General features: G+C 72.1%; 53 protein-coding genes (2 of these 53 cut by a window edge). 25 read left to right on the top strand and 28 right to left on the bottom strand.

Going from position 1 to position 54,853, the window contains the following annotated elements:
- Window positions 1-1,239, top strand: partial view of a hypothetical protein gene (locus tag BUE30_RS10495; protein ID WP_073329760.1) — the 3' portion only. Its footprint begins 3,195 nt before the window's first position; only the last 1,239 of its 4,434 coding nucleotides appear in the window; its start codon lies beyond the left edge, outside the window; the stop codon is at window positions 1,237-1,239.
- Window positions 1,240-1,317: 78 nt separating this feature from the next.
- Here BUE30_RS10495 and hppD read toward each other — a convergent pair whose 3' ends face one another.
- Window positions 1,318-2,418, bottom strand: a complete 1,101-nt coding sequence (gene hppD, locus BUE30_RS10490; protein WP_073329757.1) for a 4-hydroxyphenylpyruvate dioxygenase — start codon at window positions 2,416-2,418, stop codon at window positions 1,318-1,320.
- Window positions 2,419-2,534: 116 nt separating this feature from the next.
- Between hppD and BUE30_RS10485 the strand changes: the two genes are divergently transcribed.
- Window positions 2,535-3,011 carry an Lrp/AsnC family transcriptional regulator gene (locus tag BUE30_RS10485; protein ID WP_073329754.1) on the top strand — a complete coding sequence of 159 codons (477 nt, stop codon included), beginning with the start codon at window positions 2,535-2,537 and terminating at the stop codon, window positions 3,009-3,011.
- Between the two features lie 3 nt (window positions 3,012-3,014).
- On the opposite strand, the gene cobT is transcribed toward BUE30_RS10485, so the two are convergent.
- Window positions 3,015-4,037 (bottom strand): nicotinate-nucleotide--dimethylbenzimidazole phosphoribosyltransferase, encoded by a 1,023-nt coding sequence (cobT, locus tag BUE30_RS10480; protein ID WP_073329751.1) that lies wholly within the window; start codon window positions 4,035-4,037, stop codon window positions 3,015-3,017.
- A gap of 72 nt (window positions 4,038-4,109) precedes the next feature.
- On the opposite strand from cobT, the gene BUE30_RS10475 reads away from it, so the two are divergent.
- On the top strand, window positions 4,110-4,868 hold the full coding sequence (locus BUE30_RS10475; protein ID WP_073329748.1) for an adenosylcobinamide-GDP ribazoletransferase: 759 nt from the start codon (window positions 4,110-4,112) through the stop codon (window positions 4,866-4,868).
- A gap of 8 nt (window positions 4,869-4,876) precedes the next feature.
- Here BUE30_RS10475 and BUE30_RS10470 read toward each other — a convergent pair whose 3' ends face one another.
- Together BUE30_RS10470 and BUE30_RS10465 are read right to left on the bottom strand one after the other, a co-directional pair.
- Window positions 4,877-5,659: an FG-GAP repeat domain-containing protein gene (locus BUE30_RS10470; protein ID WP_073329745.1), complete on the bottom strand. Its 783-nt coding sequence runs from the start codon at window positions 5,657-5,659 to the stop codon at window positions 4,877-4,879.
- Complete coding sequence (locus BUE30_RS10465; protein ID WP_073329742.1) at window positions 5,659-5,982, bottom strand: 2Fe-2S iron-sulfur cluster-binding protein; 324 nt, start codon at window positions 5,980-5,982, stop codon at window positions 5,659-5,661. The genes BUE30_RS10470 and BUE30_RS10465 overlap by 1 nt, the downstream gene beginning before the upstream one ends.
- 277 nt (window positions 5,983-6,259) lie before the next feature.
- Between BUE30_RS10465 and BUE30_RS10460 the strand changes: the two genes are divergently transcribed.
- The 3 genes from BUE30_RS10460 to rpmE all read left to right on the top strand — a co-directional run bounded on the left by BUE30_RS10460 (window position 6,260) and on the right by rpmE (window position 7,738).
- A complete protein-coding gene (locus BUE30_RS10460) occupies window positions 6,260-6,808 on the top strand; it encodes a peptidoglycan-binding domain-containing protein (RefSeq protein ID WP_073329739.1) in 549 nt (182 codons plus the stop codon).
- Window positions 6,809-7,112: 304 nt separating this feature from the next.
- Window positions 7,113-7,505, top strand: a complete 393-nt coding sequence (gene rplS / locus BUE30_RS10455; RefSeq protein ID WP_073329736.1) for a 50S ribosomal protein L19 — start codon at window positions 7,113-7,115, stop codon at window positions 7,503-7,505.
- An 11-nt stretch (window positions 7,506-7,516) separates the two neighbouring features.
- A complete protein-coding gene (gene rpmE / locus BUE30_RS10450) occupies window positions 7,517-7,738 on the top strand; it encodes a 50S ribosomal protein L31 (protein WP_073329733.1) in 222 nt (73 codons plus the stop codon).
- 305 nt (window positions 7,739-8,043) lie between these two features.
- On the opposite strand, the gene BUE30_RS10445 is transcribed toward rpmE, so the two are convergent.
- Entirely contained in the window at window positions 8,044-9,375 is a 1,332-nt protein-coding gene (locus BUE30_RS10445; RefSeq protein ID WP_073329723.1) for a DEAD/DEAH box helicase, read from the bottom strand.
- A gap of 232 nt (window positions 9,376-9,607) precedes the next feature.
- Between BUE30_RS10445 and BUE30_RS10440 the strand changes: the two genes are divergently transcribed.
- Window positions 9,608-10,417, top strand: coding sequence for a division plane positioning ATPase MipZ (locus BUE30_RS10440; RefSeq protein ID WP_073329720.1), 810 nt, complete (start codon window positions 9,608-9,610; stop codon window positions 10,415-10,417).
- On the opposite strand, the gene BUE30_RS10435 is transcribed toward BUE30_RS10440, so the two are convergent.
- From BUE30_RS10435 to BUE30_RS10410, 6 genes are all read right to left on the bottom strand, one after another.
- Window positions 10,414-11,790, bottom strand: a complete 1,377-nt coding sequence (locus BUE30_RS10435; protein WP_073329717.1) for a hypothetical protein — start codon at window positions 11,788-11,790, stop codon at window positions 10,414-10,416. The two genes, BUE30_RS10440 and BUE30_RS10435, sit on opposite strands and share 4 nt — an antisense overlap.
- Window positions 11,791-11,905: 115 nt before the next feature.
- The gene (locus tag BUE30_RS10430; protein ID WP_139300526.1) at window positions 11,906-13,663 is read right to left on the bottom strand and encodes a SulP family inorganic anion transporter; all 1,758 of its coding nucleotides are present in this window, start codon (window positions 13,661-13,663) and stop codon (window positions 11,906-11,908) included.
- A 120-nt stretch (window positions 13,664-13,783) separates the two neighbouring features.
- Entirely contained in the window at window positions 13,784-14,212 is a 429-nt protein-coding gene (locus BUE30_RS10425) for a protein tyrosine phosphatase family protein (RefSeq protein WP_073329714.1), read from the bottom strand.
- A 46-nt stretch (window positions 14,213-14,258) separates the two neighbouring features.
- Window positions 14,259-15,143: an MBL fold metallo-hydrolase gene (locus BUE30_RS10420; RefSeq protein ID WP_073329711.1), complete on the bottom strand. Its 885-nt coding sequence runs from the start codon at window positions 15,141-15,143 to the stop codon at window positions 14,259-14,261.
- A gap of 25 nt (window positions 15,144-15,168) precedes the next feature.
- Window positions 15,169-15,606: a DUF6691 family protein gene (locus tag BUE30_RS10415; protein ID WP_073329708.1), complete on the bottom strand. Its 438-nt coding sequence runs from the start codon at window positions 15,604-15,606 to the stop codon at window positions 15,169-15,171.
- 4 nt (window positions 15,607-15,610) lie between these two features.
- Window positions 15,611-16,051 carry a YeeE/YedE family protein gene (locus BUE30_RS10410; RefSeq protein WP_073329705.1) on the bottom strand — a complete coding sequence of 147 codons (441 nt, stop codon included), beginning with the start codon at window positions 16,049-16,051 and terminating at the stop codon, window positions 15,611-15,613.
- Window positions 16,052-16,129: 78 nt separating this feature from the next.
- Between BUE30_RS10410 and BUE30_RS10405 the strand changes: the two genes are divergently transcribed.
- Window positions 16,130-16,498 (top strand): ArsR/SmtB family transcription factor, encoded by a 369-nt coding sequence (locus tag BUE30_RS10405; RefSeq protein WP_073330324.1) that lies wholly within the window; start codon window positions 16,130-16,132, stop codon window positions 16,496-16,498.
- 20 nt (window positions 16,499-16,518) lie between these two features.
- Here BUE30_RS10405 and BUE30_RS10400 read toward each other — a convergent pair whose 3' ends face one another.
- Window positions 16,519-17,247 (bottom strand): Crp/Fnr family transcriptional regulator, encoded by a 729-nt coding sequence (locus BUE30_RS10400; protein ID WP_073329702.1) that lies wholly within the window; start codon window positions 17,245-17,247, stop codon window positions 16,519-16,521.
- Between the two features lie 83 nt (window positions 17,248-17,330).
- Here BUE30_RS10400 and BUE30_RS10395 point away from each other — a divergent pair, with 83 nt between their 5' ends.
- Window positions 17,331-17,702, top strand: coding sequence for a hypothetical protein (locus tag BUE30_RS10395; protein ID WP_073329699.1), 372 nt, complete (start codon window positions 17,331-17,333; stop codon window positions 17,700-17,702).
- 71 nt (window positions 17,703-17,773) lie between these two features.
- Here the strand turns inward: BUE30_RS10395 and BUE30_RS10390 are convergent, their stop codons facing one another.
- A complete protein-coding gene (locus tag BUE30_RS10390) occupies window positions 17,774-18,571 on the bottom strand; it encodes a response regulator (protein ID WP_073329696.1) in 798 nt (265 codons plus the stop codon).
- Window positions 18,572-18,653: 82 nt separating this feature from the next.
- Here BUE30_RS10390 and BUE30_RS10385 point away from each other — a divergent pair, with 82 nt between their 5' ends.
- The 3 genes from BUE30_RS10385 to BUE30_RS10375 are packed head-to-tail and all read left to right on the top strand — an operon-like array spanning window position 18,654 to window position 21,138.
- Window positions 18,654-18,827, top strand: a complete 174-nt coding sequence (locus BUE30_RS10385; protein ID WP_244526329.1) for a NepR family anti-sigma factor — start codon at window positions 18,654-18,656, stop codon at window positions 18,825-18,827.
- Window positions 18,824-19,399, top strand: a complete 576-nt coding sequence (locus tag BUE30_RS10380) for an RNA polymerase sigma factor (protein ID WP_073329693.1) — start codon at window positions 18,824-18,826, stop codon at window positions 19,397-19,399. The genes BUE30_RS10385 and BUE30_RS10380 overlap by 4 nt, the downstream gene beginning before the upstream one ends.
- Window positions 19,396-21,138 carry a sensor histidine kinase gene (locus BUE30_RS10375; RefSeq protein WP_073329690.1) on the top strand — a complete coding sequence of 581 codons (1,743 nt, stop codon included), beginning with the start codon at window positions 19,396-19,398 and terminating at the stop codon, window positions 21,136-21,138. The genes BUE30_RS10380 and BUE30_RS10375 overlap by 4 nt, the downstream gene beginning before the upstream one ends.
- 10 nt (window positions 21,139-21,148) lie before the next feature.
- On the opposite strand, the gene BUE30_RS10370 is transcribed toward BUE30_RS10375, so the two are convergent.
- From BUE30_RS10370 to ychF, 4 genes are all read right to left on the bottom strand, one after another.
- The gene (locus BUE30_RS10370; protein WP_073329687.1) at window positions 21,149-21,757 is read right to left on the bottom strand and encodes a hypothetical protein; all 609 of its coding nucleotides are present in this window, start codon (window positions 21,755-21,757) and stop codon (window positions 21,149-21,151) included.
- 93 nt (window positions 21,758-21,850) lie between these two features.
- Window positions 21,851-22,156 (bottom strand): hypothetical protein, encoded by a 306-nt coding sequence (locus BUE30_RS10365; RefSeq protein WP_073329683.1) that lies wholly within the window; start codon window positions 22,154-22,156, stop codon window positions 21,851-21,853.
- 95 nt (window positions 22,157-22,251) lie between these two features.
- Window positions 22,252-24,540 (bottom strand): glycosyl hydrolase family 28-related protein, encoded by a 2,289-nt coding sequence (locus BUE30_RS10360; protein WP_073329680.1) that lies wholly within the window; start codon window positions 24,538-24,540, stop codon window positions 22,252-22,254.
- A gap of 104 nt (window positions 24,541-24,644) precedes the next feature.
- Window positions 24,645-25,742, bottom strand: a complete 1,098-nt coding sequence (gene ychF, locus BUE30_RS10355; RefSeq protein WP_073329677.1) for a redox-regulated ATPase YchF — start codon at window positions 25,740-25,742, stop codon at window positions 24,645-24,647.
- Between the two features lie 144 nt (window positions 25,743-25,886).
- Here ychF and BUE30_RS10350 point away from each other — a divergent pair, with 144 nt between their 5' ends.
- Together BUE30_RS10350 and trpA are read left to right on the top strand one after the other, a co-directional pair.
- Window positions 25,887-26,309, top strand: coding sequence for a VOC family protein (locus BUE30_RS10350; protein WP_073329674.1), 423 nt, complete (start codon window positions 25,887-25,889; stop codon window positions 26,307-26,309).
- A gap of 351 nt (window positions 26,310-26,660) precedes the next feature.
- Window positions 26,661-27,452, top strand: coding sequence for a tryptophan synthase subunit alpha (gene trpA, locus BUE30_RS10345; protein WP_073329671.1), 792 nt, complete (start codon window positions 26,661-26,663; stop codon window positions 27,450-27,452).
- A 356-nt stretch (window positions 27,453-27,808) separates the two neighbouring features.
- On the opposite strand, the gene BUE30_RS10340 is transcribed toward trpA, so the two are convergent.
- On the bottom strand, window positions 27,809-28,579 hold the full coding sequence (locus BUE30_RS10340; RefSeq protein WP_073329668.1) for a ZIP family metal transporter: 771 nt from the start codon (window positions 28,577-28,579) through the stop codon (window positions 27,809-27,811).
- Window positions 28,580-28,743: 164 nt separating this feature from the next.
- On the opposite strand from BUE30_RS10340, the gene BUE30_RS10335 reads away from it, so the two are divergent.
- The 4 genes from BUE30_RS10335 to BUE30_RS10320 all read left to right on the top strand — a co-directional run bounded on the left by BUE30_RS10335 (window position 28,744) and on the right by BUE30_RS10320 (window position 32,927).
- Window positions 28,744-29,916 (top strand): alpha-hydroxy acid oxidase, encoded by a 1,173-nt coding sequence (locus BUE30_RS10335; protein WP_073329665.1) that lies wholly within the window; start codon window positions 28,744-28,746, stop codon window positions 29,914-29,916.
- Window positions 29,917-30,259: 343 nt separating this feature from the next.
- A complete protein-coding gene (locus BUE30_RS10330) occupies window positions 30,260-30,931 on the top strand; it encodes a 50S ribosomal protein L25/general stress protein Ctc (protein ID WP_073329662.1) in 672 nt (223 codons plus the stop codon).
- Between the two features lie 245 nt (window positions 30,932-31,176).
- Window positions 31,177-31,890, top strand: a complete 714-nt coding sequence (pth, locus tag BUE30_RS10325) for an aminoacyl-tRNA hydrolase (protein ID WP_073329659.1) — start codon at window positions 31,177-31,179, stop codon at window positions 31,888-31,890.
- Window positions 31,887-32,927, top strand: coding sequence for a DUF2332 domain-containing protein (locus BUE30_RS10320; RefSeq protein ID WP_244526328.1), 1,041 nt, complete (start codon window positions 31,887-31,889; stop codon window positions 32,925-32,927). Before pth ends, BUE30_RS10320 begins: the two co-directional genes overlap by 4 nt.
- Here BUE30_RS10320 and BUE30_RS10315 read toward each other — a convergent pair.
- Window positions 32,924-33,955 (bottom strand): NAD(P)/FAD-dependent oxidoreductase, encoded by a 1,032-nt coding sequence (locus tag BUE30_RS10315; RefSeq protein ID WP_073329656.1) that lies wholly within the window; start codon window positions 33,953-33,955, stop codon window positions 32,924-32,926. The two genes, BUE30_RS10320 and BUE30_RS10315, sit on opposite strands and share 4 nt — an antisense overlap.
- 64 nt (window positions 33,956-34,019) lie before the next feature.
- Here BUE30_RS10315 and mnmC2 point away from each other — a divergent pair, with 64 nt between their 5' ends.
- Together mnmC2 and BUE30_RS10305 are read left to right on the top strand one after the other, a co-directional pair.
- Window positions 34,020-34,709, top strand: coding sequence for a tRNA (5-methylaminomethyl-2-thiouridine)(34)-methyltransferase MnmC2 (gene mnmC2, locus BUE30_RS10310; protein WP_073329654.1), 690 nt, complete (start codon window positions 34,020-34,022; stop codon window positions 34,707-34,709).
- A gap of 325 nt (window positions 34,710-35,034) precedes the next feature.
- Window positions 35,035-35,904 (top strand): DMT family transporter, encoded by an 870-nt coding sequence (locus BUE30_RS10305; protein WP_073329651.1) that lies wholly within the window; start codon window positions 35,035-35,037, stop codon window positions 35,902-35,904.
- 93 nt (window positions 35,905-35,997) lie between these two features.
- Here the strand turns inward: BUE30_RS10305 and BUE30_RS10300 are convergent, their stop codons facing one another.
- Window positions 35,998-38,112: a lytic transglycosylase domain-containing protein gene (locus tag BUE30_RS10300; protein ID WP_073329648.1), complete on the bottom strand. Its 2,115-nt coding sequence runs from the start codon at window positions 38,110-38,112 to the stop codon at window positions 35,998-36,000.
- Window positions 38,113-38,304: 192 nt separating this feature from the next.
- Between BUE30_RS10300 and dapA the strand changes: the two genes are divergently transcribed.
- Complete coding sequence (gene dapA / locus BUE30_RS10295; protein WP_073329645.1) at window positions 38,305-39,174, top strand: 4-hydroxy-tetrahydrodipicolinate synthase; 870 nt, start codon at window positions 38,305-38,307, stop codon at window positions 39,172-39,174.
- Between the two features lie 204 nt (window positions 39,175-39,378).
- On the opposite strand, the gene BUE30_RS10290 is transcribed toward dapA, so the two are convergent.
- The 3 genes from BUE30_RS10290 to BUE30_RS10280 form a co-directional block, all read right to left on the bottom strand.
- Window positions 39,379-40,275, bottom strand: a complete 897-nt coding sequence (locus tag BUE30_RS10290; RefSeq protein ID WP_073329642.1) for an MBL fold metallo-hydrolase — start codon at window positions 40,273-40,275, stop codon at window positions 39,379-39,381.
- Between the two features lie 75 nt (window positions 40,276-40,350).
- A complete protein-coding gene (locus BUE30_RS10285; RefSeq protein WP_073329639.1) occupies window positions 40,351-40,746 on the bottom strand; it encodes a DUF4864 domain-containing protein in 396 nt (131 codons plus the stop codon).
- Between the two features lie 370 nt (window positions 40,747-41,116).
- The gene (locus BUE30_RS10280; protein ID WP_073329637.1) at window positions 41,117-41,536 is read right to left on the bottom strand and encodes a tellurite resistance TerB family protein; all 420 of its coding nucleotides are present in this window, start codon (window positions 41,534-41,536) and stop codon (window positions 41,117-41,119) included.
- 57 nt (window positions 41,537-41,593) lie between these two features.
- Between BUE30_RS10280 and BUE30_RS10275 the strand changes: the two genes are divergently transcribed.
- Both BUE30_RS10275 and BUE30_RS10270 read left to right on the top strand, forming a co-directional pair.
- Window positions 41,594-42,478 carry an aminoglycoside phosphotransferase family protein gene (locus BUE30_RS10275; RefSeq protein ID WP_073329635.1) on the top strand — a complete coding sequence of 295 codons (885 nt, stop codon included), beginning with the start codon at window positions 41,594-41,596 and terminating at the stop codon, window positions 42,476-42,478.
- Between the two features lie 59 nt (window positions 42,479-42,537).
- On the top strand, window positions 42,538-44,121 hold the full coding sequence (locus BUE30_RS10270) for a lysine--tRNA ligase (RefSeq protein ID WP_073329633.1): 1,584 nt from the start codon (window positions 42,538-42,540) through the stop codon (window positions 44,119-44,121).
- Between the two features lie 69 nt (window positions 44,122-44,190).
- Here the strand turns inward: BUE30_RS10270 and BUE30_RS10265 are convergent, their stop codons facing one another.
- The 4 genes from BUE30_RS10265 to BUE30_RS10250 all read right to left on the bottom strand — a co-directional run bounded on the left by BUE30_RS10265 (window position 44,191) and on the right by BUE30_RS10250 (window position 49,155).
- On the bottom strand, window positions 44,191-45,372 hold the full coding sequence (locus BUE30_RS10265) for an MFS transporter (protein ID WP_073329631.1): 1,182 nt from the start codon (window positions 45,370-45,372) through the stop codon (window positions 44,191-44,193).
- 248 nt (window positions 45,373-45,620) lie between these two features.
- On the bottom strand, window positions 45,621-47,087 hold the full coding sequence (gene der / locus BUE30_RS10260) for a ribosome biogenesis GTPase Der (protein ID WP_073329629.1): 1,467 nt from the start codon (window positions 47,085-47,087) through the stop codon (window positions 45,621-45,623).
- Window positions 47,088-47,134: 47 nt separating this feature from the next.
- Window positions 47,135-48,433 (bottom strand): PQQ-like beta-propeller repeat protein, encoded by a 1,299-nt coding sequence (locus BUE30_RS10255; protein ID WP_073329627.1) that lies wholly within the window; start codon window positions 48,431-48,433, stop codon window positions 47,135-47,137.
- Window positions 48,434-48,468: 35 nt separating this feature from the next.
- Window positions 48,469-49,155 (bottom strand): hypothetical protein, encoded by a 687-nt coding sequence (locus tag BUE30_RS10250; RefSeq protein WP_073329625.1) that lies wholly within the window; start codon window positions 49,153-49,155, stop codon window positions 48,469-48,471.
- A gap of 264 nt (window positions 49,156-49,419) precedes the next feature.
- On the opposite strand from BUE30_RS10250, the gene BUE30_RS10245 reads away from it, so the two are divergent.
- Window positions 49,420-50,790, top strand: a complete 1,371-nt coding sequence (locus tag BUE30_RS10245) for an efflux RND transporter periplasmic adaptor subunit (protein WP_073329623.1) — start codon at window positions 49,420-49,422, stop codon at window positions 50,788-50,790.
- A complete protein-coding gene (locus BUE30_RS10240) occupies window positions 50,787-54,458 on the top strand; it encodes an efflux RND transporter permease subunit (protein ID WP_073329621.1) in 3,672 nt (1,223 codons plus the stop codon). The genes BUE30_RS10245 and BUE30_RS10240 overlap by 4 nt, the downstream gene beginning before the upstream one ends.
- Window positions 54,459-54,531: 73 nt before the next feature.
- On the opposite strand, the gene BUE30_RS10235 is transcribed toward BUE30_RS10240, so the two are convergent.
- A protein-coding gene (locus tag BUE30_RS10235; protein ID WP_073329619.1) for a multidrug effflux MFS transporter crosses the window boundary here: on the bottom strand, window positions 54,532-54,853 show its 3' end. Its footprint extends 872 nt past the window's final position; the window shows 322 of its 1,194 coding nt (coding positions 873-1,194); its start codon lies off the right edge, out of view; its stop codon occupies window positions 54,532-54,534.

Below are 54,853 nucleotides of genomic sequence, written 5' to 3'. Positions count from 1 at the left end.
GAGCCGCTGCCCGATGCCGGGTCGGAACCGGACGCCCCGCCGGCGGCAGATGCCGCGCCCGCAGCAATCGCGCTGGTCGAGACCGCGCCGCCCGGCCTGCCGCCGCTGCGGCCCGAGGCGGCCCCCGCCCCCGAGAGTCCCGCCGAACCCGATGCCGCCGATCCCGGCGCGGCAGAGGCAGAGCCAGAGGCGGAGGCCGTGACCGAGGCCGTCGCGATCGTGCAGGCCGCGCCTCCGGGCCTGCCGCCCCTGCGTCCCGCCGCCGAAGTGCCGGCGAGCGCCGCCGAGCCCGCCACCGAGGAAGTCGGAGAGGAGGCCGCGACGGCCGTCGACCCGGCAGCCGTCGCCGTCACCTCCTCCGCGCCGCCCGCGACGCCGCCGCAGCGCCCGGTCGTGGCGGCCGCGCCGGCGCCGATCCCGCAGGAGGTGCCCAGCTCGGCCGGCAGCCCGCCGGCCCTGCCCCCGCTGCGCCCCGGCAGCACGACGGACGAGGAGGCGCGGGCGACGCCCGGCGCAGTGACGCTCGATGCGCTCACCCCGTTCGACGGCGACACGCCGCCCCTCCGGCCGGACAGCGTCGCCGCCCTCGCCCCGCTTCCGGGCTTCGACGGACCGCGGCCGGGATCGCGTCCCGGCGATCTTGCCCCGGAGACGGAGGAAGACGGCGCCCTGGCCGAGGCCGAGATCGAGGATGTCCCCCCCGAGGAAGCGCCGGCCGATGTGGGCGCGGCCATAGCGGCGATCATCGGCAGCGGGCCGGACCCGCTGGCCGGCGTGACCGCCAGCGCGGTGTCCCGCGCCGAACGCCCCGGTTCCCGGCCGCAGAACTTCGGCCGCGTCGTCGACCGGGCCCAGACGCGGATCGCCTCGGCCCAGCCGCAGGCCGCGCCCCAACCTCAGCAGCCGGCGGCGCAGCAGCCCCAGCGGCAGGTCGAGGAGGCGGACAGCGAGCCCGAGCAGGTCTCCTCCGCGGCGGCCCGGCCCTCCGGCCCCGTGCCGGGCGGGGTGGCCGCGGCGGCGACGGCGAACGACGCCATCTCCCTCGGCGAGGTCAACCTGATCGGGGTCTACGGTCGGCCCGACAACCGCCGGGCGCTGATCCGGCAGGGCAACGGGCGCTACATCCGCGTCAGCGTCGGCGACAGCCTCGAAGGGGGGCAGGTCACGGCCATCGGGGACAACGCGCTGAACTACGTGGTGCGGGGCCGGACCTACTACCTCGAGATCCCCGAGGGCTAGAACGGAAGAAGGGGCGCCCAGCCGGCGCCCCTTCCCTCCCGGCCTGCCCGGCCAGGTCCTGCGACCTCGTCCGGGCGATCAGGCCTTCGCCGCGTCGAGCACGCCGCGTTCGATCTGGTCCGCCTCGATCGATTCGAAGAGCGCCTTGAAGTTGCCCTCGCCGAACCCGTCGTCGCCCTTGCGCTCGATGAACTCGAAGAAGATCGGGCCGATCACCGTCCGGCTGAAGATCTGGAGCAGGATCTTCGTCTCGCCCCCGTCCACGACCCCCTCGCCGTCGATCAGGATGCCGTGCCTGCGCAGTTTCTCCAGCGGCTCCTCGTGGCCGACGACGCGCTCGTGGCTCATCTCGTAGTAGGTCTCGGGCGGGGGCGGCATGAACTTCAGCCCGTTGGCCGCGATGGCCTCGACGCTGTCGTAGATGTTCCGCGCGCCCACGGCGATGTGCTGGATGCCCTCGCCGTTGTAGCGCTTGAGATATTCCACGATCTGCCCGGTCTCGCCCCTGTCCTCGTTGATCGGGATCCGGATGCGGCCGCAGGGCGAGGTCAGCGCACGGGAATAGAGGCCCGTATGCTTGCCCTGGATGTCGAAGAACCGGATCTCCTTGAAGCCGAAGATGCGGCCGTAGAAGTCGAACCAGACGTCCATGTTGCCCTTGTGGACGTTGTGGGTGAGGTGGTCGAGATACCAGAACCCCACGCCCTCGGGCTTGGACTGGGCGATCCAGTCGAACGCGCCGTTATAGGGCGAGGTCTCGTAGTAATCCTCGATGAAGTAGATGAGGCTGCCGCCGATCCCGACGATCGCGGGCACGTCCATCACCTTGCCGGGTCCGGTATATTCCTCGGCCCCGTTCGCGACCGCATGGGCGAGCGCATGGGCGGCATCGACCACCCGCCAGGCCATCGACGGGGCGCAGGGGCCGTGCTCGTCGACGAAAGTTCGGGCATGGCTGCCCGGCTCGTCGTTCAGGACATAGGTGATGTCGCCCTGCTGCCAAAGCTCCACCGCCTTGCGCTTGTGCGTCGCGACGTGGGCATAGCCCATGCGCGTGAACAGCTCGCGCAGCTTCTCGGGCTCGGGATGAGCGAACTCGACGAACTCGAATCCGTCGGTGCCGGCGGGATTGGCGTCGGTGATCGTGGATTTCGGGGCGTCGTGCGGGAAGGGGCCCATGGCGGTCTCCTCTGATGTCGGTCGAGGCCGATTGTCGCGCGATCAGCGCGCGGAATGCGCGCGATCCTTGGCGGCGGGCTTGCCCTCTGCGCGGGGTTCGCGCACCATTTTCGCCTATGACGCAGGATCCCCGCACCGCGCTCGACGACACCGATCGGCGCCTGCTCGCCGCGCTCCAGCGCGACGGGCAGATGACGGCCGAGGCACTGGGCGCAGCGATCCACCTCTCGCCCAGCCAGGCGGGGCGGCGGCGGCAGCGTCTGGAAGCGGCGGGCGTGATCCGGGGTTACCGGGCCGAGATCGACGCCCCCGCCGCGGGGCTGGGGGTCGAGGCCTTCGTCCAGATCGCGATGGCCCGCCATTCGCAGGAGAATGCCCGCGATTTCCTGCGCCTCGTCCGGGAAAGGCCCGAGATCACCGGCGCCTGGACGATGACGGGCGAGGCGGATTACCTGCTGCGGGTCTTCGCCCGCGACCTCGCCGACCTCAACCGGGTGATCCAGCGCCTGCTGCTGCCGCATCCCGGCGTCGACCGGGTGCAGAGCCAGATCGTGCTCGAAAGGGTGAAATCCGACGGTCCCCTGCCGCTCTGATCGCTACCCGTCCGAGACGCCCGCCTCGTCGAAGGTGGCCATGCCGGAATGGGTCCGCAGCGCGGCGGCGAGCACCCCGAGCGCGAGCGCGCCCCCCGACCCCTCGCCGAGGCGCAGGCCGAGATCGAGGATCGGGTCGAGCCCGAGCTTGCCCAGCAGGCGGCGATGCCCGCTCTCGGCGCTGACATGGCCGGCGACGCAATGGGTCAGGCAGCCGGGCGCGGCCCGCGCCAGGACGCCGGCCGCGGCGGTCGCGATGAAACCGTCGAGAACCACCGGGATCCGGTGCGACCGCGCCGCGGCGATCGCCCCGGCCATCGCCGCGATCTCGCGCCCGCCGAGGCAGCGCAGCGCCTCCAGCGGGTCGGTCAGCGCCGCGCCGTGACGGCCGAGCCCCTCGGTGATCGTCTCGACCTTGCGCGACAGGCCGGCTTCGTCGATGCCCGTGCCGCGCCCCGCCCAGTCCTCGGCCGCGCCGCCGAACAGGGCGCAGGCCAGCGCGGCGGCGGAGGTGGTGTTGCCGATCCCCATCTCCCCGACGACGAGCGCATCCGCCTCCGGGTCGACCGCGGTCCAGCCGGTCTCGAGCGCCCGCACGACCTCGGCCTCGCTCATCGCGGGGCCGGTCGTGAAGTCGCGGGTCGGCCGGTCGAGGTCGAGGGCGTGGACGCTCATCGTCGCACCGGCCCAGGCCGAGAGCTGGTTGATCGCGGCTCCCCCGGCGCGGAAGTTGGCGACCATCTGCGCCGTCACCTCGGCCGGAAAGGCCGAGACCCCGCGCACGGCGATGCCGTGGTTCGCGGCGAAGACCGCGACCTGCGGCCGTGCGAGGACCGGTCGCTCGGTGCCCGCCCACCCGGCGAACCAGACGGCCAGCTCCTCGAGCCGGCCGAGCGCGCCCGGCGGTTTCGTCAGGCGGTCGTTGCGGGCCCGCGCCGCCTCGCGGGCCCGGCTGTCCGAGCCGGGCAGGCCGATCAGCACGGTCTGGAAATCGGAGAGGTCGTCGAAGGGCGCGGCGTCTTGCATGGGCGATCCGTTGGTGGTCGGTGGGGCATGTCTAGCGCAGCGCGCGACGAGGGAAAGAGCGGGGAGGACGCGATGGGGACCGGAAACGACGGGACGGGGCCGCGCACGGCCGATATTCCCGAGGCGCTGGGCCTGCTGACGCGCCTGCCGGTGCCGATGCGCGCCCCGCGCGGCGGGCCGGCGGCCTGGGCCTGGCCGGTGGCGGGGCTGGCGGTCGGGGCGCTGGCCTGGGCGGCGGGCGCGTCGGCGCTCGCGCTGGGGCTCACCCCGGCGCTGGCCGCGGGCGCGGCGCTGGCCGCGTCGGTCCTGGTCACCGGCGCGCTGCACGAGGACGGGCTGGCCGACAGCGCCGACGGCCTCTGGGGCGGGCGCGAGCGCGCGCGCCGGCTGGAGATCATGAAGGACAGCCGGATCGGCGCCTACGGGGTGATCGCGCTGGTCCTGGGGATCGGTCTGCACTGGGCAGCGCTGGCCGCCCTGGCGGGGACCGGGGGGCTGGCGGGCGGGCTGCTGGCGGCGGCGGCCCTGTCGCGGGCGGCGATGGCGGGTCTGATGGCCGCCCTGCCCCCGGCCCGGCCCGACGGGCTGGCGCGCAGCGTCGGCCGACCGCCGGCCCGGACGGCCTGGCTGGCCGGGGGGATCGGCGCGGCGAGTGCCCTCGTCGCGCTGGGGCCGGCGGGGATCTGGGCGATCCTGCTCGCCGCCGGCATCGCCTGGGGCTGGGGCGCGCTGGCGCGGCGGCGGATCGGGGGACAGACGGGCGACATCCTCGGCGCCGCGCAGCAGCTCGTGTCGATCGCGGTGCTCTGCGTGGCGGTGGCGGCGGCCTGACGGCGCCGCTAGCGGCAGGCCATCGCGGCGGCGACCGCCGCCTCGGACCACGGGCCGAGATCCCGGCCCGTCACCTCGTCGCCGTCGAAGCGCAGGGCGAGCAGCCGCGACCAGTCACCCCGCGCGACGATCATCTCGGGCCCGGAGCCGCACGCGCGGATCCCGCCCGCGATGGCGGGGTCCCCGATCCGGTGGTTCGTCACCCCCGCGGCCGACGCGACCTCCACGAGACCGGCCCCGGTCCAGCGCCAGATCCGCAGGATCCGCGCGAGGTGCGGACGGTCCACTGCCGCGATCTCGACCGCGCCGTCCCCGTCGAGATCGGCGATCCCGACCGGGGCGAGCCAGCGATGCGGCTGCCCGATATGGGGCGTGGCGCCGAGCAGCCGCAGATCCCGCCCGTCATGGGCGTAGACGGCGATCTGCGCGCCTTCCGTCAGCGACGCGCGGACCACGACGACCTCGTTCGTTCCGTCCCCGTCCAGATCGGCAAGGCGCGGGGCGACATCCTCGAAGACGTGATCCGCGCCCAGGACCAGCGCGGTTCCGCAGGGCCCCCGGTTCCCGGGCGTGTCGACCCAGAGCGTGCCCGGCTCGTCCGCGCGGCCGAGGATGCCGTGATCGTAGCGGGTCGCGGGATCGTCGAACCAGGCCCGCCGCACCGCGCCGCCGGTCGCGGAATCCGCGACCACGCTGGCGGGATAGGAGGTGAGCGCGGCCTGGTCCGCGATGCAGGCCGCCGCGGCCCCCGGCGCCACCAGCGCGGCGAGGAGGGCGGCGGCCCGGCGCATCAGATCTGCTTCTCGGGCATCTGCACGACCAGCCCGTCCAGCGCATCCGACACCTTCAGCTGGCAGGTCAGGCGCGAGCGGGCCGGGTCGGGCTCGTAGGCGAAGTCGAGCATGTCCTCTTCCATCGGCTCGCGCGGGGGCAGCCGGTCGACCCAGTCGGGATGGACGTAGACATGACAGGTGGAGCAGGCGCAGGCGCCGCCGCAATCGGCCTCGATCCCCGGGATCCCGTTGTCGCGGGCCCCTTCCATGACCGTCAGGCCGTTGCGCACCTCCTGCACGTGCTCGGTCCCGTCGTGTTCGATATAGGTGATCTTCGCCATGTCGGTCTGCCTCGCTGCGCCTCGGTCCGGGTCGGGGCCTATCTAGGCGCGACGGGGCGCCGGGGCCAGAGGCGGCGCGTCCCGGGGGCAGGGACAGGGCAGAGGCGGGCCGGGGCCGCGATTGTGGACGCCGCGCCATAGCCGGGGCACCGGGATGGCGGGGGCCGTTCCGGACCGGCCCGCGACGGCCTAGGGTCGGGGCGGATCGTCCGGCCGCGTGCCGCGCCGATCTGCCCCGACCCTGTCGCCCCGCCCCTCCCCCTGCCCGGCCCGACCCGTGACCCCTGCCCTTCCTCGCCCCGCCCGCCCGCTCGCGCTGGTCCTCGCCCTCGCCGCCTGCGGGCCGGTGCCGGACGCGGAGACGCCGGGGACCGACGCGCCGACCCTCGCCGACGGGATCGAGATCGGCCCGGACGGCGCCTGCTATGGCCGCGACACGGCCCCCGCCGTGGTCGAGACGGTGACCGCGCAGGAGCAGGTGACCGCCCCCGTACTCGGACCGGACGGGCGGATCGCCCGCCCCGCCACCTACCGGACGGTGACGCGCCAGCAGATCCTGCGCGACCGGGAGGAGGTCGTGTTCGAGACGCTCTGCCCCCCGGCCTATACCGCGCCCTTCGTCGAGAGCCTGCAGCGCGCCCTCGCCGCGCGCGGTTATTTCCGGGGGGCCGTGACGGGACATTGGGACGCCGCGACCGGACGGGCGGTGCAGGATTTCCAGCGGCAGGACGGCCCGGACAGCCCGCTCCTGTCGCTCGGCGCCGCACGGCGGCTGGGCCTGGTGGCGCTCTCGCAGGACCAGCTGGACCGGCTGTCGGAGAGCTGAGGCCGCGCGCCGGCCCGGGCTCGCGGGCCCCGGCGCCGCCGCCGCCCCCCCCCCCGCCGGACGCCCTTGATCGCGGGGCCGGCTTTGCCTATACGCCGCCCGTCCGGGGCTCGAATGCGAGTCGGCGGACCCGTGACCCGTGCGGGGGCGTGGCGGCTTCGGCCCCGCCTGACCCGCCGGTCCGGCAAGCAAAGGGCCACACGACCTCCGCCGGGCGCGATCGCGCGGACCCGGACGAAGAGCGGAGCAATCGGGGCGGATGAACCTTCGCGGGACAAACCGCGAGCAGTCATGGAGAGATCGGATGGACCTGATCGCAGAACTGGAGCGCGAGCAGATCGCCTCCCTCGGGAAGGAGATTCCCGACTTCAAGGCCGGCGACACCGTGCGCGTCGGCTACAAGGTGACCGAGGGCACGCGGACGCGTGTGCAGGCCTACGAGGGCGTGTGCATTTCCCGCAAGAACGGCCACGGCATCGCCGGCTCGTTCACCGTGCGCAAGATTTCCTTCGGCGAGGGCGTCGAGCGCGTCTTCCCGCTCTACTCGACCAACATCGAGAGCATCGAGGTGGTGCGCCGCGGCAAGGTCCGCCGCGCCAAGCTCTACTACCTGCGCTCGCGCCGCGGCAAATCGGCCCGGATCGCGGAAGTCACCAACTACAAGCCGAAGGCCGACACGGCCTCCGCCGACGCCTGAGGAGAGACGGGATGAAGGACGGTATCCACCCCGAATATCACGCCATCGACGTCAAGATGACCGACGGCACCGTGATCCAGATGAAGTCCACCTGGGGCAAGGAGGGCGACCAGCTGTCGCTCGACATCGACCCCACGGTGCACCCCGCTTGGACCGGCGGCTCGTCGCGCCTGATGGACACCGGCGGCCGCGTGTCGAAGTTCAAGAACAAGTATGCCGGCCTCGGCTTCTGAGCCGACCCGGCCCGCACGATACGGAAACGCCGCCCCCCGGGGCGGCGTTTCTCGTTTCAGGGGGGCGCCGCCCGCGTTTCAGTGACGCCTACCCGGACCGATCCGGAGTTCCACCGAGCGGTGCCGGACCCTTCTTGGCCCTCGCGGAAGATGGATCGGCACGGCCCCGGGGGCCGCGGACTCTACGGCACTGACGGATACAGCGAGAGGGCCGGTCTCGCGGAGAAAGGGGCAGTCGAGGGACCCCGCAAGGCCCCGGATAAGGTCCGGGACGCGATCGTCCGGGACCCGTCTGCGGTGCCGTGTCAGGCGGACTTGGCCCCGCGCCCCGCGCCGCCGCGCCCGCGGCGCAGGCCGCCGCCGGGCTTGCCGCCGCCGCCGGCGCGACCCGCACCGCCCTGAGGCTTCGAGCCGCCACCGGCGCCCTGCGGGCGCCCGCCACCGCCGCCGCCGCCCCGGCGGCCGCGCCCCCCGCCGCCGGACTTCTTGGCCGGCTGCTCCTCGACTTCCCACGGGCGACCGGAGGCGACGGGGATGGCGGCCTTCATCGCCTTCTCGATGTCCTTCAGATCGCCCATCTCGTCGGGGGCGCAGAAGGCGACGGCGCGGCCATCGGCCCCGGCCCGCGCGGTGCGGCCGATCCGGTGGACATAGTTCTCGGCCACGTTCGGCAGTTCGAAATTGTAGACATGACGCACCTCGGGAATGTCGAGCCCCCGCGCGGCCACGTCGGTCGCGACCAGCACCTTGAGCGTCCCCTCGCGGAAGCCCTGCAGCGCCCGCTCGCGCTGGCCCTGGCTCTTGGCGCCGTGGATCGCGGCGACGGCGAAGCCCTGCCGGTCGAGCTGCTTGGCCAGCTTCTCCATCCCCCACTTGGTGCGGCCGAAGACGATGGCGCGCTCGTCCTTGTGCGCCTCCAGCATCTCGACCAGCAGGTCGCCCTTCGCCGCCTTGGCGACGAAATGCACCTCCTGGTCGATCTTCTCGACCGCCTTGCCCGGGGGGGCCACCTGAACCCGGACGGGATCCTTGAGGTAGCTGCCCGCGATCTCGGCCATCAGCTTGGGCATGGTGGCCGAGAAGAGGAGCGTCTGCCGCTCTTCCGGCAGGTGCTTCGAGATCGTGCGCAGCGCGTGGATGAAGCCCATGTCGAGCATCTGGTCGGCCTCGTCGAGGACGAGATAGCCGGTCTCGGACAGGCTGACCGCCTTGCGGTCGAGCAGGTCGATCAGGCGGCCGGGCGTCGCCACAAGCACATGCGCGCCCTTCTCGAGCCGCTTGATCTGGGGGTTGATCCCGACCCCGCCGACGACGCGCAGCACCCGCAGATGCGAGCCCTCGCCCGCGAAGGCGCCGAGGCTGTCGGCGATCTGGTTCACCAGCTCGCGCGTCGGCGCCAGCACCAGCGCGCGGGCGCCGCGGGCCGGGGCCTTGCCGCCGTCCTTGAGCAGCGCGTCGAGCATCGGCAACCCGTAGGCCGCCGTCTTGCCGGTGCCGGTCTGGGCGAGGCCCATCACGTCGCGCCCGTCCATCACGTGCGGGATGGCCTGCGCCTGGATCGGGGTCGGCTGGGTGAGGCCCTGTTCGGACAGGGCGGCGGTCAGGCGGGGCGCGAGGCCCAGCATGTCGAAATCCATCGGAGGTCTCTTTCGGGAACGGGCGCGCTCCAGGTTCTGGGGGGCCGGCGATCGGCCGCCGCGCGCGGGAATGTCATGGCCTGCCCCATATGCGGGCCGTGGCCGATAAGTCAATGCCGTGCCCCCCCGGTGGGGCGGACCGGGTTCCCCTCGGCCGGCCCCCGCCCTACGCTGCGCGAAACGGGCCCGACCGGCGCGCCAGATCGCCGGCGGGAAGCAAGGGGCATCGGGCGTGGCGCATATCATCGTCGTTGGCAACGAGAAGGGCGGGGCCGGCAAGTCGACCGTGTCGATGCATGTGGCGACCGCGCTGGCGCGGATGGGGCACCGGGTCGGGACGCTGGACCTCGACCTGCGGCAGCAGACGCTCGCCCGCTACCTCGCCAATCGACGCCGCTACATGCAGGCGGAAGGGCTGGACCTGCCGACCCCCAGCCATACCGCCCTGCCCCCCGTCGACCAGGCGGCCCTGCAGCCGGGCGAGAACGCCTCGGACCACCGGCTCTCGGCCGCCGTCGCCTCGATGGAGCCGGACCGCGACTTCATCCTGATCGACTGCCCCGGCTCGCATACCCGCCTCAGCCAGGTGGCGCATTCGCTGGCCGACACGCTGATCACCCCGCTGAACGACAGCTTCGTCGATTTCGACCTGCTGGCCCGGATCGGGACCGATGCCGAGACGATCGAGGGCCCCTCGGTCTATTCCGAGATGGTGTGGAGCGCCCGGCAGCTGCGCGCCCAGGCGGGCCTGAAGCCGATCGACTGGGTCGTGGTCCGCAACCGGCTCGGCGCGCAGAACATGGTCAACAAGGAGCGGATGGAGAAGGCGATCGCCGCGCTGGCCCGCCGGATCGGCTTTCGCAGCGCCCCCGGCTTCGGCGAGCGGGTGATCTTCCGCGAGCTCTTCCCGCGCGGGCTGACCCTGCTCGACCTGCGGGATCTGGGGGTGACGAACCTCAACATCTCGAACGTCGCCGCCCGGCAGGAGCTGCGCGACCTGATGAAGGCGCTGAACCTGCCGGGGGTGAGCGTCGAGTTCTAGTTGATCCCCATCGACGAGATCCGCGCGGTCACCTTCGGCGTATAGGCCCGGCGCAGCCGGATGAAGGTCAGCCAGACGAAGAGCGCGACGAAGGGCCCCAGCAGGATCAGCGCCAGCAGGGCGATGTCGCCGCCGTTCCCGTGGGCGGCGCCCCAGGCCCTGTTGACCAGCCAGTAGGCGACCGGCGTCAGGTCGATCGTCGCGGCGGCGACCTCCGGCCGCGGCGCGTCGAGTCCCAGCCGGCTGTCGACCCATCCGGCGACCATCGTCGCGACGAGACTGTCGGATTCCTCGATCGGCAGCGAGGCCACCGCCTCGGCGAAACGGAAGTCGACGATCGCCGCCACGCCCTCGCGGTTCGAGACCAGCGCCGAGACGGCGATCAGCACCATCGCGGCGAAGCCGGCCATGCCGAGGATCATGCCGATCCGCCCCTCCGGCGTGCGCCGCCGCGGCAGGTGACGACGGGCCGCCGCAGCGGCGGCGCCGACCTCGCCCTCGCCGGCGATCAGCTGGCTCGTGCCGAGCGTGCCGGCGCGCGTCTTCTCGGCAAGGCGCTTCTGCCATTCGGCCATCGGCGCCTCCTGCCCCTTCGGGATGTGGTACTGCGTCCGCGGCCGGTCGCTGCCCGCCACAGGCGCGCCGGGCGACCATTCGGGCATCTCCTCGCGCGGCCGCGGCGCCGGGAAGGCGCCCCTGAGAACCGTCATCCTCAACACCGCCAGCAGGACGAGCAGGCAAGCGGCCACGCCGGCCGGGATCCAGTGCATCACCGCCGAGCGGGGGGCGAGGGCCGCCGCGCGGTCGCCGTCGAAGGGCCGCAGCACCAGCATGTCGGCCGGCATCGCATGGCCCGTATCCTCGAAGCTGTCCCTGACCAGCGATGCCCAGCGGCCGAGCGAGCCGGTCTCGGTCCCGTTGAAGGCGACGATGGGACCGACGACTCCCATGCCCTTGGCCTCGGCGTAGATGTCCATCGGGTCGATCACGTCGTGGCCCTGGCCGGGCCGGTCGTAGAGAACGACGCCCAGCACCTCGGACCCGTCGGTGGCCCCCTGCGCCAGCAGCGGGATCATGTAGGCGTGGCGGTCCTCGATCCGACCCTCGAGCGTCAGCTCGTGATCCCACGAGAAGTCGAGCTGGCCGCGCAGATGGACCTCGTCCAGCGCGGTGCGGTCCGTCCCGCGGTCGTAGGCGCCGGCCTCGACCTGCGCCGGCGGACCGGCAGCCACGGCCGCCGCGCGGTCCAGATTGGACAGGCTCGCCCGATGCTGCATCACCCCGCCGCCCGCCAGGATCAGTCCCGCCAGCGCGAGAAGGGCCAGCGGCGGCATCCGCAGGATGGCCATGCCGAGTACGATCCAGATCCGCATCCCCGCGTTCCTTCCGAGTCACCACACCGGGGCCGAGGGTCGGTGGGCAATCGGGCGGTTTTCGGGCGGGCCCGGCGCCATTTGCGGAACGCGGCCCCCCCGCGGGGACCTGCCGTCAGGACGCGCGGGCGATGCGCCAGCCGCCGCGCCCCTCGTTCACGGCCCCGCCCTCGACGAGACAGGACCAGGCGGCGTTCTGGGTGAGGAAGACGCGCCCGTTCAGGTCCCCCGGCAGATGCGAGCCCTGCAGCCGGTCCATCACCGGGCCCTTCACCTCGGCCAGGTGCAGGCCGATCCCCGCCTCGCGCAGCCGGGCGTTCAGCGCCTCGAGGCTCTCCAGCGCAGAGAAGTCGACGTCGTTCACCGCCGAGCAGACGAGGACGACGTGCCGCAGCGCGGGCGCATCCGCGATCCGCGCCAGCACCATGTCCTCGAGAAAGCGGGCATTGACGAAGTAGAGGCTCTCGTCCGGCCGCAGGAACACGACCGAGGGGTCGGTCTCGACCTCGTGACGCAGGATGTTTCGGAAATGCTCGGTCCCCGCGATCCGGCCGACTTCGGCCACATGCGGCTTCGACGTCTTGTAGAGGTGCAGCGCGATCGACAGCAGCACCCCGGCCGAGACGCCGGCCTCGACCCCCAGGGCCAGCGTCAGCAGGATCGTCGCCGCCACGGCGAGGAAATCGGCCCGCGCGTAGGTCCAGGTGCGCGAGAGGATCGAAAAATCGACGAGGCTCGTCACCGCGACGATGATCGTGGCCGCGAGCGTGGCGTTCGGCAGGTAGTGGACGAGCGGCGTCAGCGCGAGCGCGGCGACCATCAGCCCCGCGGCGGTGAAGGCGCCCGCCGCCGGGGTCGCGGCCCCGGCGTCGTAATTGACGACCGAGCGCGCGAAGCCGCCGGTGACCGGGTAGCCGCCAGTGAAGGCCGCCCCGAGATTGGCGGCGCCGAGGCCGATCAGCTCCTGGTCGGGGTCGATCCGCTGGCGGCGCTTCGCCGCGAGGGTCTGGGCGACCGAGATCGACTCGACGAACCCGATGACCGAGATCAGGATCGCCGGCAGCAGGAGCTGCGAGATCAGGTCGGGGGAGAAGCCGGGCAGCGTCAGGGGCGGCAACCCCTGCGGGACGGTGCCCACGATCCCGACGCCCGCCGAATCCAGCCCCAGCGCCCAGACCGCCAGCGTCGTGGCGACCACGGCCGCGACGGGCCCGGCCTTGGTCGCGTAATCCGCGGCCTTCGGCCCCAGCCCGGCGCGGCGCAGCAGCGGCTTCAGCCCCCGGCGCACCCAGAACAGGAAGGCGGTCGCCGTGACCCCGATCACGAGGGTCGGCAGGTTCACCCGGTCGAGGCCCCGGCCCAGCTCGTAGGCCATCTCGAAGAGGGTGTCGCCCGAAGCAGGGATACCGAGGATGTGCTTGAGCTGGCTGGCCGCGATCAGGATGCCGGAGGCGGTGATGAAGCCCGCGATCACCGGGTGGCTGAGGAAGTTCGCGATGAAGCCCAGCCGGAACAGGCCGAGCGCCAGAAGGAACGCCCCCGACAGGAAGGCAAGCGTCAGCGCCGCCACCGCATAGCCGGCCGTCCCCGCCTCGGCCACCTGCCCCACCGCGGCGGCGGTGAGGAGCGAGACGACCGCGACCGGCCCCACGGCCAGTGCGCGGCTGGTGCCGAAGACCGCGTAGAGCAGGATCGGCGCGATCGAGGCGTAGATCCCCGCTTCCGGCGGCAGGCCGGCCAGCATCGCGTAGGCCAGCGATTGCGGGATCAGCATGATCGTCACGATCAGGGCCGCCACCGCGTCGGAGGCGAAGGCCTCGCGGTCGTAGCGCCGCCCCCAGTCGAGGATCGGCAGGTAGCGGGTGAGCGTCATCGTCCCATCTCCTTCGTCGGGCCGCCCCTGCGGGGGCCCATCCCGTCCCGGCCCGCCCGTCCGGCGGTCCATCCCGTCCCGGCCCGCCCGTCGGTCGGACTGGCCGGCGGTATCGTAGGCTCAGTCCTCGACGGCGCCCCGTTCCAGCCGGTCCCGCAGGGGGGCGAGGTCGTAGCCGGCGGCACGGGCTGCGGCGATGATCCCTTCGGCCGGGCGGCGGCCGGCCTGCGACAGCGCCCAGAGCGTCGCGGCCCGGGTGCCGGTCCGGCAATAGGCGAAGACCGGGCCCGGCAGCGCCTCCAGCAGCGCACCGAAATCGGCCGCGTCCTGAGCGCCCACCTGCCCGGGCCGGATCGGCTGGGCGCGGAAGGCGAGGCCCGCCGCCTGCGCCGCGCGGGCGATCTCGGCGGAGGCGGGCTGCCCCGCTTCCTCGCCGTCCGGGCGGTTCGAGACGATCGCTCCGAAGCCGGCGGCCTTCAGCGCGGCGATGTCGGCTGGAACGATCTGCGGGCCGACCGAGAGGCCGGGTGCGATCTGGCGGATATCCATGCGGGTCACCTGAGAGCGGAGGGGGGGGGGACCGGGGGCGGGGGTGTCAGAGGCCGTTCAGCGGCACCTTCAGCATCGGCCGTCCGTCCTTGTCGGTCGGCACCTCGCCGGCGCGCATGTTCACCTGCAGCGAAGGGATGATCAGCCGCGGCATGGCGAGCTGGGCGTCCCGCTCGGTGCGGAAGGCGACGAACTCCTCCTTCGTCCGATCCCGGCCGACATGGATGTTGTGCGCCTTCTCTTCCCCGACCGTGGTCTCCCACTGGATGTCGCGGCCGTTCGGTCCGTAATCGTGGCACATGAAGAGCCGCGTCTCGTCCGGCAGGGCCAGCACCTTCTGAATGCTGTCGTAGAGCTGACCGGCATCGCCGCCGGGGAAATCGGCCCGGGCCGATCCGCCGTCGGGCATGAAGAGCGTGTCGCCGACGAAGGCCGCGTCGCCCATCACATGCACCATGCAGGCCGGCGTGTGGCCGGGCGTGTCCATGGCGAAGGCCCGCATCCCGCCGATCATGTAGGTGTCGCCGTCCTCGAACAGGGCGTCGAACTGGCTGCCGTCGCGCTGGAACTCCGTCCCCTCGTTAAAGACCTTTCCGAACGTGTCCTGCACCACGCGGATCTTCGCGCCGATGCCGATCCGACCGCCCAGACGCTCCTGGATGTAGGGGGCGGCGCTGAGGTGGTCGGCATGAACATGGGTCTCGATGATCCAGTCCAGCCGCAGGCCCCGCTCCTGCACGCGGGCGATCATCCGGTCGGCATGCTCGTAGGTGATGCGGCCGGCGGCGTAGTCGATGTCCATGACGCTGTCGACGATGGCGCAGGCGTCCGAGCCGGGATCCTTCACGATGTAGCTGATCGTGTTCGTGGCCGGATCGAAGAAGGCCTCGACATCGGGGCGCACGGTCAGGTCGACGGGATAGGCGGTCATCTCTCTCACTCCTCTTTCGGCCGGATCAGGCCGGGGCATAGCGGCGGGCGACGGTGCGGGCGCGCCACAGGCGCGCGGCATACATTCCGGCGATCATCGCCGCGACGAACAGGATCACGTCCGGCCGGCCGGTACCGAGCGCGGGCAGCGCGCCGCCGGGGCAGAAACCGGCGATCCCCCAGCCGAGGCCGAACAGGGCCGAGCCGGCGACCAGAGGCCGGTCGATCAGCCGCGAGGTCGGCAGGTGGAACGCCACGCCCAGCACCGGCGCCCCGCGCCGCAGGACGAAGCGGTAGCCGAGCCCCGTGACGGTCAGGGCGCTGACCATGACGAGCGCCAGCGAGGGATCCCATGTCCCCGCGATGTCGAAGAAGTTCAGCACCTTCGCGGGGTTGGCCATCCCGGCCAGCACGATGCCGAGGCCGAAGACAAGGCCGATCAGGTAGGCGGAGAACAGGCGCATGGGATCAGGCTCCGATCAGGTGGCGGATGACGAAGACGGTGGCGAAGGCGCTGGCCATGAAGGTCAGCGTGGCCACGATGGAGCGCGGCGACAGCCGGGCGATCCCGCAGACGCCGTGGCCCGAGGTGCAACCGGACGAGTAGCTGACGCCGAACCCGACGATCAGGCCGCCGAGCGCGATCATGGCGAGAGGGACGGGCACGGCGACGACGGGCATCGCGCCGGTCGCGAACAGCCAGGCCAGCGGGGCCGTCGCCATGCCGGCGACGATGGCGATGCGCCAGCCCTTGTCCGTGCCGCCGCCCGGCAGGATCCCGGCCGCGATGCCGGTCGCGCCGAGGATGCGGCCGTGAAGGGCCATCAGCAGCACCGCGGCGAGGCCGATCAGCGCGCCGCCGCCCAGCGCCTGCCAGGGGGTGAACTCGGTGAGGATGGGAGGGGTCATGGGGCGGTCCGCTCTGGAATCTCGTTGGCCGAGCGGATATATTAGGTCGGTCTAATTTAGCAAGGCATGAAATTCACGATGATGAATATTTCTGATTCCCCTGTCCTTCTTGCCGCGACGACGGGCGGCACCGAGGCGATCGAGGAGAAGGCCGGCATGGTGTCGGCCCAGCTCGGGCAGCTGTCGAACCCCATCCGGCTTCTCGTCCTGTGCAAGCTCGCCGGGGGCGAGATGTCGGTCGGCGCGCTGCAGGCGGAGCTGGGTCTGGGGCAGTCCGCGCTCAGCCAGCACCTCGCCCGGCTGCGCGAGGCCGGGATGGTCGCGACCCGCCGTGCGGGCACGACGATCCATTACCGGATCGCCGATCCCCGCGTGGCGCGTCTGATGATGGCGCTCGACGCGATCTACTGCCGGCCGGAAGCCGGCACCGGGCCCGGCGCCGGCTGACCGCGGCCGGTCGCGCGGGCCTAGATCAGCGGCCGCCGCGGCAGCGGCTCGAGGTCGGTCAGGCCGATCCGGGCGAGCTCGGGCAGGTCGTGTATCAGCAGCTGCCCGTCCCGCCAGGTGACCACCTGGCGCTGCCGCAGGTTGGCCAGCGTCTTGTTCGTGTGGACGAGCGACAGACCGAGCGCGTCCGCGAGATCCTGCTGCCGGATCGGCATCGCGGCCCGCCCGTCCCCGGCGAGATCCACCGCCTCGAGACGCTGGTAGAGCCGGACGAGCCCCCAGGCCACCCGTTCCTGCGCGGTGCGCTGGCCGAGCGTGGCGATGGTCTCGCCCAGGAAATGCTCGTCGGTGGCGCTGACCCAGATCAGGTCGTAGGCGCGGGACGGATGCTGCGCGATCAGCTTTTCCAGCCGGTTGCGCTGGAAACAGCAGAGGACCATCTCGGTCACCGCCTCGACCGTGTGGCTCGACTCCCCCATCAGGCTGGCCTGCAATCCCAGGAAATCACCCGGCAGGAGGAAGTTGATGACCTGCTTGCGCCCGTTCTCCAGCGTCTGGTGCCGCAGGCCCATCCCCGACAGAACCGTGTAGAGCTGGGGCGAGGCGCTGCCCTGCATCAGCACGACCGAGCCGGGGCTGACCCGCATCTCGCCGGACTTGAACTCGCGCATGAAGCGCGCCTCGCTGTCGGACATCTCGGTGAAGACGGGCTTATCCCGCAACGGACAGGCCTCGCAGATCACACTCATGGAATGGCCCTCCCTATGTCAGAGATTAATGCACGAGGGAGGATACGAGTCCAGTAAGCGGCCAGGAACGACCGAAGGCCAAGATGACCGACACGACCCATTCCCCCCGGAACCTCATCCTGATCCGAGACCCGCTGATCGCCGACGACCTCGACACCGCGCTGGCGGAGATGCATCCGGATCATGTCGTCGTGCGCGTCGCCGACATCGACGATGCGACCGACGCGCTCGCCACGGTGCAGGACGTGCGCGTCGTCGTGCTGGAGCTGGGGCCGGCCGAACTGTCGAGCTCGGCCCTGCAGCTCGCCCTCGCCGCGCACGACGCGCGGGTGATCCTGTTCGGGCCGGCGGCCGAACGGGCGGCGGAGGACTCGCCCTGGCCGGTGCTGCACCGCCCCTTCGGATCGGATTCGCTGCGCCGCCTGATCGCGCCCGAAGGGCCCCCAGAAACGTGATCGGCCGACGTGCGATGGCACGTCGGCCGACATCGAGGCGACAGGTCCCGCGATGTCGCGGAACGCTGCCGTCAGGCGTGCAGCGTCTCGGTCGAGGAGAAGAACATCGCCTGGCTCACCGCCGAACGCACCTGGCTCTCGACATAGGGCTTGGTGATGAGGAAGGCCGGCTCCGGTCGCTCGCCCGTCAGCAGCCGCTCGGGGAAGGCGGTGATGAACACCACCGGCAGGTCCGGGTGGTTCTCGAGGATGTCCTTGATCGCGTCGATGCCCGAGGAATTGTCGGCGAGCTGGATGTCCGCGAGGATCAGGTCGGGCTCGGTCTTCTGGGCCAGCGCGACCGCCTCGGTCCGGGTCCGGGCGATGCCCGTCACCTCGTGGCCGAGTTCCTGCACCGTGGCCGCGAGATCCATCGCGATGATCGCCTCGTCCTCGATGATCATCACCCGGCCGGTCATCGAATCCGACATCTCCGAGACCGCGATGCTCTGCAGCTCGCGCGCCTCGTCCTCGTCGGTCTGCATGATCTCGGCGATCTCGGAATCCGTGAAGCCCTCGATCGTCGAGAGAAGCAGCGCCTCGCGGGTCTTGGGCGTCAGTTTCGCCATGTGCGCCTGCGCCCGGGCCGAGATCGCATCCTCGGCAGAGCCGAGTTCGGCCCCGGACGAGGACCAGATCATGTGGAAGGCATGGAAGAGGGCCGTCTTCGGACCACTTGTGGACTCCATCGACGACGGATCGGCGATCAGCGCCTCGAGCGTGGCCGCGGCGTATTTGTCGCCGGTCGTCTGGTCCCCCGTCAGCGCCCGCGCGTAACGCCGCAGATACGGCAGATTTTCCCCAACCGCTGTGGCGATCGAACTGGACATCGTGTGCTCCCCGTAGTCGCTAGTCGGGAACCAAACACCGCCCGGGTCCGTTTGGTTCCGACGGCGCGACGGAACGGGAACCATGAATTTTGCTATGAAGAAGGTGGAGATGGGCGAGGACAGCGACAAATCATCCATCCGGAACCAGATCGATGAGAACCTGAAGAAGGTATACCAGGATGCCCTGAACGAGGAGGTTCCCGACAAATTCCGCGACCTGCTCGAGCAGCTCAAGAAGAAGGAGGGCGGCTCGTGAGCGAACGCAGTGCCGAGCGCGGCCATCCCCGCGACGAGATCCAGGACCACCTCAAGCCGCTGCGCGCCTTCGCGCTGTCGCTGACGCGCAATTCCGCCAATGCCGACGACCTCGTGCAGGACACGATCGTCAAGGCCTGGACGAAGATTGACACGTTCCAGCCCGGATCGAACATGCGGGCGTGGCTGTTCACCATCCTGCGCAACACGTTCTATTCCGACCGCCGCAAGCGAAAGCGCGAGGTGCCCGATCCCGACGGCGCCTACAGCGACACGCTCTACGAGAAGCCGAGCCATGACGGCCGCCTCGCGATGGGCGACTTCAAGCGCGCCTTCGACCAGCTCTCGGCCGAGCACCGCGAGGTGCTGATCCTCGTCGGGGCCTCGGGTTTCGGCTACGAGGAGGCCGCGGACATGATGGGCGTCAAGGTCGGCACGGTGAAGAGCCGCGCCTCCCGCGCCCGGGCCCGTCTCGCCGAACTGATGGGCCTGGCGGAGGGCGAGGACGTCCTCGTCGCCGGCGATGCCGCGACGATGGGCATCATGGGCAAATCCGGGGTACAGGCCGCATGACGGAGTCTCCGGGCCCGTTCCGGAGGTTCTTCGACAGGCTGGCAGTCAGACTTTCCCTCTCGATCGCGATCGCCCTGCTTCCGCTTGCGGTGATCGCGGTCTGGCAGGCCCTTGCGGTGATCCGCGAGGCCCAGGGACGGTCCGAGCTCGGCCTGATGGGCGTCACCCTGCATACCGCCGCGATCGAGGCGCGCCTGATCTACGAGGCGCGGGGCATCGCCGACTCGCTCGCCGAGACGGTTCCGCTCATCTACGACGAATCGCCGGAGGCCTGCGACGCCGCGCTGGCCGACGTGGTCGAGGGCCGCTCGCAGTTCAGCGCGCTGGCCTATGTCGACAACGAGGGGGACGTTCTCTGCGCCTCGGACGGCTCGCGGATGAACGTGCAGGGACTCAGCATCTTCGAGGATGCCGCCTCGCGCGACACGCCTGGCTATTACGCCAACAACGTCGCGCCCCTGTCGGGCGCCGCGGTGGTCGGGGCGGTGAGCCCGGTCTTCGACGCGGAGGGGGACCGCGCGGGATTCGTCGCGATCTCGCTGCCGAGGGTTCGCGCCCCCGTCCTGCAGGAGGGCACGCCGCAATACGCGCTCGAGCGCGAGACGACCCTCATCACCTTCGGCCCGGAGGGCGAGGTGCTGACCTCGTCGATCCCGCTCGAGGACGTGAGCGACACGCTGCCCCAGGGCCGGACGCTGGATCAGCTGGCCGACCAGGGACAGCAGAGCTTCAACAGCTTCAGCCGCGAGGGCCAGCGCCGGGCCTATTCGGTCGCGGCCATCGTGCCCGGACAGTTCTACGCCATGGGCAGCTGGCCGCGCCGGGTGGCCGAGCTCGATCTGAGCCAGAGCCTCTCGCCGCTGCTTCTGCCGGCGCTGATGTTCGTGGGCAGCATGCTGATGGCCTGGCTCGCCGCCGACCGGCTGGTGCTGCGTCACCTGCGGCCGCTCGGGCGGGCGATGTCCTCTTTCGCCGGCGGCACCCGGGTCGTCGGCAGGGTCCGGTCCGACAGCGCCCCGGTCGAGATCCGCGACCTCGCCGACAGCTTCCTCGCGATGACCGACACGATCCTGCGCGACGAGGCCGAGCTGGAGGATACGATCCGGCAGAAGGAGGTGCTGCTGCGCGAGGTGCACCACCGGGTGAAGAACAACCTGCAGCTCATCGCCTCGATCATGAACCTGCAGATGCGCACAGCGCACAGCGCCGAGGCCAAGCGGCTGATCCGGTCCCTGCAGGAGCGGGTGATGAGCCTCGCCACCGTCCACAAGGAGCTTTACCACACATCCGGCCTGACCGAGATCCATGCCGACGAGCTGCTGTCCGAGATCCTTCAGCAGATCTTGCGGATGTCCTCGACCCCCGGACGGCCGGTCGATCTGGAGACGAGCTTCGCCCCGGTCCAGTTGCTCCCGGACCAGGCGGTGCCGGTCTCGCTCTTCGTGACCGAGGCGCTGACGAACGCGCTGCGCTACGCTGCGAAGTCGCCCAGCGCGTCGATGCGGCTCATCGTGCGGATGGACCGCGTTCCGGGCACCGACAAGGCCCGGATCGAGATCGCGAACAGCCAGCCGGGGACCGACGCGGACCGGAGCGGTCTCGACGGCGGCACCGGACTGGGCCAGCGCCTGCTCGCCGCCTTCGCGGCGCAGACCGGCGGCGGCTACGAGACCCTGAACGAGCCGGATCTCTTCCGCATCGTCCTGACCTTCACCCCCCTCGCCCCGTCGAAGGACTGAGCAAGGGCCGCTACTTCACCGCCGAGATGGAGACGACGCGAACGGTCTCGGACCGCACGCCGTCGGTCTCGTTCCACAGCATGTAGCCGATGCCGAGCTCCGGCAGGACCCGGATCCCCTCCATGTAGGCGTCGGCGGTATCGTAGGCGATGATCGCGGGCAGGGTGGCGTAGGTGCAAGCGCCGACCGACACCGTGCCGGCGGCATCGTAGACCTGGCTCTGCGCCTCCTGCCGGTCGCCTTCGGCAGAGGTGACGGTGACCGAGGCCTGCCAGCGGCCGCCCGGCGCGGGGACCGGCATCTCCTCGGGCGGGATCCCGTACTCGTAATCCTGCCGCGAGGCCGGATCGACCGCGCCGTCGACGATGTTCCGGTAGGACAGCAGATGCGTGCCGTGCGCGATCTCGAACTCGTAGCTCGGCACGTCGTCGACCATGCCACGGACATGGACGACCGCGCCGTCCCGGCGCGAGTAGATCTCTGCCGTGCCATCGCCGTACTCGACCCGGATCCCGCCGGCGAGGTCCGCGGCGGTGACGCAGCCGGGCGACTGCGCGGCCAGGGGTGCGGCGAGGACGAGGCAGAGTGCCGCCGGCAGCGGCAGGTGGAGACGGGGCATGTGGCGCTCCTCAGGCATTGCGTCGGGGGCAGGGTAATCCGGGGAAAGGACGCTGTCGCCCCTCTCCCGGCCGCCGTCCTGCCCCGCGCCGCCCTAGCGTGAGGGCCGGGACAGCCGGCGCAGATTGGCGCGGGTTCGGGCACGGATCGGGCGCAGCGCGGCCAGCGCGACGAGGGGCGGCGGTTGCAGGGCCAGGGCGGCTGTCATCGCGGCGCCTGCCGCGCGGGCGAAGACAGGCGCCTTCTCGGCGATCATTCGCTCCCGCTCCCCCGCCCCGCCATGCCAGTCGGCCGCCATGCCCCACAGACGCAGCGCGATCACCGTCTGCGCCTCGGCCGCCACGAGGGCGGTCTGCATCGCGGCGCCCCACCAGTCGAAGATCGTCGGGATGCGTGCCATGCCCGTCCTTGCGCCCCTGTCCCGTCCCGGTCCCGCCCCTGCCGCGACAAGGCGCGGCCCGGGGCGGGGGTTCCGCCGAAGGGCGCCCCGAAGCGTCAGTTCGGATTGTCCATCCGGATCATGGCCCGGACCGACCCGAGCACGTCGCTGTCGAAGATCACCCGCACCTGCCGCCCGCCGGGACCGTGATCGCCGTCGGTCCAGGGGCTCTCGTAGATCGTCGTGTTGCCGGCGGTGCGGATGCGGTCGGTGGCGACGACGCTCTCCACCACCCGCGCGCGCCCGCCGAAGGGAAGGAACGTGCCGGTATCGACGACCCAGATCCGCGACGCCGTCGACTGCGCGTGCTCGATCGAGACAGGGTTGCGGATCTCTTCGTTGACGCCGTGGAAGACGTTGTCCGCGAAGGTAACGTTGCGCATCCGGGTCATGTCGAGCCCGGCAAAGGTCGTGTCCACCCGGTCGACGCGGTCGATATAGCCGTTGATCGACCGGAAGACGTTTCCCGTCACGGAGAGGCCGTGGATGTAGTGGTTCGGCCCGTAGGGCTTCACCACGATGAAGTTGAACCAGTCGGCCACGTCGTTGACCGTGAAGATGTTTCCGGTGATCGACAGACCCCCGAACGAGAATTGCTGGCCCAGTGCCGGCGTCGCGTCGTGCTCGTTCGTCCACTCGATGAAGTTGTTGTCGATGTAATTGCCGATCACGGTCGACTTCACGTTCGGCGAGGTGAAGACGAGGCCGCCCCGCCGCACGCCGTTGACCGTCTCGTCGCCGTGGAACCAGTGGTTGCCGGTGATCGTCGCGCCCGACCCGCCGATCACCGCGAAATGCAGGAACATCACCACCCGGCAATCGCGGATCTTGACGTCGTTGGCGTTGGTGTTGAGCGCGATGGTCCCCCGCTGGTCGACGGGCAGCGCCTGTTCGTTGGACTGGAAGTTGCAGCGGTCGACCAGCAGGCCCTGGCAGCCCGACCCGATCGAGGTGATGCCCCGATGCTCGGGCTTGTTGATGGCGCAGTCGCGGAGGTGGAAGATCAGCCCCTGCCGCGGCAGGGCGAGAGCGCTGGCCTGTCCGTTGCACTGGAACTCGACGTCGTCGATCACGAACTGGCTGAGATCGTCGAAGCCGGTGAAGTCCAGCAGGTACCGGTAGCGCACGAAGGTGTAGGTCCGCGTCCCCTCGCTGTCGTAGAGCGGGGCGGAGAGGGTGATCCGCTGCTGCGCGATGTTCACCTCGCGCACATAGACCTCGCGCCCGACGCCGGTGCCGTGGACGCGGCTGCCCCGCTCGATATTGGCGATGTTGGCGACGCCCGTCAGCGTCAGCGGCGAGCTGGCAACGTAGCTGGCCTGGCTCTGCACGCTGCTCGCCGTCCAGTCCGGACCGTCGATGGGCTGGAACTGGCCGTTGCGGATGACGCGCCGCGTGTGGAACGTCGTGCGCCCGGGATCGCAGGCCGCCATGTCGAGCGGCCGGGTCAGGCCGATCCGCCGCCCGCAGAGGTCGAGGCTCTCGTGATCCGCGAAGTTGAGCAGCGCCTGGAACGCCTTGCGGAAGGCCTGCTCCTCGTTCCCGAAGGCGGCGAGGTAGCTGTCGAAGTCGAAGTTCCGCTGCAGGATGAACCGCCGGTTGTCGGGCACGCTCACGGTGCCCTCGAACCGGACCGGGTTCTGCATCGTCACGTCGCCGTTCAGGTAGTAGGTCCCGCCCGGGACCAGCACCTCGCGCCCGTTCGCGGCGGCGTCGGCGGCGTTGAAGGCGGGCGCGTCGTTCGCGGTGCCGTTGCCGAGCGCGCCGTAATCGCGCACGTCGACCACCGCGAGCATGTCGCGCAGATAGGCGGAGGTGATGTCCTCGATCTCGATGTCGTCGATCCGCAGGATGCCGCCCGTCGGCCCGGTGAGGTCGAGCCCCAGATGCCCATGCGCCGCGCCCGGCCAGACCATGTCGGTGCCGCCGCGCACCCCCGTGCCGACGATCCCGGTCACGGTGACGACCTCGCCATAGGCGGCGATCTGCGTGGCCGGGCCGGCCGTGGCCACCCCGCCGAGAACCCCGCCGCCGGACCCGACCGGCGTGCCCGCGATGCGCACCGCCGGCAGCGCCCCCGCGATCGCCTTCACCCGCGCCGTGACGCGCAGGTAGAGTCCCGGCCGGATCGGCGTCTGGCCCATCCAGCGGACCCGCTGGGTCGACGCCGTCTTCACGATCTCCATCGCGCCGCCGAAATCCTGATCGGCGGGGACGAAGACGCCGCCCCCCGACCCGGCATAGGTGTCCGAGCCGGGTCGCCCGTCGCCGCTCGACCAGACACCGAGCCCGGCGGAGAAGGGGGGCGGGTCGAGTTGCAGTCCTTCGGTGATCGCGACGTTCATCGGCAGGGCTCCCCGGCGGCCATGGATTGACCGCCGGGAATAGCAGCCCCGCCTGAACGGGACCGGACCGGACCGCGCGCCGCGCGCGGCCCCGCGCAACGCCCTCAGGTGTTGAAGAGGAAATGCATCACGTCGCCGTCGCGCACGGTGTATCCCTTGCCCTCGGACCGCATCTTGCCGGCCTCCTTGGCCGGACCCTCGCCGCCGAGCGTGACGAAATCCTCGTAGCCGATCGTCTCGGCCCGGATGAAACCCTTCTCGAAATCGCCGTGGATCACGCCGGCCGCCTGCGGCGCCAGCGTGCCCTGCCCGATCGTCCAGGCCCGTGCCTCCTTGGGGCCGACGGTGAAGTAGGTCTGCAGGCCGAGCAGTTCGTAGCCCGCACGGATCAGCCGGTCGAGCCCAGCCTCCTCCAGCCCCATCTCGGAGAGGAACATCTCCTGCTCCTCGGCGTCGAGCTGGGCGATCTCCTCCTCGATCCGGGCGGAGATGACGACATGGGAATTGCCCTGCGCCGCGGCCATCGCGGCGACGCGGGCGGACTGGGCATTGCCGGTCCCGGCCGAGGATTCCTCAACGTTGCAGACGTAGAGCACCGGCTTGGCGGTGATGAGCTGCAGCATCCGCCAGGACTTCTGCTCCTCGGGCGTGATCTCGACGGTCCGGGCCGGCCGCCCGTCCTCCAGCGCCGCCTGCGCGCGGGCGAGCAGGGCGTCCTGCTCGGCCGCCTCCTTGTCGTTCCCCTTCAGCTTGCGGACGAGGTTCGCGCGCCGCCGCTCGATGCTCTCCAGATCGGCGATCATCAGCTCGGTCTCGATCGTCTCGGCATCGGCGATGGGATCGACCCGGCCCTCGACATGGGTCACGTCCCCGTCCTCGAAGCAGCGCAGCACATGCGCGATGGCGTCGGTCTCGCGGATATTCGCCAGGAACTGGTTGCCGAGGCCCTCGCCCTTGCTCGCGCCCTTCACCAGCCCCGCGATGTCGACGAAGGTGATCCGCGTCGGGATGACCTGCTTGGACTTAGCGATCTCGGCCAGCCGGTCGAGGCGGGCATCCGGCACGGCCACGTCGCCCACGTTCGGCTCGATCGTGCAGAAGGGGAAGTTCGCCGCCTGCGCCGCGGCGGTCCTCGTCAGCGCGTTGAAGAGCGTGGACTTGCCGACATTCGGCAGCCCGACGATGCCCATGCGGAAACCCATGTCTCGAACTCCGGTCTGCCAGGGTGAGGGATCGGCGCCGAGCCTATGGGCGAGGGTCCGCCCGGCGTCAAGGACGGGGCTTGCGGGGCGGGCCGGCGCGGCACCATTCTCGCCGGATGACGCAGGGTAAGATAGCTCGATTCCATGCGGGTCGCGACCCCCTGTCTCTTCCACCCCGGCACCTGCCGCGAGGCGTTCACCGCCTATGCCGGGATCTTCGGCACCCGGGCCCCCGACATCACGGGCTTCGACGAGCCCCCCCCGGACGGGACGCGGCCCGCCGCGCCGGAGGGAGCGGTGATGCATGCCGCCCTCGATCTCGGCGGCTCCCGGATCTACGGCAGCGACGACGTGGGCGGGACGCCCCCCGCCCCGATGGCCGGCTGCAACGTCCACATCGCCTTTCCCGGGTTCCACGTCGCGAAGGGCGTCTTCGAGCGCCTGGCGGAGGGCGGCGAGGTCCGCATGCCCTTCCGGGCGGAATTCTGGACCCCCGGCTTCGGCGCCCTGTCCGACCGTTGGGGCATCCGCTGGATGGTGTCGGTCGAGGACGGGGACGCGTCCTGAACCGGAGCCGGGCCAGCCCGGCGCGCGTCCGCCCGGCCGGCGCGAGGGTCGGCACCGGGCGGGCCGCTGCCGACGGGATGGAACGGCCCACCGTCGCGACGGACGTCCATCCCGCACGCGGTGCCGGCCCGCCCGGGCCGGACTGGCACCGCCGATCGCGGCGCCGGTCACGGTCCGCCCGCGAGGCCCCGGCACCGAGGGGGCCCCCGTCGCCCCGGCGGCCCCGGACGGATGCGGGACGGGTGCGGGACGGGTCCGGCACGCCCCCGATCGCCCGGCGGCGCCCCATTGATCTTCGCCGCGCGCTGTCCCACACATTCCGCCGGACAGCGCGAGGGGGAGACAGAGGCCATGACGCGGATCGACCGCCGTTTCGAGAAGCTGCGCAGCGAGGGGCGCAAGGCCTTCGTCTCCTACGTCATGGCGGGCGATCCCGACTACGCCACCAGCCGCGACATCGTGCTCGGCCTGCCGGGCGCGGGAGTCGACGTGATCGAGCTCGGCCTGCCCTTCACCGACCCGATGGCCGACGGCTCCACCATCCAGCTCGCCGGCCAGCGGGCCCTCGGCAGCGGCCAGACGCTCGAGAAGACACTGCAGATCGTGCGCGAGCTGCGGGCGACGGACGACGAGACGCCCGTCGTGATGATGGGCTACTACAACCCGATCTATTCGCGCGGCGTGGAGCGTTTCCTCGCCGAGGCGAAGGAGGCCGGGATCGACGGACTGATCGTCGTCGACCTCCCCCCCGAGGAGGACGACGAGCTCTGCATCCCCGCCCAGAAGGCGGGCCTGAACTTCATCCGCCTCGCCACCCCTACGACCGACGACCGCCGCCTGCCGGTGGTGCTGCAGAACACGTCCGGCTTCGTCTACTACGTCTCGATCACCGGCATCACCGGCGCGGCCGAGGCGCAGGCCGACCTCGTCGCGCCCGAGGTCGCGCGGATCAAGGCGCAGACCGACCTGCCCGTCATCGTCGGCTTCGGCATCCGCACGCCCGAGACGGCCGAGGCCATCGCCCGGATCGCCGATGGCAGCGTCGTGGGCTCGGCCATCGTCTCCGAGATCGCCAAGGGCCGTCCGGTCGCCGAGGTCCTGGACTACGTCCGCGCCCTCGCCGACGGCGCCCACCGGGCCTGAAAGCGCGATCGGGCCGCACCCGCCCCGCCACGCCAGGCCAGGCCAGGCGAGGCCCCGCCAGGCTAGGCCTCCCCCCGCCTCCCCCCAGACACGCGCCCGTCCCCGCTCCTATCCTGCCCGGACCATTCCCCGGGCGCGGGGGCCGGCCCCCGCTCCGCCGCCGGCCCCTTCGCCCGGGGCCGCACCCCGGCGATCAGCGGATCCTGCCCCCCGCCGGACCGACCTGCCGACCCTCCACCGGCGCCGGGCGCCCGGACGGCACCCGCCCCTGCTCTTATCTTGCCCGAAATACTCCGGGGGTGCGGGGGCTGGCCCCCGCTCCGCGGCCTGCCGGACGCCGCTGCGCCGGGCAGGCCTCACCCCAGCGTCACGTCGAGCAGCATCATCACCACCAGCCCGACGATCAGCCCCGCCGTCGCGCGGTGCTGGTGGCCGTTCCGATGCGTCTCGGGCACGATCTCGTGGCTGATGACGTAGAGCATCGCTCCGGCGGCGAAGGTCAGCCCCCAGGGCAGCAGCGCGTGGCTGACCGAGACGAGCGCGGCGCCGACGAACGCGCCCAGCGGCTCGGCCGCACCCGAGGCCAGCGCGGTGAGGAAGGCCGTCCGCCGCGAATAGCCGAGGCCGGTCACCGCGACGGCGACCGCCAGCCCCTCCGGCATGTCCTGGATCGAGATGCCGGTCATCACCGACAGCCCGTTCGCCTGCCCCTCGCCGAAGGCGACGCCGATCGACAGCCCTTCGGGGAAGTTGTGGATCGTGATCGCGATCACGAAGAGCCAGATCCGGGCCACCGCCTCGGTGTCGCGCCCTTCGGGGCCGGTCCGGAAATGCTCGTGCGGGATCGTCGCGTTCAGCCAGGCGACGAAGCCGGCGCCGAGGACGATGCCCGCCCCCGCGATCAGCGCCGCGACCAGCTCGGACCCCGTGCGTTCGGTCGCGACGTCGATCCCGGGCAGGATCAGCGAGAAATAGGCCGCGGACAGCATCACGCCGGCGGCGAAGCCCAGCATCGTGTCCGAGGCGCGCTGCGACAGGCTGCGGCCGATCAGGGCGGGAAGCGCCCCGATCGTCGTCGCCGCCATCGCGACCAGCCCGCCGAGCGTGCCGAGAAGGATCGTGTCCATGCGCCCGCCGGGCCCCGTCTGCTGTCGTGGCGCCGTCCTGCCCACACGCGGGGCAACGTGACCTCCTCGGGGCCGGCGGCAAGTCCCGCCGCGATTGCACCCGCCCTCCGGCCCGGCTACCCCATCATCCGGCGCCAGCCCGACCGCCGCCGCGAGGACCAGCCATGCCCGTCATCACCTGCATCGACGACCTCAAGGCGCTGCACCGCGCCCGGACGCCGAGGATGTTCTACGAATATTGCGAGAGCGGCTCCTATACCGAGCAGACCTTCCGCGAGAACACGGCCGATTTCGACCGGATCCGGCTACGGCAGAGGGTGGCGGTGGACCTGTCGGACCGCTCGACCGCCTCCACCATGATCGGGACCGACGTGGCGATGCCGGTCGCGCTCGCCCCCGTCGGCATGTGCGGGATGCAGCGGGCCGACGGCGAGATCAAGGCCGCCCGCGCGGCCGAGGCCTTCGGCGTGCCCTTCACCCTCTCGACCATGTCGATCTGCTCGATCGAGGACGTGGCCGAGGCGACCCAGGCGCCCTTCTGGTTCCAGCTCTACGTCATGCGGGACGAGGCCTTCGTCGACGACATCCTGGCCCGGGCGCGGGCGGCGGGCGTCTCGGCCCTCGTGCTGACGCTCGACCTGCAACTCCTCGGCCAGCGGCACAGGGACCTGAAGAACGCGCTGACCGCGCCGCCGCAGCCGACGCTGGCCAACGCCATCGACATGGCCGATCCCCGCCGCTGGCGCTGGATCGCCGAGATGCTGGCCACGCGGCGGCGTACCTTCCGCAACATCGTCGGCCACGCGAAGGGGGTCGAGAACCTGTCCGAGATCCACAACTGGACGGCACAGCAATTCGACCCGCGGCTCGACTGGGACAAGGTCGCGCGGATCCGCGACGAATGGGGGGGCAAGCTGATCCTGAAGGGGATCCTCGACCCCGCCGATGCGGGCCGCTGCGCCGATCTGGGCGCCGACGCCATCATCGTGTCGAATCATGGCGGCCGCCAGCTCGACGGCGCCCTCTCCTCGATCCGCATGCTCCCCTCGATCCTGCGCGAGGTCGGCGACCGGACCGAGGTCTGGATGGACGGCGGCATCCGCAAGGGACAGGACATCCTGAAGGCGATCGCCCTCGGCGCGAAGGGGACGATGATCGGCCGCGCCTACCTGCACGGGCTCGGCGCGATGGGCGAGGCCGGCGTGACCCGCGCGCTAGAGATCCTGCGCAGGGAGCTCGACGTCACGATGGCCCTCTGCGGCGAGCGCGACGTGCGGAACCTCGGCCGGCACAACCTGCTCGTGCCGGGGGACTTCGAGGGGAGCTGGCAGGAGTGAGGGGGGCCGCCCCGCTCCGCCACGCTCCCCCGGCCCGTCTGCGAAGACCCCGACGACCCGGACCCGAGGGCCGCCGGCCCGGCCTCCCGGCTGCGCCCCGCCCTATCCTCGCAGGGATCGCGAATATCCCGGCCGGCCGGTGCCGCCAGGACCGACATCCGGCAGGCACGCTCGTGCCGGCCGTCCTTCCTCGGCGGCGTTCGCAAGGATCCGCCCCCCCTCCGCGCCAGCGCCCGGCCGGCACGACTTCCCGCTTTCCCTTCCCCCGATTCCGCGCTAAGGGCGCCGCTTCAACCGGGCCCTACACCCTTGGAGGAAGGCCCTTAACCGAAAGGATCGCATCATGGCCGGTGAAATTCCCGACCTGATCGCCCAGGAACGGACGGGGACAGGCAAGGGGGCCGCCCGTCAGGCTCGTCGTGACGGCCTCGTTCCGGGCATCGTCTATGGCGGCGGCATCGACCCGCTGCCCATCAACCTCGACTTCAACAAGCTGCTGACCCGCCTCAAGCAGGGCCGCTTCCTGTCCACGCTGTTCAACCTCAAGGTCGAGGGCCAGGACGACGTGCGCGTGATCTGCCGCGGCGTGCAGCGCGACGTGGTCAAGGACCTGCCGACGCATGTCGACTTCATGCGCCTGCGCCGGACGACCCGGGTGAACCTGTTCATCCATGTCGACTTCCAGAACGAGCGCGAGGCCCCCGGCATCCGCCGCGGCGGCGTGCTGACCGTGGTCCGTCCCGAGGTCGAGCTCAACGTGCTCGCCGGCGAGATCCCCGAGCAGATCGTCGTGGACCTGACCGGCCGCGAGGTCGGCGACGTCATCCACATCAACGACGTGACGCTGCCCGAGGGCGCGAAGCCGACGACCGACCGGAACTTCGTGATCGCCAACATCTCCGCCCCGTCGAGCCTGCGCGGCGCCGACGCGGAAGAGACTGACGGCGACACCGCCGCCGACGATGTGCCCACCACCGAGATGGGCCCGCCGGACGGCGAGGAAGCCGAAAGCTGAGACGACCGGACGGGGCCCTGCGGGGCCCCGTTCTTCTTCCGCCATCGGGCCGCCCGCCCCGGGGCCCGCCGGCAGCGCGCCGGGCCCGTCCCGCCCGGGGCGCGCCCGTCTCTGCCGCCCCCCCCTGCGGCAGGCCCTCGGCCCCCGATTGCCGGGGCCGCACCCGGCAGGTCGCCCGCCCTCGATCCCCGGGGGCGGCCCTTCCCGCACTGGCGCCGCCGCCGCCGCTTCGCTATCTGGATGGCATGAAACTCTGGGTCGGCCTCGGAAATCCGGGCGCGAAATACGCGCGCAACCGTCACAACATCGGCTTCATGGCCGTCGACCGAATCGCGTCGGATCACGGCTTCACCCCCTGGCGGTCGAAGTTCCAGGGCGAGGTCTCGGACGGCAGGTTCGGATCCGAGCGGGTGACGCTGCTGAAACCCGGCACCTTCATGAACCTGTCCGGCCAGTCGGTCGGCGAGGCGATGCGCTTTCTCAAGCTGGAGCCGGCCGACGTGACGGTGTTCCACGACGAGATCGACCTCGCCCCCGCCAAATGCCGATTGAAGAGCGGCGGGGGCCATGCCGGCCATAACGGGCTGCGCTCGATCCACCAGCATGTCGGGCCCGATTACGACCGCGTGCGGCTCGGCGTCGGCCATCCGGGCCACAAGGACGCGGTCCCGGGCTACGTCCTGCGCGACTTCCCCAAGGCCGACGAGGACTGGCTGGACGATCTGCTCCGGGGTCTCTCGGACGGCGCCCCCGATCTTGCGGCCGGCGATGGCGGCAGGTTCCTGAACGCGGTCTCGCTGCGGATCGCCCCGCCGCGATCGGGTGGGGGGGTGCAGGCCGGAAAGGGACCCGCCGCGCCGGAGACGCCCCCCGGCCCCGCGCCCGATCCCGCCCCGGACCCGAAGCCGGAGCCCGACGACCGCTCCCCGCTGCAGAAGCTGGCGGACCGCTTCCGGTGAGCGCGGCCGCCATGCGCGCGGCCTTCGCCGACCAGGCCCTCTCCTGCGACGCGCTCGGCTCTCCGTTCATGGGGCGGCTGATGCGGCTCTTCGCCGAACGCGACTGGCCGGACGGCGCCGTCGCCCGGCGGCTGGCCAGGTGGGAGGGGGACGTGACCTCGCGCGGCCAGTCCGTTCCGCTGCGGATCGCCGGGGCGCTGCACGCGCGCGTCCTGCAGGGCGATTCCGCCCTCTCCGCCGCCTACCCGCCGAACGCGGTCCCGGACGACGCGCTCTGGGCGGCGGTGGCCGAGGCGCTGGTCCGCGAGGCGGACCGGCTGGACACGTGGCTGGACAGCCCGCCCCAGACCAACGAGGTGCGCCGCGCCGCCGCCCTGATCCCGGTCGGGCACTGGCTCGCCGCGCGTTTCGGCCTGCCCCTCACACTGTGGGAGATGGGGGCCAGCGCAGGGCTGAACCTGATGTGGGACCGCTTCGCGCTGCGGGCGGGCGGGGTCCGGCTCGGCCCCGGGGACGCCGCCCTGACCCTCGCCCCCGACTGGGTGGGCGACCTGCCGGCGCCGGCCGGGCCCCGCATCGCCGCGCGGCGCGGGGTCGATCTCAACCCGCTCTCTCCGCGCGAGGACGCGCTGCGCCTGACCGCCTATCTCTGGCCCGACCAGCCGCACCGGCTGGCCCTGACCCGCGCCGCCATGGCGATCGCCGGGGCGCAGGTGGACCGGGGCGATGCCGGCGACTGGCTCGCCGACCGTCTGGCAGGACCGGCGGAAGGGACCTGCCGGATGGTCTTCTCGACAATCGCCTTCCAGTACTTCCCGGCCCGCCTGCAGGCCCGGATCGCCGCGGACATGGACGCGGCCGGGGCCCGGGCCACCGACGCCGCCCCCCTCGCCTGGTTCGGGATAGAGGCGGACGGATCCGGTCCCGGCGCCGCGCTGACGCTCCGGCTTTGGCCCGGAGAGGCCGCGTTCGCTCTCGGCCGCGCCGATTTCCACGGCCGCTGGATCGACTGGCGCGCGCCGTCCCCCGGCCCCTAGTACGAGGCTTCGGGACGGAACCCCTCCGGGATCGCGGGCCCCGCCTCGCCCAGCACCAGCGCCGCCGCGGCCTCCCCCGCGAGCGGGGCCATGCCGAAGCCGATCTTGAACCCCCCGTTCAGGACGAGGTGACCCGGCCGCCCCGGCCAGGGCCCGATCATCGGCGCGCGCGACCGCGCCCTCGGGCGCAGGCCCGCCCAGCGGCGCAGCACCGCCGCCCCCTCCAGCGCCGGCAGGATCGCGCGGGCCCGGGCGATCACCGCCTCCAGCGCGCCGTCGGTCGCCGCGGGATCGGACCAGTCCCGCTCGGTCGTCGATCCCACTGCGGTCGTGCCGTCGGCATGGAAGACGATGTGCACCCCCTGCGCGAAGAGCTGCGGCGCCCCCGGCGCGGCGAAGTCGAGAAGCGCGGCCTGCCCCTTGATCCCCTGTCCCACCGGGCGCGCCCGCCCCTCCGACAGCGCGGCGAGGCCGGCCGCCCCGGTCGCATGGATCACCGCGCCCTCCTCGCGCCCCTCCGCCGCGACCTCCCCGCCGAGGGCGACCAGCGCCGCCGCCATCGCCGCGACGGCGCGCGCCGGGTGCAGCCGCGCGCTCAGCGTGTCGCGGACCCAGAGCCCCGTGGCCGAGGGCGGCGCGATCGGGCCTGGCGCATCGGTCACCTCCCAGATCGCCCGCCCCTGCCAGAGCGCCGCCGCGCCCGCCGCCCGCTCCCGCGCGCGCTGCAACGCCGCCGGATCCTCCAGCGGCTGCAACCGCCCCGTCGCCCCGTAGCCGGTGGAGAGGCCGGACGCCGCCTCGATGTCCGGCCAAAAGGTGCGGGCCATGAGCAGGCTCTCCAGCTGGAACGCCTTCTTGTCGTTCCATGCCTCCGGCACGTGCGGGGCGAGCGCGCCGACGAGGCCGCCCGACGCCCCGGCGCCCGGGCCGCCCGGGTCGATCACCCGCACCGACGCGCCCCGCCGCCGGCAGGCCAGCGCGGCCGACAGGCCGAAGATTCCGGCCCCATGGATCGTCACGTCCACCATGACCCGGCGATACGCCGCCCGCCGGGAATTGCCAATTCCCCGCCCCCGGCGCAGGGTCCCGCGCATGGAGCGGCAGGCGGCAGAGCTGGACTGGACGGCGGAGGGCGTGCCCGTCTCGCGCCGCTTCGACGATCCCTATTTCTCGCTCCAGGACGGGCTGGCCGAGACGCGGCACGTCTTCCTCGGCGGCTGCGACCTGCCGGCCCGGTTCCGGGACGGCTTCGCCGTGGCCGAGCTGGGGCTGGGCTCGGGGCTCAACCTCCTCGCCCTGATGCGCGCCTGGGCCGGGGCCGGCGCCCCCGGCCGGCTGACCTATACGGGGTTCGAGGCCTTTCCCATGACAAGGGCCGAGGCCGCCCGCGTCCATGCCGCCTTCCCCGAGATGGCGCCGGAGAGCGCCCGCCTCCTCGCCGCCTGGGAGGGACTGGTGGCCGGGATCGGTTCCGGGGAGGCCGCCGATCTCGGCGACGGGATCGGCGCCCGGGTGATCCGGGGCGATGCCCGGCGGACCCTGCCCGACTGGCCGGGCCCGGCCGACGCCTGGTTCCTCGACGGATTCGCGCCGGCCCGGAACCCCGAACTCTGGGAGGCCGGGCTTATGCGGCAGGTGGCGGCGCGCCTCGCCCCCGGCGGGCGCCTGGCCACCTACAGCGCCGCCGGCCATGTGCGCCGCAGCCTCGCCGAGGCGGGCCTGCAGGTCGAGCGCCGCCCCGGCTACGGCCGCAAGCGCCACATGACGGTCGCCTGGCGATGAGCGCCCTCGCCGCGCCCCATCGCGCGCCGGCCCGCGGCGCGGCGCCGGACCACGCCCCTGCCCCGCACCGCGCGGCCGCCGCCGGCCCCGCGGGCCGCGTCGGCCGGTCGGCACGCCCCCTCGCGGCCTCCACCCGCCTCGCGCGCCCCGGCCCGCTCTTCGGCCGACCGTCCTGCTCCCCGCCCTCCTCCCCACCCGGCCTCCCTCCTTCGCAGGGTCCGGAAATACCGCGGGGGGTCAGGGGGGCAGAGCCCCCCTGCCTCCGCCGGCGGCAGCCGCCCCGGGCCCGCAGGGCCCCGGGGACACCCCCCCAGGAAGGACCGCGATGACCTCCGACACCCGCGCCGGCATCCTGCTGATGACCGCGACGACCTTCGTCTTCGCCGTGCAGGACGGACTCTCCCGGCACCTGGCCGAGACCTACAACGTGCCGATGGTGGTGATGATCCGGTTCTGGTTCTTCGCCGCCTTCGTGATCCTGATCGCCCGGGCGCAATCTGGATCGATCCGCGCGGCGGCCCGCACCTCCCAGCCCGTCGTGCAGGCCCTGCGGGGCGTGCTGCTGGTGGCCGAGATCTGCGTGATGGTCGTGGCCTTCGTGGTCCTCGGTCTGGTCGAGAGCCACGCCGTCTTCGTCTGCTACCCGCTGCTCGTCGCCGCGCTGTCGGGCCCGATCCTCGGCGAGCGCGTCGGCTGGCGGCGCTGGGCGGCGATCGGGGTGGGGTTCGTCGGCGTCCTGATCATCCTGCGGCCCGGGGCGCAGGTCTTCTCGCCCGCCGCGCTCATCCCGCTTGCCGCGGCGGCCATGTTCGCCACCTACGGCCTCCTGACCCGATACGTCGCGCGGCGCGACCGGGCGGCGACCAGCTTCTTCTGGACCGGCTGCTCGGGCGCCGTGGCCGCCACCCTGATCGGCATCCGGTTCTGGGAGCCGATGAGCGGCCCGGACTGGGGCCTGATGGCGGTGCTCTGCCTGACCGGGGCTGGTGGGCACTGGCTGCTCATCCGCACCTACGAGGTGGCGGAGGCGAGCGCGGTCCAGCCCTTCGCCTACCTGCAGCTGCCCTTCGCGGCCGCGATCGGCCTGACGCTGTTCGGCGAGCGGCTCGACCCCGCCGTCGCCCTCGGCGCGGCGCTGGTCGTCGCGGCCGGGCTCTTCACCTTCTGGCGCGAGCGGCGGGTCGCCCGCCAGTGAGACCCCCGCCGGACCTCGCCGGACCGCCCCCCCGGCCCACCGACCCACCGGCCCCGGCAAGCCGCCAGCGCCGGCCCGCCCGGGCGGGCCGGGTCAGCTCTCCGGTCGGGCGATCGGGCGCAGCCAGCCCGTCCCGACCGGCTCGGGCGGCGTCGCGGCCAGATCGGTCGCGGCGGCCTCCGCCGGGGCGGGGGCGGACGGGGCCGGCGTGCCGGGACGGATCGCCGGCCGTACCGCGCTGTCCGGCGCGGCGACCGGGGGCAGCTCGCCCCGCAGCAGCGACAGGAAACCCGCCTGCCCGCCCTGCCCGGCCAGCCGGGCCCGGTAGACGGGGATCGATTCGGTGACCCGCATCACGTAGTTCCGCGTCTCGGTGAAGGGGATCTCCTCGATCCAGTTCACCACGTCGATCGTGGACTCGCGGGGATCGCCGTAATCGCGCACCCAGCCCTGCGCCCGGCCGGGCCCGGCATTGTAGCCGATCGCCATGATGACGGGGCTGTCGCCGAAGCGCACGTTCAGCATCTCGAGGTAGCGCGTCCCGAGCCGGGCATTGTATTCCCAGTCGCTGGTCAGCCGGTCGCGCGCATAGGGCAGGCCCAGATCGCCCGCCACTTCCTGCGCCGTGCCCGGCATCAGCTGCATCAAGCCGAGCGCCCCGACGGGCGAGCCGACGCCGATGTTGAACTCGCTCTCGCGCCGGGCGATCGACAGGGCCAGCGCCGTCTCGACCGGCCAGTCGCGCTCCGCCATCTCGTGCAGCGGGAAGTAGAGCTGGGGGATGATGATCCCGCGGGCCGCCGCGCTCTTGCCGACGAGGACGGTGAGCCATGTCTCCTCCCGCGCGGTCAGCCAGCCCCCCAGCGCCTCCAGCCCCTCCTGCGGGAAGGTCCGCGCCATCTGAGTGACGAACCGCCAGGCGGTGCCGCGCTCTCCCGCCGCGAGGGTCAGCTCCATCGCCTGCCAGAGCTCGCCCGCGGCCCAGTCGGACCCCTCCCAGGGGGTCAGCGGTGCCGCGCCGGCCACCGAATCGTCGAGGGCGCCGCCGATCTCGTCGAGCGAGAGCAGCCCGTAATAGGCGGTCTGGTGGACCGCCCCGCGGGCGAAGGCGGCACGCGCCTCCTCCTCCCGCCCGGCCGCCCGGAGGGCGCGGCCGGTCCAGTATTCCCCGCGCGAGACCGAGATCGGCCCCTCGACCGAGGCGAGCAGCCTGTCGAAATGGAACAGGGCCGCCTCGGGCCCCGCCTCGTAGGTCAGGGCGATGTAGCCGGCGAGCCATTCGAGGTCGGCGTAGTAATCGCCCTCGGTCAGGAAATGCTGCGCGGCCAGCCGGTAGGCCAGCTCCGTCCGCCCCTCGCGCATGTGCCAGCGGGCCAGGGTGGCGCGCCAGCTCGCCCAGCGGAAAGGCTGCCCCAGGGCCTCGGCGCTGCCGGTCTGGTCGAGCAGGATCCCGGTCGCGCTGTCGTAATCGCCCCGGCTGGCGAAGCGGTTGAACCGGGCATTGGCGAGACCGGGATCGCCCTGCAGCGCGGCCGGCACCGCCGCCAGCCGCTCGGCCGCGTCGCCGGTATCGCGGATCAGCGCGATCCGCGCCTCGGCCAGCAGCCGCTGGTCGGGATCTAGGAAGTCGAGCAGGCGCTCGGCATCCGAGGTGCGCCAGCGCCAGAGCATGGCATCGGCCCGCGCCGCGTGATGCGGCCCCAGCATCGTGCCATGCGCGGCCAGGATGTCGGCCTGCGCCTCTGCGTCGAGGCCGAGCGTCAGCCAGGCCTCGACCACCGCCGCCTCCGCCTCTTCGGCGCGGCCCTCCGCCTCGAGCGCCCGGGCGAGCGCGAGCACGCCCTCCGCGGTCGTCGGCGCGGTATCTGCGAAGAAGGCGATCACCCGGGCGGGGTCCGCCCCGGCCGGGATCGCCCGCTCGCCGGTCTCGCGGACCGCGTCCAGGTCCGGCCAGTCCGGATGGGCGGCGAGAAAGGCCTCCACCTCGTCCCAGGTGGCGTTGCCCTCGTCGTCGCGCAGCCGCTCCCATTCGATCAGCGCCCCGGCGACCGGACCGACGCTCTCGGCGAGGGCGGCGGCCCTGGCCCATTCGCCGGAATCGGCCGCCTCGAGGGCGGCGCCGAAATCGGGCGAGCCGGCCTCCTGCGCGGCGGCGGCCAGCGGCGGGCCGGCCAGGAGGACGAGAAGGGCGAGGCGGGGAAGGGTCATGCGGCGCTCCCTGACGCGGGCTTTGCGGGGTCGTCGTCTATGGCTCGTCATCGGCCGGCGCCTTTCGGGACCGGCCCGTTCCCGCGCATAGCGCGAACGGGCCCGCGGCCCAAGACACGAACTTGGCAACCGGGGCGGGGGCGACTAGGGTCCGCGCGATTTGTCGCCACCCGCCCCGAAAGGTCCGGCCCCATGTTCAAGGGTTCCCTGCCCGCTCTCGTCACCCCCTTCCGCGACGGCGCCGTGGACGAGGAGGCGTTGAAGGCGCTGGTCGACTGGCATGTCGCGCAGGGCTCGCACGGGCTGGTCCCCGTCGGCACGACCGGCGAGAGCCCGACACTCACCCACGAGGAGCACGACCGCGTCGTCGCCATCGTGGTGAAGCAGGCGGCCGGCCGGATCCCGGTCATCGCGGGCGCGGGGTCGAACAACACGGTCGAGACGGTGCGCCTCGTCCGGGCGGCGAAAGCGGCCGGGGCCGACGCCGCCCTCGTCGTGACGCCCTATTACAACAAGCCCACCCAGGCCGGGATGATCGCGCATTTCACCGCCGCCGCCGAATGCGGCCTGCCGATCGTGATCTACAACATCCCGCCCCGCTCGGTCGTCGACATGACGCCCGAGACGATGGGCGAGCTCGCCCGCCACGAGTTCATCATCGGGGTGAAGGACGCGACCGCCGACCTCGCTCGCGTGCCGCGCACCCGCATCGCCTGCGGGACGGACTTCGTGCAGCTCTCCGGCGAGGATCCGACGGCGGTGGGCTTCAATGCGCAGGGCGGGGTCGGCTGCATCAGCGTCACCGCCAACGTCGCGCCCGCGCTCTGCGCGCAGCAGCAGGAGGCGACGCTGGCCGGCGACTACGCCAAGGCGCTGGAGATCGCGGACATCCTCGCCCCGCTGCATTTCGCGATCTTCCGCGAGCCGGGCGTCTCGGGCGTGAAGCACGCGATGTCGCTGCTGGACCTCTGCACGCCCGACGTCCGCTCGCCGCTGGTCCGGCCGAGCGAGGGCACGCAGGCCGAGATCCGCCGCGCGATGGAGGGGGCCTGCCTGCTCTAGCAGGCGGGTCCCCCGGCTCGGGTCGGGTGAGCGAGCCCACCATTCCGGCGCGACAGCCGGGGCCGGCACCCCATACCATTCCGGCGCGACGACCGGGCCAGGCCGACCCACCGGCCCCGGGCGCCGGCAAGGGCCGGTCCCTCCACCCCGCCCGACGGCGGACGCCGCCATCCGCCGCGCCCGGCACCGAACGGCCGCGCCGGTTCAGAACCGGTTCAGCGGCACCTTCAGGTAGGAATGACCGTCCGCCTCGGCCGGCGGCAGGCGCCCGCCCCGGAGGTTGACCTGCAGCGCCGCGAGCATCCGGTCGGGCAGCTTGAGCGTTGCGTCCCGCGTGTCGCGCAGGTCGCGGAACGCCGCCTTGGTGACGCCCCCGCCGACATGCGCGTTGTGCGCCCGGTGATCGGCGACCGTCGCCTCCCAGGCGGGTTCGGACCGATCGCCGACGGGCGGGTAGTCGTGGCCGACGAAGAGCCGCGTCCCGTCCGGCAGGGCGAGGATCGCCATGAGCGAATCGTAGAGTTCGGCCGAGGATCCGCCGGGGAAATCGGCCCGGGTGGTGCCGGCATCGACATGCATGAACGTGTCGTGGACGAAGGCCGCGTCACCCGCGACATAGGTGATCGACCCCATCGTGTGCCCGGGGCTCAGCATCACGCGGATCCCGATACCGCCCACCGACAGGGTCTCGCCGTCCGCGAGCAACCGGTCGAAATCCCGGTCCGGGTCGAACGCGTCCGGCAGATGGTAGAGATCGGCCCACAGCGCCGCGATGTCGCGCACCTTCTCGCCGATGGCGATGGGGGCGCCGGTCCGCGCCTTCAGCCAGGCGGCGGCCATGAGGTGATCGGCATGGGGATGGGTGTCGAGGATCCAGGCGATCTCCAGCCCCTGTGCGGCGCAGAAATCCAGGACCTTCTGCGCGCTATCATGCGAGGCGCGCGCCTCTGCCGGGTCGTAGTCCTGCACGATGTCCACCAGCGCCGCCTGCCGCGTGGCCGGGTCGGCGAGGACATACATCACGCTGCCCGTCGCCTCGTGGTGGAAACCCGTGACCTCGGGAGATCCCGGGCCGGTCGAGGGCGAGGTACGGCTGAACATGGGGCGCCCCTTCGTATTCAAGTTACGGAATATGTAGACCCTCACATCGCCGTGTAAAGCCCTGCCGGCAAGCGCTCAGACGCCGAGTTCCGGCGCCGGGAGCAGCGTGACGCCGTCTATCTGCCACCCCTGCGGCGTCTCGACCATGTAGTAGTCGAGCATGTGGATCGCCCCCTCGGCATCCGTCACCATGACCCGCTGCACCTGCCTCTCGCCGCGCGGCTCGCGCTGCAGGAAGCGGGCCTCGGAATTCGTCCAGACCATCGGGTAGCCCTGCTCGACCATCTCCCCGAAATTGCCGGGCGTGCCGAACATGCCCCGGATCATCGGGCTGGCGAAGCTCCAGGCCGTGCCGACATCGCGGTCGTTGAAGGCCTCGAGCTGGGACGAGATCACGTCCTCGATCGCGTCCTGCGCGACGGCCGGCGCGGCGGCGAGGACGAGGGCGGCGGTCAGGGCGGCGAGGCGCATGGCGTTCTCCTTCAGGCTCCCCCGAGGATACGGCCGGCGCGGCGGAAGAGTTTCACGATGCGGTGAGACGCCTGGGCGCGAAACAGGGGCGGCCGGTGTCGCGCCAAACCCGGGCGACGGCGGGAGCCGCACCCGCGCTGCCGTGGTCGGGGGGCAGGGGGGACGAGGCCGTTCCACGGGCGGAGAGGATGCGGCAGCCGCAGCGGCGGGATGGACCTGGCGGAACCGGACCGCGCACGGTCCCGCCGCCTGCCCGTGGTTGCAACCCGGGGGCGTGCGGCCGCCGCGCAGCAGTTCCGGCAGCCCCGCCCCTGCCATGCCAGCCACCCGGCCCGGCCCAGATGTCCGGATCCGCCCGGCCCGCCCTGTCCTAGAGCACCTGGTAGCGCGCCCGGGCGCCGCGTTCGATCGCGGCGCCGTGCAGGCGGTCGATCCGCAGCTCGTCGCGGATCTCCTCCAGCATACGGGCCTCGGCGCTCGTGATCCGGCCATCGGCGGCGGCGACGTCGCAGGCCAGGGCGTAGGCGGTTTCCCACAGGCGGTCGGGCAGCACGTCGCGGATCAGGTCGAACAGCGCGTCGAGGCCGTCCTCCTGCTCGAGCAGGCCGAACACCGTCCGGCTGACCGCCGGAATGTGATCCGGGTCGTAATCGGCGAAGACCGGCAGGTTGTTTACGATGTTGGTGATCGTCACCAGCTCGGCGGTGCGGATCGTCTCGTCCGAGGCGGAGACGGCGATCATCAACGCCACAAGCGCGTCGGTCGGCTCGAAGGAGGGGGTGTCGATCATCGGGATCTCCGTGGATAGTCGCCCCATGGAATAGGAAGGGCGGGGGGCCCTCGCAAGATGAACGAACGCGGGACCGGCCTTGCGGCGCTGCAGCGCGCCCGGCCCGGCGATGCCAGGCTGCGCCGTGCGCGGGCGCTGCTGGCCCGGTGGCAGGCGGTGCCTGAGGGGGCGGCGCGCCTGTCGGGCCTCAACCTCCTCTGGCCCGCGCGACTGGCCGGGCAGCCGGTCCTGCTGAAGCTGGCGCGCGCCGATGACGACGAGGCCGGGGCCGGCGCTTTTCTCGCCGCGCTGCGGGGGGACGGCGCGGTGCGGATCCTGCGGCGGCAGGGGCCGGCCACGCTGATGGAGAGGCTCGCCCCCGTGGGACCGTCCCTCGCCGCGATGGTGGCGGACGGCCGGGCCGATGCCGCCACCCGGATCCTCGCCGCCGCCGCGCGGCGGGTGATCGCCCGGCGCATCCTCCTGCCGACGCTGCTGCCGTGGGAGGGCCGGGCCGGGACGCTGACCGACCATCTCTCCGCGGGGCGGGTGCCGCCGGAGCTGCGCCCCGCCTTCGCCCGCGCCGCCGCCCTGTCGGCCGAGATCGCGGCCGGCCCGCGCGGCGACTGGACCGGGCTGCACGGCGACCTGCACCACGGCAACCTGATCCGCGACCGCGTGCGCGGCTGGCTGCTGATCGACCCCAAGGGCCTGCTCGGTCCGCCCGGCTACGAGATCGCAAACATCCTCGGCAATCCCTTCCCCCTGCCCCCGACCCGCGCCCGGATCGACAGGCAGGCCGACGTGCTGGCCGAGGCGGCGTCCCTGCCCCGGAAAGAGGTGCTGCGCTGGACCTGGGTGCATGCCGCCTACGGCACGGTCTGGAGCCTGACAGATGCAGACCGCCCGCACTGGCAGGCGGTGATGGAGATCGCGGACGATCTGCGCGGGCGCGGCGATTGAGTCTCTCCCTCCCGCGCCGTATCAGGGCGCGACTTCCGACAGGAGAGGACCCGGGACAGATGGCGGACCTGCGAGACGTGGCGATGGAGAGCAAGGCCTGGCCCTTCGAGGAGGCCCGCGCCCTGCTGAAACGCTACGACAAGGCGCCGCCCGAGAAGGGCCACGTCCTGTTCGAGACGGGCTACGGCCCGTCCGGCCTGCCGCATATGGGGACCTTCGGCGAGGTGCTGCGGACCACGATGATCCGCCGCGCCTTCGAGGCGATCAGCGACATTCCTACCCGCCTGATCTGCTTCAGCGACGATCTCGACGGGATGCGCAAGGTGCCCGAGAACCTGCCCCGCCAGGACATGCTGGCGCAGCACCTGCAGGAGCCGCTGAGCGCGGTGCCGGACCCCTTCGGCACACATGACAGCTTCGGCGCGCACAACAACGCGATGCTGCGCCGCTTCCTCGACGGGTTCGGCTTCGAATACGAGTTCATCTCCGCGACGGAGTTCTACCGCTCCGGCCGGTTCGACGAGACGCTGCTGCGTGCGGCCGAGCGCTACGACGACATCATGGCGATCATGCTGAAGTCCCTGCGCGAGGAACGGCGCGAGACCTATTCCTGCTTCCTGCCGATCCATCCCGAGACGGGCCGCGTCCTCTACGTTCCGATGAAGCATGTCGACGCGCGCGAGGGCACCGTGACCTTCGACGACGAGGCGGGCCGGGAATGGACCCTGCCGGTGACGGGCGGCAACGTGAAGCTGCAGTGGAAGCCCGATTTCGGCGCCCGCTGGGCCGCGCTCGACGTCGATTTCGAGATGTACGGCAAGGATCACGCGACCAATACGCCGATCTACGACGGCATCTGCAGGGTGCTGGGCGGACGGGCGCCGAACCACTTCACCTACGAGCTGTTCCTGGACGAGTTCGGGCAGAAGATCGCCAAGTCCAAGGGCAACGGCCTGACGATGGACGAATGGCTGGCCTATGCGGGCACGGATTCGCTCAGCTACTTCATGTTCGCCAAGCCGAAGACGGCGAAGCGGCTGCATTTCGACGTGATCCCCAAGGCGGTGGACGAATACCACCAGCAGCTGCGTGCCTTCGCCGATCAGGACCCGAAGGCCCGCCTGGCGAACCCCGTCTGGCACATCCACCGCGGCAACGCGCCCGCCTCCGACATGGTGGTGCCCTTCTCGATGCTGCTGAACCTCGCCGCCGTGTCGGGGGCCGAGGACAAGGACACGCTCTGGGGCTTCGTCCGCCGCTACGCGCCGGACGCCTCGCCCGAGAGCCACCCCGGCCTCGACGCCGCCGCCGAAGGCGCGGTGCGCTACTACAACGACCGGGTGAAGCCGCATAAGACCTACCGCGCCCCGGACGAGCAGGAGCGCGCGGCGATGGAGGACCTCAAGTCCCGGCTGGAAGCGTGGGAGGGCGAGGCCGATCCCGAGGCGCTGCAATCCGAGGTCTTCGCCGTGGGCAAGGCGCACGGGTTCGAGCCGCTGCGCGCCTGGTTCAAGGCGCTCTACGAGGTGCTGCTGGGCGCCTCGGAGGGGCCGCGCTTCGGCGGGTTCATCGCGCTCTACGGCGTGGCGAACAGCGTGCAGCTGATCGAGGACGGGCTGGCGGGGAAGCTGGGCAGGGGCTGAGCGGGGCACGGGCGGCACCGCTGGCTCCGCTCCCGTGGCCCGTTCCGACGTCTTCCCGCGGGGACCCGCCTACGGTTCCGGGATCTCGGCGGGTCGTTCCGACACCCATTCGCCCCGGATGAGGGCGGCGGCCACGAGCGGCAGCGCGGCAGCGGCGTAGAACATCGCGCCGGGCCCGATCGCCGCCGAGATCGCCCCGGCCAGGGCGGGGCCGATCACGCTGCCTGCCGCCATGCACAGGACGGTGAGGGTGAATCCGAGAGAGGCGAAGGACGGGAACAGGCGTTCCGACCAGAAGGCCAGGACGGCGCTCATCATCATCACGTTGACCCCCTGCAATCCCGCGGAGAGGAGCAGCCCGCCCCAGCTGCCCGCCAGCTGGGCGGCGAGAGCGAGCGACGCCCCTGCGGAGCACAGGAGCGCCCGCAGCAAAGGCGTCAGGCCGATCGCGTCCCGGACCCGGCCCGTGACAAGGCCGGCGAGGCCGCAGAGCCCGTAGACGATGAAGACGAATGCGGCCGTCGAACCCGCCGGCATGCCGGGAAGGCCCTGCCGGGCGAAGTGATCGGCGGAGAAGGAGATGTAAACGGCCGAAGTGACGCCGAAGACGAAGGCGACCGCGAACAGCGGGGCTGCCGCGCGCGCCAGCAGATGCCGCCAGTTGCGACCCGACCCCCCCTCAGCCGCCTTGTCAATCCGACGCAGCGCCAGCCAGTTCCCGACGAACGCGGCCGCGCCGGCGCCCGCGAAGATCGCCCAGCAGACGCGCCAGCCGAATCCGGCGAGCGCCGCCGCCAGGGCCACGGCGCCCGCCCCAGCGATTCCCATGGTGGTTCCGGTGCTGATCTCAGACAGGGCGCCCGGGCGGTCCGCGTCACGGACCTTGCGATGCACCGCGTCGTTGAAGGGCGTCCAGCCGAGACCCGCGCTCGACCCCGCGATGAACACGCCGGCCGCGAGGACCGGAACGCCGGGGGCGACGGCGACGATGCCGAGGCCGGCGGTCGCGGCGATCAGCCCGGTCAGGACCGGGGCCGCCGGGCCCCTCCGGTCCAGCAGGAACTGCGCCATCAGAAGCCCGACGAAATAGCCGGCGAATCCGATGCTCGAGACGATCCCGACGAGGGGGGCCGACATCGAGAAGGCGGACCTGAACTCGGGCACGAACAGGCCGAATCCCATCCGGGCCGGCCCGAAGCCGACGGCGGTCGCCATAAAGCCGGCGGCGGACAGGCTTCGAAGATAGGTCATGCATCACGCGCTCGGTCGAGGGCCAATGCGATGGCGGTTTGCGCGGTTCCGGCCGCGCGGAGCGGCGGGGTCGGGCAAGGGGCGGCCCCGACCCGGACGGCGAAAGCCGGAACATGCCCTCGCGCGGGCCGAGCCGACGTCGATCCCGCGGTAGATCCGTCGCCGACGGCTCCTCCCCCCCGCGCGAGGGGGGGGGGGACAGCTCGCGCCGTCTGCCTCCCTCGGGCCGGTTCGCGGCGAGTGAAGCCCTACCGGTCCGGCCGCTTCTTCGGCCCCAGATGCTTGCGCAGCTTGGATGGGGGGGCCTTGCGGGCCTTGTCCTTGTAGGGGTTCTTGTCGCCCTGGTCGCGCAGCCAGAGCCGGATCGGCGTGCCCGGCATGTCGAAATCCGCGCGCAGGCCGTTCACGAGGTAGCGCGAGTAGCTCTCGGGCACGCTCTCGGGATGCGAGGTCATGACGACGAAGCCGGGGGGCCGCGCCTTGACCTGCGTCATGTAGCGCATGCGGATGCGCCGCCCGCCGGGGGCCGGCGGCGGGTGCTGCTCCAGCATGCCGGCGAGCCAGCGGTTGAGCTGGCCGGTCGTCACGCGCCGGTTCCAGACCTCGTGCGCCTTGAGGATCGCGGCGTGCAACCGGTCGAGCCCGCGCCCGGTCTTGCCGCTGACGGTGACCAGCGGGGCACCGCGCAGCTGCGGCAGCAGCCGCTCGAAGCTTTCCTTCAGTTCGCGCAGCTTGTCCTGCTTCTCGTCCTCGAGATCCCACTTGTTGACCGCGACCACGACCGCCCGCCCCTCGCGCTCGGCGAGGTCGGCGATCCGCAGGTCCTGCGTTTCGAACGGGATGTTCACGTCCAGAAGCACGACGACCACTTCCGCGAACTTCACCGCGCGCAGCCCATCGGAGACGCTCAGCTTCTCGAGCTTGTCGTCGATCCGCGCCTTCTTGCGCATCCCGGCTGTGTCCCAGATGCGGATCGGGGTCCCCTCCCACTCCGTGCGCACGGAAATGGCGTCTCGGGTGATCCCGGCTTCGGGGCCGGTCAGCAGGCGCTCGTCCTTCAGGATCTTGTTGATGAGGGTCGACTTGCCCGCGTTCGGCCGGCCGACCACGGCGATCTGCAGCGGGCGCTCGACCGTGGGGACACGGGGGCCGTCATCCTCGCCCTCCTCGTCCACGTCCACGTCCGTCACGGGGGCGTCCGCCTCGGCCCGGGCATCCACTTCCTCGATCAGCGGTGCGAGAACCTGCGCCAGATCCGTCATTCCCTCGCCATGCTCGGCCGAAAGGCGGATCGGCTCGCCGAGGCCGAGGGCATAGGCCTCGAGCAGTCCGCTCTCGCCCGCGCGGCCCTCGGCCTTGTTCGCGGCGAGGATCACGTGGGCGTTCTTGCGCCGCAGGATGTCTGCGAAGACCTCGTCGGCGGGCAGCACCCCGGCGCGGGCGTCGATCAGGAAGAGGCAGGCATCGGCCATCTCGACCGCGCGTTCGGTCAGGCGGCGCATCCGGCCCTGAAGGCTGTCGTCCGTCGCCTCCTCCAGCCCCGCGCTGTCGATCACGGTGAAGCGCATGTGGCCGAGCTTCGCCTCGCCCTCGCGCAGGTCGCGGGTCACCCCGGGCTGGTCGTCGACCAGCGCCAGCTTGCGCCCGACGAGGCGGTTGAAGAGCGTGGACTTGCCGACATTCGGCCGCCCGACGATGGCGAGGGTGAAGGACATGGCGCCCCCCTATGACTGCGGAGCCACGCCCCTACACCGCCCGCGCCTCAGCGGAAAGCCAGAAGCTGCCCGTCCTCGCTGACGACGTAGAGCGTGCCGCCCGCGACGACGGGGGCCGAGGCGGCGCCCCCCGGCAGCGGTACCTGCCCGGTCAGCGCGCCCGAGACGGGATCGAAGCTGCGCAGCACTCCGTCCGAGGAGGCGACGATCAGCCGGCCCGAGGCCAGGACGGGACCGTAATGCACCCAGCGGGTCTGGTAGCGGCGGGGATTGTCCTCTTCGAAGAGGGGAAGGTCGACCTGCCAGACCGAGGTGCCGGTCGCCGCATCCGCGCGCGTCAGCTGGCCGATATCGTTGACGAAGAACACCGATCCGCCCGCCGGCACGACGGGCGAGGTCGCGCCCTGCGTCGCGGTCCAGAGCCGCTCTCCGGTGTCGAGGTCGAGGGCGACCACCCGGCCCGAGGCGTTGCCGACATAGACGCGGCTGCCGTCGATCACCGGGTCGGCGCCGATATCGGTCGCGGCGATCCCCTGGGCGAAGCCCGGCCGCGATCCGGCGATCACCGCCGACCAGCGCCGCAGCCCGCCCTCGGCGAAGGTCCCGATCACCTCGCCCGAGGCGAAGGGGAACACCGCCCAGTCGCCTGTCACGGCCGCACCGGCCCCGCCCGAAAAGTTCGCGCCCGCCGTCACGCTCTCGACCGTCCAGTCGATGCGTCCCGTGCGTGCGTCCAGCGCCCAGCCCCGCCCGTCGCGCGACATCGCGTAGACCCGGCCCCCCGCATAGGTCGGCGCGGCGCTGCCCGGCGCGTCGAGATCCTGCACCCAGGCGACGGTCCCCGTCGCGGCGTCGAGTGCGCTGACACGGCCGAACCCGTCCGACACGAAGAGGCGCCCGTCCCCGAAGGCGAGGCCGCCGCCGCTGCCCTGCCCGCTGCGGGCATAGGGCGGCGTGATGTCGGTCTGCCAGGCGATCCCGCCCGAGGCGGCAGAGACGGCCGAGACCAGCGACGAGGCGTCGAGCGTGAAGACCAGCCCGCCCGCGACCACCGGCTCGGCGGTGATCCGCGCGCGGCGCGTGTCGCCCTGCCCGATCGGCGTCGCGAAGGCGGGCGTGAGCCCGCTCAGCGCGACATGCCCCGCGGCGTGGTCGGACGCGCCGCCCCGCATCGGCCAGGTGGGGTTCTGCCGGGCAGCGGGCAGCGAGATCGGCCGCGCGACATTGGCCGCCTGCGCCTCGTCCCGGATCGCGATCCGGGTGCCGGGCAGGGCCGGCTCCTGCGCGGCGCCGCAGCCCACCAGAAGGGCAAGGGCCAGCAGGGCGGCCGGTCTCGTGTTCCGCATGGGTGCCTTCCCCTTCGCCGTCGCCCGGCCCCGTCTCACTCGCCGGCGTCCGGCATGCCGGCGGCATCCCCGGCATCCGCTTCGGTCTCCAGCGCCACAATCAGACCTTGCGCCCGCTCGCGCAAGCTCTGCGTCGCCAGCGCGTCGTCCGCGATGCCCCGCAGGCGGGTCAGCGCCGCCTCGGTCTCGCCCTCGGCGATCTCGATCAGGGCCAGCTGCTCGCCCGCGAGCAGCGCGAAGGGCGCGCCGGGGCCGGCCAGGTCCTGCAACAGGGCGCGCCGCTCCATCGAGCTCCGGGAGCCGCCCTCGATCATCGCGGATTTCAGCGCGGCGAGGTCGCGGTAGAGGCGCGGCACGCCGGCATCGGCGACGATCCCGTCCAGCGTCTCGATGGCGGCGTCGGCCTCGCCGGCGACCTGCTGCTCGGCCGCGACCAGCATCCGCGCGAGGACACCGGCCTCTCCCGTCGCGGGCACGGCCTCCAGCGCGGCGATCCGCGCCTCGGCATCGGGTTCGGACACCGCGGCCAGCACGGCATCGCCCAGCGCCTCGGCCTCGGCCCGGTCGCGCGCGGCGCTCCATTGCTGCCAGGCGGTGCCGCCGACCAGCGCAACGACGATCACGGCCGGGATCCAGCCCCATCTCTTCATCAGGGCGAACAGACGGTCGCGGCGGACCTCCTCGCTCACCTCGTCGATGAAGCTGTCGTTCTGGTTCGCCATGTTCCGCCGTCCTGCCCGGTGCCGTCTGCGCGCCGTCGCGCCGGGGGCCTCCTTATCGCGGGCGGGGGAACGTGCCAAGACCGCCGCCCGATCGGGCACCGGCGCCCCGGGGGCTGCGCCCTCCATCCGCAAATTGACGCAGGGGCGGGTGAATCGCGAAAGCGCGCTAGTCGGGTCACGTTTCCGCCGCTAGATAGCGCCAGACGACGGCCGGAACGCGGTCCCCGCCCCGGCCCGCCCCCACCGGAACCCGAGCGACCCGACATGCGCCTGCTGCCGATCCTCACCGCGATCCTCGTCTCGGCGCTGCTCTACTTTCTCGTGATCGACCGCGAAACCTTGTGGTCCTTCGTCGGACGCGCGCCCGCAGCCGCCGCCGAGCTGCCGGAGGACGAGATCGCGCCCCCCGCCGAGCGCACGGCCGAGACCGGGCGGGAGGCGGTGCGCGTCGTCGCCATGTCCTCGACCGCACAGCCGATCGACAGCGCGGTGATCCTGCGCGGCCGGACCGAGGCCGCGCGCATGGTCGAGGTCCGGGCCGAGACGAGCGGTCAGGTCGTGTCCGAGCCGCTGCGCAGGGGCGCGATCGTCGAGGCGGGCGACACGCTGTGCGAGCTCGACCCCGGCACCCGCGCCGCCTCGCTGCAGGAGGCGCGCGCCCGCCTCGTGGAGGCCGAGGCCCGCCTCCCCGAGGCCGAGAGCCAGATCCCCGCCGCCGAGGCCGCCCTGGCCGAGGCGCGGGCCCGCCGCAGCGAGGGCGACGCCCGCGTCGCCGAGGCGCGCGCCCGCCTGTCCGAGGCCGAGATCAACCTGAACGCCCAGCGCCGGCTGGCCGAGGGCGGCTACACCTCCGACACGCAGGTCGCCGGTGCCGAGGCGGCGTTCGAGAGCGCCCGCGCCGGCGTCACCGCGGCCGAGGCCTCGATCGACGGGATCGAGAGCGGCATCGCCTCGGCCGAGGCCGGGATCGAGGGGGCGACCGCCGCGGTCGAGGGGGTGCGCGCCCAGATCGAGAGCGCCCGCGCCGCCGTCGCGAGCGCCGAGCAGGAGATCGGCAAGCTGACCATCACCGCCCCGTTCGGCGGCCTGCTCGAGACCGACACGGCCGAACTCGGCGCCCTGCTGCAGCCCGGCACGGCCTGCGCCACGGTGATCCGGCTCGACGAGGTGAAGCTGGTGGGCTTCGTCTCCGAGATGGACGTCAGCCGGATCGATGTCGGCTCTCCGCTCCGGGCGACGCTCGCCTCCGGCCGCACGGTCGAGGGGCGGGTCACCTTCCTGTCGCGCTCCTCGGACGAGACGACCCGCACCTTCCGGCTCGAGGCGACGGTCCCGAACCCGGACCTTTCGATCCGCGACGGCGAGACGGCCGAGATGCTGGTCGCCGCCGAAGGGCGCGAGGCGCATCTGCTGCCGCAATCGGCACTGACCCTCGACGATGACGGCCGCCTCGGCATCCGCACCGTCGCGGAGGGCGATCTCGTCGGTTTCCAGGCGGTGGAGCTGCTGCGCGACACGCCGCAGGGCGTCTGGGTGGCGGGCCTGCCGGAAGAGGTCGACGTGATCGTGGTCGGCCAGGAATACGTGGTGCCCGGCGTCGCCGTCGATCCCACCTACAGGGAGGCCGGGGGATGACCGGCATCGTCGACTGGGCCGCCGCGCGGGCGCGGATGGTCCTCGCCTTCATCGCGCTCTCGCTGCTGGCGGGCGGCTACGCCTATGTCAGCCTACCGAAGGAGGGCGAGCCGGATATCGAGATCCCGGCCCTCTTCGTCTCGGTCCCCTTTCCCGGGATCTCGGCCGAGGACGCGGAATCCCTGCTCGTGCAGCCGATGGAGACCGAGCTCTCGGGTCTCGACGGGCTGAAGACCTACACCTCCACCGCGGCCGAGGGCTATGCCGGGATCGCGCTGGAATTCGAGTTCGGCTGGGACAAGACCCAGACCATGGCCGACGTGCGCGATGCGATGAACAGCGCCGAGGCGCAGTTCCCCGACGGCGCGGACGCCTGGTCGGTGAACGAGCTGAACTTCTCGGAATTCCCGATCCTCGTCGTGAACCTCACCGGCGACGTGCCCGAGCGCACGCTGATCCAGGTGGCCGAGCGGCTGCAGGACCGGATCGAGGGACTCGACGCCGTGCTCGAGGCGCAGCTGACCGGGCAGCGGGCCGAGATGCTGGAGGTCGAGATCGACCCCCTGCGGCTCGAGGCCTACGGGGTCACGGCCGGCGAGCTGATCGACGTCGTCACGCAGAACAACCTGCTGATCGCGGCGGGCGAGGTGACGAGCGCGCAGGGCACCTTCGCGGTCAAGGTGCCGGCCAGCTTCCAGACGCCCCAGGACGTCTACGCCCTGCCGGTCAAGACCGAGGGCGACCGCGTCGTCACCCTGGGCGATCTCTCCACCATCCGCCTGACCTTCGAGGACCGCGAGACGGTCGCCCGCTACAACGGCGTCAACACGGTGGCGCTGCAGGTGGTGAAGCGGCGGGGCTTCAACCTGATCGACACCGCCGCCCTCGTCCGAGAGACGGTGACGGAGGCCGTCGACGCCTGGCCCGAAGAGCTGCGCGAGGCGGTGCAGGTCGGCTTCTCGAACGACCAGTCGCGCAACGTCGCCTCGATGGTCAGCCAGCTGGAAGGGTCGGTCCTGACCGCGATCGCGCTGGTCATGATCGTCGTGCTGGGGGCGCTCGGGGTCCGCCCGGCACTGCTGGTCGGCTTCTCGATCCCGACCTCGTTCCTGCTCTGCTTCGCGCTGCTGGCGGTGATGGACATCACCATCTCGAACATCGTGATGTTCGGCCTGATCCTTGCCGTGGGAATGCTCGTCGACGGCGCCATCGTCGTCGTCGAATACGCCGACAAGCGCATCTCGGAGGGGTCGGGCCCGATGACCGCCTATACCGAGGCGGCGAAGCGGATGTTCTGGCCGGTCGTCAGCTCGACCGCCACGACGCTCTGCGCCTTCCTGCCGATGCTGTTCTGGCCGGGCGTCGCGGGGCAGTTCATGGGCATGCTGCCGGTCACGCTGATCTTCGTGCTCTCGGCCTCGCTGATCGTGGCGCTGGTCTACTTGCCGGTGATGGGCGGCGTCACGGGACGCTTCGCCCGGTATTTCGAGCGCGCCTCCGCCGGACTGAAGCGCGCCCTGCCCTGGTGGGTCCGCGCGCTCCTGGTGCTGCCCGCCATCGCCGTCGCCTGGTCCGGCGCGATGCTGACACTGAACCCGGCCTATTTCTCCGGGCCCGCGGTGCAGACCTCGGGCCTCGGCGAGTCGCTGCCCGGGATCGCGCTGTTCCTGCTCGGCGCCGCGCTGACGGCGATCACGGTCGGTGCCGCCCGGATCGAGCGCCGGGCGAAGGCGGTCCGGGCGGGCTACCGCCGCTCGCCCTTCGGCTGGGCGATCCACCTGATCGTCGCCAATCCGGTCATGCCGCTGGTCGCCATCGCCGGGGTCGGCTTCCTCGTCGTGGCCACCTTCGTGACCTTCGGCCAGAACAACAACGGGGTTGAATTCTTCACCGAGACCGAGGCCGAGCAGGCGATCATCTACGTCCAGGCCCGCGGCAACCTCTCGCTGCAGGAGAAGGACGCCCTCGTGGCCGAGGCCGAGGCCGTCGCGCTGAACCAGCCGGGGGTGCAGTCGGTCTTCGCCTTCGCAGGGTCCGGGGGCCTCAACGCCAATACGGCCGGCGCCACCTCTCCCGGCGATGCGATCGGCCAGCTGCAGATCGAGCTCGTCCCGTGGGAGGACCGCGCCGCGGTCGCGGCCGCGCGCGGGATCGATGTCGCCACGCTCGACGGGGACCGGATCCTGGCCGACATGCAGGCCCGGCTCGACCTCATCCCCGGCATCCGGACCGAGGCGCTGAACCTCGCCATGGGGCCGGGCGCGGCGAAGCCGATCAACCTGCGGCTCGAGGGCGAGAACTGGCAGGAGCTGCTCGACACCACCGCCCGCGTCCGGGCCCATTTCGACGCCCTGCCCGGCCTGACCCAGGTCGAGGATACCCGCCCCCTGCCCGGCATCGACTGGCAGGTCGATGTCGATGTCGAGGCGGCCGGCCGCTTCGGCGCGGACGTGGCCACGGTGGGCGGCATGATCCAGCTGGTCACGCGGGGCATCCTGCTCGACACGATGCGGGTCGACAGTTCGGACGAGGAGATCGAGATCCGCGTCCGCCTGCCCGAGGAGGACCGCGTCCTCTCGACCCTCGACAGCCTGCGGGTGCGCACGGCCGAGGGGCTGATCCCCTTGTCGAACTTCGTCACCCGCCAGCCGGTGCCGCGTCTCGCCGAGATCGAGCGGATCGACGGCGAACGCTACTTCCAGATCCAGTCCGGCGTGGTGCCGGACCTCGTCCGGATCGACGATACCGCCACGGGAGAGAGCCGCGTCCTTCCCGCCGCCGAGGCCGAGGCGGATGCGGACCTCCGGGCCGGCATCGCGGCGGGCACGCTGACCTCCACCCCGGTCACGGCGAACGAACGGATCGCCCTGATCGAGGACTGGCTCGACACCGACGCCGATCTGCCGGCCGGCATCAGCTACGAATGGGCCGGCGACTTCGCCGACCAGGCCGAGAGCCAGGCGTTCCTTCAGACCGCCTTCATCGGGGCCCTGGGGCTGATGTTCATCATCCTGCTGGCGCAGTTCAACTCGGTCTACAGTGCCGTGCTGGTGCTGCTCGCCGTGGTGCTGTCGACCACCGGCGTGCTGATCGGGATGCTGGTGATGGACCAGACCTTCTCGATCATCATGACCGGGACGGGGATCGTGGCTCTGGCCGGGATCGTGGTGAACAACAACATCGTGCTGATCGACACCTACCAGGAATACGAGCAGTACATGCCCCGGATCGAGGCGATCACCCGCACGGCCGAGGACCGGATCCGCCCCGTCCTGCTGACCACGATCACGACGATGGCGGGCCTGATGCCGATGATGTTCGGCCTGTCGCTCGACTTCTTCGCCGGGGGCTACACGATCGACAGCCCCACCGCGCTCTGGTGGAAGCAGCTGGCGACGGCCGTCGTCTTCGGCCTCGGCGTGGCGACGGTGCTCACGCTGGTCTTCACCCCCGCGATGCTGGCGCTGCGGGTCTGGGTCGCCACCTATGCACGCTGGATCGGACGGCTGCTGGCGCGGCTCAGCTTCGGCCGGGGCAGCCGGGCGGCGCAGGACTGGGCGCTGGCGCGCGAGGCGCGGCGCACCCGGCTGGGCGACCTCGTCTGGACCGAGGCCGAGCCCCCCGCCCCCTTCGAGGCGCCGCGTCGCCCGCTCGAAGCGGCGGAATAGCGCCCCCCGGACATGCGAAAGGGCCGCCGTCCCGGCAGGAACGGCGGCCCTTCGCGCATCCGGCATGTCCGGCCTACGGCGTCGCGGCGGCCGGGGGAGTCACCGCCCGGGGCAGCGTGAACAGTGCCAGCGCCAGGGCCAGCGTGCCGCAGACCGCGATGGCGGCGACCATCGGCAGGGGCGAGCCGTCGAAGAACGGGCCGGTCACCACGATCATCAGTCCGCCCGCGAGCATCTGCATCGTGCCGCCCAGCGACGAGGCGAGGCCCGCGATCTCGCCATGCGGATCGAGCGCCATGACCATGCTCGCCGGGATGACGAGGCCGAGGCAGAAGTTGGCGCAGAAGAGCATGAACATGATGGTCCAGAGCGTGCCCTGCCCCATCAGGGTCAGC

This window comes from Wenxinia saemankumensis, assembly GCF_900141735.1.
Lineage (GTDB): Bacteria > Pseudomonadota > Alphaproteobacteria > Rhodobacterales > Rhodobacteraceae > Wenxinia > Wenxinia saemankumensis.
Note: the sequence above shows the minus strand (reverse complement) of the source record. Positions and strands in the feature narration are given on the sequence as shown.

Bases quoted from the DNA above. Each gene is read 5' to 3' on its own strand.
- BUE30_RS10405 (WP_073330324.1), top strand. From the start codon at position 16,130: ATGATGAATATTTCTGATTCCCCTGTCCTTCTTGCCGCGACGACGGGC.
- BUE30_RS10305 (WP_073329651.1), top strand. From the start codon at position 35,035: ATGACCTCCGACACCCGCGCCGGCATCCTGCTGATGACCGCGACGACC.
- BUE30_RS10385 (WP_244526329.1), top strand. From the start codon at position 18,654: ATGAATTTTGCTATGAAGAAGGTGGAGATGGGCGAGGACAGCGACAAA.
- BUE30_RS10350 (WP_073329674.1), top strand. From the start codon at position 25,887: ATGCGGGTCGCGACCCCCTGTCTCTTCCACCCCGGCACCTGCCGCGAG.
- BUE30_RS10400 (WP_073329702.1), bottom strand. From the start codon at position 17,247: ATGAGTGTGATCTGCGAGGCCTGTCCGTTGCGGGATAAGCCCGTCTTC.
- BUE30_RS10300 (WP_073329648.1), bottom strand. From the start codon at position 38,112: ATGACCCTTCCCCGCCTCGCCCTTCTCGTCCTCCTGGCCGGCCCGCCG.
- cobT (WP_073329751.1), bottom strand. From the start codon at position 4,037: ATGCAAGACGCCGCGCCCTTCGACGACCTCTCCGATTTCCAGACCGTG.
- BUE30_RS10335 (WP_073329665.1), top strand. From the start codon at position 28,744: ATGCCCGTCATCACCTGCATCGACGACCTCAAGGCGCTGCACCGCGCC.
- BUE30_RS10390 (WP_073329696.1), bottom strand. From the start codon at position 18,571: ATGTCCAGTTCGATCGCCACAGCGGTTGGGGAAAATCTGCCGTATCTG.
- mnmC2 (WP_073329654.1), top strand. From the start codon at position 34,020: ATGGAGCGGCAGGCGGCAGAGCTGGACTGGACGGCGGAGGGCGTGCCC.
- BUE30_RS10435 (WP_073329717.1), bottom strand. From the start codon at position 11,790: ATGCGGATCTGGATCGTACTCGGCATGGCCATCCTGCGGATGCCGCCG.
- BUE30_RS10240 (WP_073329621.1), top strand. From the start codon at position 50,787: ATGACCGGCATCGTCGACTGGGCCGCCGCGCGGGCGCGGATGGTCCTC.
- BUE30_RS10245 (WP_073329623.1), top strand. From the start codon at position 49,420: ATGCGCCTGCTGCCGATCCTCACCGCGATCCTCGTCTCGGCGCTGCTC.
- BUE30_RS10420 (WP_073329711.1), bottom strand. From the start codon at position 15,143: ATGACCGCCTATCCCGTCGACCTGACCGTGCGCCCCGATGTCGAGGCC.
- BUE30_RS10315 (WP_073329656.1), bottom strand. From the start codon at position 33,955: ATGGTGGACGTGACGATCCATGGGGCCGGAATCTTCGGCCTGTCGGCC.
- BUE30_RS10290 (WP_073329642.1), bottom strand. From the start codon at position 40,275: ATGTTCAGCCGTACCTCGCCCTCGACCGGCCCGGGATCTCCCGAGGTC.
- BUE30_RS10365 (WP_073329683.1), bottom strand. From the start codon at position 22,156: ATGGCACGCATCCCGACGATCTTCGACTGGTGGGGCGCCGCGATGCAG.
- BUE30_RS10285 (WP_073329639.1), bottom strand. From the start codon at position 40,746: ATGCGCCTCGCCGCCCTGACCGCCGCCCTCGTCCTCGCCGCCGCGCCG.
- BUE30_RS10330 (WP_073329662.1), top strand. From the start codon at position 30,260: ATGGCCGGTGAAATTCCCGACCTGATCGCCCAGGAACGGACGGGGACA.
- BUE30_RS10250 (WP_073329625.1), bottom strand. From the start codon at position 49,155: ATGGCGAACCAGAACGACAGCTTCATCGACGAGGTGAGCGAGGAGGTC.
- ychF (WP_073329677.1), bottom strand. From the start codon at position 25,742: ATGGGTTTCCGCATGGGCATCGTCGGGCTGCCGAATGTCGGCAAGTCC.
- BUE30_RS10255 (WP_073329627.1), bottom strand. From the start codon at position 48,433: ATGCGGAACACGAGACCGGCCGCCCTGCTGGCCCTTGCCCTTCTGGTG.
- BUE30_RS10475 (WP_073329748.1), top strand. From the start codon at position 4,110: ATGGGGACCGGAAACGACGGGACGGGGCCGCGCACGGCCGATATTCCC.
- BUE30_RS10370 (WP_073329687.1), bottom strand. From the start codon at position 21,757: ATGCCCCGTCTCCACCTGCCGCTGCCGGCGGCACTCTGCCTCGTCCTC.
- BUE30_RS10265 (WP_073329631.1), bottom strand. From the start codon at position 45,372: ATGACCTATCTTCGAAGCCTGTCCGCCGCCGGCTTTATGGCGACCGCC.
- dapA (WP_073329645.1), top strand. From the start codon at position 38,305: ATGTTCAAGGGTTCCCTGCCCGCTCTCGTCACCCCCTTCCGCGACGGC.
- BUE30_RS10340 (WP_073329668.1), bottom strand. From the start codon at position 28,579: ATGGACACGATCCTTCTCGGCACGCTCGGCGGGCTGGTCGCGATGGCG.
- BUE30_RS10415 (WP_073329708.1), bottom strand. From the start codon at position 15,606: ATGCGCCTGTTCTCCGCCTACCTGATCGGCCTTGTCTTCGGCCTCGGC.
- BUE30_RS10410 (WP_073329705.1), bottom strand. From the start codon at position 16,051: ATGACCCCTCCCATCCTCACCGAGTTCACCCCCTGGCAGGCGCTGGGC.
- trpA (WP_073329671.1), top strand. From the start codon at position 26,661: ATGACGCGGATCGACCGCCGTTTCGAGAAGCTGCGCAGCGAGGGGCGC.
- BUE30_RS10280 (WP_073329637.1), bottom strand. From the start codon at position 41,536: ATGATCGACACCCCCTCCTTCGAGCCGACCGACGCGCTTGTGGCGTTG.
- BUE30_RS10270 (WP_073329633.1), top strand. From the start codon at position 42,538: ATGGCGGACCTGCGAGACGTGGCGATGGAGAGCAAGGCCTGGCCCTTC.
- BUE30_RS10360 (WP_073329680.1), bottom strand. From the start codon at position 24,540: ATGAACGTCGCGATCACCGAAGGACTGCAACTCGACCCGCCCCCCTTC.
- BUE30_RS10275 (WP_073329635.1), top strand. From the start codon at position 41,594: ATGAACGAACGCGGGACCGGCCTTGCGGCGCTGCAGCGCGCCCGGCCC.
- BUE30_RS10465 (WP_073329742.1), bottom strand. From the start codon at position 5,982: ATGGCGAAGATCACCTATATCGAACACGACGGGACCGAGCACGTGCAG.
- BUE30_RS10395 (WP_073329699.1), top strand. From the start codon at position 17,331: ATGACCGACACGACCCATTCCCCCCGGAACCTCATCCTGATCCGAGAC.
- rplS (WP_073329736.1), top strand. From the start codon at position 7,113: ATGGACCTGATCGCAGAACTGGAGCGCGAGCAGATCGCCTCCCTCGGG.
- BUE30_RS10375 (WP_073329690.1), top strand. From the start codon at position 19,396: ATGACGGAGTCTCCGGGCCCGTTCCGGAGGTTCTTCGACAGGCTGGCA.
- hppD (WP_073329757.1), bottom strand. From the start codon at position 2,418: ATGGGCCCCTTCCCGCACGACGCCCCGAAATCCACGATCACCGACGCC.
- BUE30_RS10470 (WP_073329745.1), bottom strand. From the start codon at position 5,659: ATGCGCCGGGCCGCCGCCCTCCTCGCCGCGCTGGTGGCGCCGGGGGCC.
- BUE30_RS10445 (WP_073329723.1), bottom strand. From the start codon at position 9,375: ATGGATTTCGACATGCTGGGCCTCGCGCCCCGCCTGACCGCCGCCCTG.
- BUE30_RS10485 (WP_073329754.1), top strand. From the start codon at position 2,535: ATGACGCAGGATCCCCGCACCGCGCTCGACGACACCGATCGGCGCCTG.
- rpmE (WP_073329733.1), top strand. From the start codon at position 7,517: ATGAAGGACGGTATCCACCCCGAATATCACGCCATCGACGTCAAGATG.
- BUE30_RS10425 (WP_073329714.1), bottom strand. From the start codon at position 14,212: ATGGATATCCGCCAGATCGCACCCGGCCTCTCGGTCGGCCCGCAGATC.
- der (WP_073329629.1), bottom strand. From the start codon at position 47,087: ATGTCCTTCACCCTCGCCATCGTCGGGCGGCCGAATGTCGGCAAGTCC.
- pth (WP_073329659.1), top strand. From the start codon at position 31,177: ATGAAACTCTGGGTCGGCCTCGGAAATCCGGGCGCGAAATACGCGCGC.
- BUE30_RS10430 (WP_139300526.1), bottom strand. From the start codon at position 13,663: ATGACGCTCACCCGCTACCTGCCGATCCTCGACTGGGGGCGGCGCTAC.